The organism is Octadecabacter sp. SW4 (assembly GCF_008065155.1).
Classification (GTDB): Bacteria; Pseudomonadota; Alphaproteobacteria; order Rhodobacterales; family Rhodobacteraceae; genus SW4.
This window is the reverse complement of sequence record NZ_CP042819.1, coordinates 1417051-1472967: the sequence shown is the minus strand read 5'-3', so window position 1 is coordinate 1472967 and position 55917 is coordinate 1417051. Positions and strand designations below refer to the sequence as shown.

The 55917-nt window shown below is 61.3% G+C and carries 58 protein-coding genes, 1 tRNA gene and 1 pseudogene (2 of these 60 cut by a window edge); 24 read left to right on the top strand and 36 right to left on the bottom strand.

Annotated elements, in window-relative coordinates; genetic code table 11:
* The 3 genes in view from FTO60_RS07290 to FTO60_RS07280 are tightly spaced (at most 50 nt apart) and all read right to left on the bottom strand, a layout consistent with a single transcriptional unit that may run on beyond the window.
* A protein-coding gene (locus FTO60_RS07290; RefSeq protein WP_148055338.1) for an HAD family phosphatase crosses the window boundary here: on the bottom strand, positions 1-352 show its 5' portion. The gene continues 314 nt to the left of window position 1, outside the view; 352 of the gene's 666 nt are visible here — the first part of the coding sequence; it begins with the start codon at positions 350-352; its stop codon lies off the left edge, out of view.
* A 7-nt stretch (positions 353-359) separates the two neighbouring features.
* Positions 360-1283: a methylenetetrahydrofolate reductase gene (locus FTO60_RS07285; protein ID WP_148055337.1), complete on the bottom strand. Its 924-nt coding sequence runs from the start codon at positions 1281-1283 to the stop codon at positions 360-362.
* A 50-nt stretch (positions 1284-1333) separates the two neighbouring features.
* A complete protein-coding gene (locus tag FTO60_RS07280) occupies positions 1334-1630 on the bottom strand; it encodes a virulence factor (RefSeq protein ID WP_148055336.1) in 297 nt (98 codons plus the stop codon).
* Between the two features lie 228 nt (positions 1631-1858).
* Between FTO60_RS07280 and FTO60_RS07275 the strand changes: the two genes are divergently transcribed.
* Positions 1859-2971, top strand: coding sequence for a Ppx/GppA phosphatase family protein (locus FTO60_RS07275; RefSeq protein WP_148055335.1), 1113 nt, complete (start codon positions 1859-1861; stop codon positions 2969-2971).
* Here the strand turns inward: FTO60_RS07275 and FTO60_RS07270 are convergent.
* From FTO60_RS07270 to pyrH, 14 genes are all read right to left on the bottom strand, one after another.
* Positions 2964-3731 (bottom strand): HpcH/HpaI aldolase/citrate lyase family protein, encoded by a 768-nt coding sequence (locus tag FTO60_RS07270; protein ID WP_148055334.1) that lies wholly within the window; start codon positions 3729-3731, stop codon positions 2964-2966. The genes FTO60_RS07275 and FTO60_RS07270 overlap by 8 nt on opposite strands.
* Complete coding sequence (lpxB, locus tag FTO60_RS07265) at positions 3718-4872, bottom strand: lipid-A-disaccharide synthase (protein ID WP_148055333.1); 1155 nt, start codon at positions 4870-4872, stop codon at positions 3718-3720. Before lpxB ends, FTO60_RS07270 begins: the two co-directional genes overlap by 14 nt.
* On the bottom strand, positions 4869-5765 hold the full coding sequence (locus tag FTO60_RS07260) for an LpxI family protein (RefSeq protein ID WP_148055332.1): 897 nt from the start codon (positions 5763-5765) through the stop codon (positions 4869-4871). Before FTO60_RS07260 ends, lpxB begins: the two co-directional genes overlap by 4 nt.
* Positions 5765-6547 (bottom strand): acyl-ACP--UDP-N-acetylglucosamine O-acyltransferase, encoded by a 783-nt coding sequence (gene lpxA, locus FTO60_RS07255; RefSeq protein ID WP_148055331.1) that lies wholly within the window; start codon positions 6545-6547, stop codon positions 5765-5767. The genes FTO60_RS07260 and lpxA overlap by 1 nt, the downstream gene beginning before the upstream one ends.
* Positions 6547-7020 carry a 3-hydroxyacyl-ACP dehydratase FabZ gene (gene fabZ, locus FTO60_RS07250; protein ID WP_148055330.1) on the bottom strand — a complete coding sequence of 158 codons (474 nt, stop codon included), beginning with the start codon at positions 7018-7020 and terminating at the stop codon, positions 6547-6549. The genes lpxA and fabZ overlap by 1 nt, the downstream gene beginning before the upstream one ends.
* 60 nt (positions 7021-7080) lie before the next feature.
* Positions 7081-7728, bottom strand: a complete 648-nt coding sequence (locus tag FTO60_RS07245; protein ID WP_148055329.1) for an OmpH family outer membrane protein — start codon at positions 7726-7728, stop codon at positions 7081-7083.
* On the bottom strand, positions 7728-10043 hold the full coding sequence (gene bamA, locus FTO60_RS07240; protein ID WP_254696920.1) for an outer membrane protein assembly factor BamA: 2316 nt from the start codon (positions 10041-10043) through the stop codon (positions 7728-7730). The genes FTO60_RS07245 and bamA overlap by 1 nt, the downstream gene beginning before the upstream one ends.
* A gap of 124 nt (positions 10044-10167) precedes the next feature.
* Positions 10168-10305, bottom strand: coding sequence for a hypothetical protein (locus FTO60_RS17650; RefSeq protein ID WP_172623833.1), 138 nt, complete (start codon positions 10303-10305; stop codon positions 10168-10170).
* Positions 10306-10384: 79 nt separating this feature from the next.
* Positions 10385-11713 carry an RIP metalloprotease RseP gene (gene rseP / locus FTO60_RS07235; RefSeq protein ID WP_148055328.1) on the bottom strand — a complete coding sequence of 443 codons (1329 nt, stop codon included), beginning with the start codon at positions 11711-11713 and terminating at the stop codon, positions 10385-10387.
* A 4-nt stretch (positions 11714-11717) separates the two neighbouring features.
* Positions 11718-12890 (bottom strand): 1-deoxy-D-xylulose-5-phosphate reductoisomerase, encoded by a 1173-nt coding sequence (dxr, locus tag FTO60_RS07230; protein ID WP_148055327.1) that lies wholly within the window; start codon positions 12888-12890, stop codon positions 11718-11720.
* The gene (locus FTO60_RS07225) at positions 12890-13702 is read right to left on the bottom strand and encodes a phosphatidate cytidylyltransferase (RefSeq protein ID WP_148055326.1); all 813 of its coding nucleotides are present in this window, start codon (positions 13700-13702) and stop codon (positions 12890-12892) included. The genes dxr and FTO60_RS07225 overlap by 1 nt, the downstream gene beginning before the upstream one ends.
* A 1-nt stretch (position 13703) precedes the next feature.
* Positions 13704-14426, bottom strand: coding sequence for an isoprenyl transferase (locus FTO60_RS07220; RefSeq protein ID WP_148055325.1), 723 nt, complete (start codon positions 14424-14426; stop codon positions 13704-13706).
* Positions 14427-14615: 189 nt separating this feature from the next.
* On the bottom strand, positions 14616-15179 hold the full coding sequence (frr, locus tag FTO60_RS07215; RefSeq protein WP_148055324.1) for a ribosome recycling factor: 564 nt from the start codon (positions 15177-15179) through the stop codon (positions 14616-14618).
* A gap of 179 nt (positions 15180-15358) precedes the next feature.
* Positions 15359-16084, bottom strand: a complete 726-nt coding sequence (gene pyrH / locus FTO60_RS07210; RefSeq protein WP_148055323.1) for a UMP kinase — start codon at positions 16082-16084, stop codon at positions 15359-15361.
* 118 nt (positions 16085-16202) lie between these two features.
* Here pyrH and miaA point away from each other — a divergent pair, with 118 nt between their 5' ends.
* The 6 genes from miaA to FTO60_RS07180 all read left to right on the top strand — a co-directional run bounded on the left by miaA (position 16203) and on the right by FTO60_RS07180 (position 24618).
* Complete coding sequence (miaA, locus tag FTO60_RS07205) at positions 16203-17075, top strand: tRNA (adenosine(37)-N6)-dimethylallyltransferase MiaA (RefSeq protein ID WP_148055322.1); 873 nt, start codon at positions 16203-16205, stop codon at positions 17073-17075.
* 102 nt (positions 17076-17177) lie between these two features.
* On the top strand, positions 17178-17990 hold the full coding sequence (locus FTO60_RS07200; protein ID WP_148055321.1) for an AraC family transcriptional regulator: 813 nt from the start codon (positions 17178-17180) through the stop codon (positions 17988-17990).
* A 266-nt stretch (positions 17991-18256) separates the two neighbouring features.
* Complete coding sequence (locus FTO60_RS07195; RefSeq protein WP_148055320.1) at positions 18257-19924, top strand: ABC transporter substrate-binding protein; 1668 nt, start codon at positions 18257-18259, stop codon at positions 19922-19924.
* A gap of 95 nt (positions 19925-20019) precedes the next feature.
* On the top strand, positions 20020-21066 hold the full coding sequence (locus FTO60_RS07190) for an ABC transporter permease (RefSeq protein WP_148055319.1): 1047 nt from the start codon (positions 20020-20022) through the stop codon (positions 21064-21066).
* An 11-nt stretch (positions 21067-21077) separates the two neighbouring features.
* Positions 21078-22529, top strand: a complete 1452-nt coding sequence (locus FTO60_RS07185) for an ABC transporter permease (RefSeq protein WP_148055318.1) — start codon at positions 21078-21080, stop codon at positions 22527-22529.
* 4 nt (positions 22530-22533) lie between these two features.
* Entirely contained in the window at positions 22534-24618 is a 2085-nt protein-coding gene (locus FTO60_RS07180) for an ABC transporter ATP-binding protein (RefSeq protein ID WP_148055317.1), read from the top strand.
* An 81-nt stretch (positions 24619-24699) separates the two neighbouring features.
* On the opposite strand, the gene FTO60_RS07175 is transcribed toward FTO60_RS07180, so the two are convergent.
* Positions 24700-25101: a hypothetical protein gene (locus FTO60_RS07175; protein ID WP_148055316.1), complete on the bottom strand. Its 402-nt coding sequence runs from the start codon at positions 25099-25101 to the stop codon at positions 24700-24702.
* Entirely contained in the window at positions 25101-25700 is a 600-nt protein-coding gene (locus FTO60_RS07170) for a lytic transglycosylase domain-containing protein (RefSeq protein WP_148055315.1), read from the bottom strand. The genes FTO60_RS07175 and FTO60_RS07170 overlap by 1 nt, the downstream gene beginning before the upstream one ends.
* 184 nt (positions 25701-25884) lie before the next feature.
* On the opposite strand from FTO60_RS07170, the gene FTO60_RS07165 reads away from it, so the two are divergent.
* Genes FTO60_RS07165 through FTO60_RS07155 form a run of 3 tightly spaced genes read left to right on the top strand, consistent with a single transcriptional unit; the run spans position 25885 to position 26818 of the window.
* Complete coding sequence (locus tag FTO60_RS07165) at positions 25885-26373, top strand: single-stranded DNA-binding protein (RefSeq protein ID WP_148055314.1); 489 nt, start codon at positions 25885-25887, stop codon at positions 26371-26373.
* Positions 26357-26584: a hypothetical protein gene (locus FTO60_RS07160; RefSeq protein ID WP_148055313.1), complete on the top strand. Its 228-nt coding sequence runs from the start codon at positions 26357-26359 to the stop codon at positions 26582-26584. Before FTO60_RS07165 ends, FTO60_RS07160 begins: the two co-directional genes overlap by 17 nt.
* 18 nt (positions 26585-26602) lie before the next feature.
* Positions 26603-26818, top strand: a complete 216-nt coding sequence (locus FTO60_RS07155) for an N-acetyltransferase (RefSeq protein WP_148055312.1) — start codon at positions 26603-26605, stop codon at positions 26816-26818.
* A gap of 18 nt (positions 26819-26836) precedes the next feature.
* Here FTO60_RS07155 and aroB read toward each other — a convergent pair whose 3' ends face one another.
* Positions 26837-27961 (bottom strand): 3-dehydroquinate synthase, encoded by a 1125-nt coding sequence (gene aroB, locus FTO60_RS07150; protein WP_148055311.1) that lies wholly within the window; start codon positions 27959-27961, stop codon positions 26837-26839.
* Positions 27958-28521 carry a shikimate kinase gene (locus tag FTO60_RS07145; RefSeq protein WP_148055310.1) on the bottom strand — a complete coding sequence of 188 codons (564 nt, stop codon included), beginning with the start codon at positions 28519-28521 and terminating at the stop codon, positions 27958-27960. The genes aroB and FTO60_RS07145 overlap by 4 nt, the downstream gene beginning before the upstream one ends.
* Positions 28522-28707: 186 nt before the next feature.
* Between FTO60_RS07145 and FTO60_RS17645 the strand changes: the two genes are divergently transcribed.
* From FTO60_RS17645 to FTO60_RS07130, 4 genes and pseudogenes are all read left to right on the top strand, one after another.
* Positions 28708-28860: a hypothetical protein gene (locus FTO60_RS17645; RefSeq protein ID WP_172623831.1), complete on the top strand. Its 153-nt coding sequence runs from the start codon at positions 28708-28710 to the stop codon at positions 28858-28860.
* Between the two features lie 2 nt (positions 28861-28862).
* Complete coding sequence (locus FTO60_RS07140; protein WP_148055309.1) at positions 28863-30416, top strand: hypothetical protein; 1554 nt, start codon at positions 28863-28865, stop codon at positions 30414-30416.
* Positions 30413-31353: pseudogene (locus tag FTO60_RS07135) on the top strand (site-specific tyrosine recombinase XerD). Before FTO60_RS07140 ends, FTO60_RS07135 begins: the two are co-directional and overlap by 4 nt.
* Before the next feature lie 51 nt (positions 31354-31404).
* A complete protein-coding gene (locus tag FTO60_RS07130; protein WP_148055308.1) occupies positions 31405-32697 on the top strand; it encodes an HlyC/CorC family transporter in 1293 nt (430 codons plus the stop codon).
* A 40-nt stretch (positions 32698-32737) separates the two neighbouring features.
* Here FTO60_RS07130 and FTO60_RS07125 read toward each other — a convergent pair whose 3' ends face one another.
* On the bottom strand, positions 32738-34276 hold the full coding sequence (locus FTO60_RS07125; RefSeq protein WP_148055307.1) for a helicase HerA-like domain-containing protein: 1539 nt from the start codon (positions 34274-34276) through the stop codon (positions 32738-32740).
* A 424-nt stretch (positions 34277-34700) separates the two neighbouring features.
* On the opposite strand from FTO60_RS07125, the gene FTO60_RS07120 reads away from it, so the two are divergent.
* Positions 34701-35348, top strand: coding sequence for an invasion associated locus B family protein (locus FTO60_RS07120; protein WP_148055306.1), 648 nt, complete (start codon positions 34701-34703; stop codon positions 35346-35348).
* 48 nt (positions 35349-35396) lie between these two features.
* On the opposite strand, the gene FTO60_RS07115 is transcribed toward FTO60_RS07120, so the two are convergent.
* Genes FTO60_RS07115 through FTO60_RS07100 form a run of 4 tightly spaced genes read right to left on the bottom strand, consistent with a single transcriptional unit; the run spans position 35397 to position 39625 of the window.
* Positions 35397-36608, bottom strand: a complete 1212-nt coding sequence (locus FTO60_RS07115) for a beta-ketoacyl synthase (protein WP_148055305.1) — start codon at positions 36606-36608, stop codon at positions 35397-35399.
* A gap of 3 nt (positions 36609-36611) precedes the next feature.
* The gene (locus FTO60_RS07110) at positions 36612-36869 is read right to left on the bottom strand and encodes an acyl carrier protein (protein ID WP_148055304.1); all 258 of its coding nucleotides are present in this window, start codon (positions 36867-36869) and stop codon (positions 36612-36614) included.
* A gap of 60 nt (positions 36870-36929) precedes the next feature.
* On the bottom strand, positions 36930-37991 hold the full coding sequence (locus tag FTO60_RS07105; RefSeq protein WP_148055303.1) for a UDP-3-O-(3-hydroxymyristoyl)glucosamine N-acyltransferase: 1062 nt from the start codon (positions 37989-37991) through the stop codon (positions 36930-36932).
* 23 nt (positions 37992-38014) lie between these two features.
* Positions 38015-39625: a murein L,D-transpeptidase gene (locus FTO60_RS07100; protein ID WP_148057083.1), complete on the bottom strand. Its 1611-nt coding sequence runs from the start codon at positions 39623-39625 to the stop codon at positions 38015-38017.
* A 336-nt stretch (positions 39626-39961) separates the two neighbouring features.
* Between FTO60_RS07100 and FTO60_RS07095 the strand changes: the two genes are divergently transcribed.
* Together FTO60_RS07095 and FTO60_RS07090 are read left to right on the top strand one after the other, a co-directional pair.
* The gene (locus FTO60_RS07095) at positions 39962-40531 is read left to right on the top strand and encodes a DUF882 domain-containing protein (protein WP_148055302.1); all 570 of its coding nucleotides are present in this window, start codon (positions 39962-39964) and stop codon (positions 40529-40531) included.
* A gap of 146 nt (positions 40532-40677) precedes the next feature.
* Entirely contained in the window at positions 40678-43368 is a 2691-nt protein-coding gene (locus FTO60_RS07090; RefSeq protein ID WP_172623828.1) for a peroxidase family protein, read from the top strand.
* Between the two features lie 191 nt (positions 43369-43559).
* On the opposite strand, the gene FTO60_RS07085 is transcribed toward FTO60_RS07090, so the two are convergent.
* The 10 genes from FTO60_RS07085 to FTO60_RS07040 form a co-directional block, all read right to left on the bottom strand.
* Positions 43560-43636, bottom strand: a tRNA-Arg gene (locus FTO60_RS07085).
* A gap of 46 nt (positions 43637-43682) precedes the next feature.
* Entirely contained in the window at positions 43683-44903 is a 1221-nt protein-coding gene (locus FTO60_RS07080; protein ID WP_148055300.1) for a cysteine desulfurase, read from the bottom strand.
* Positions 44896-45516 (bottom strand): Yip1 family protein, encoded by a 621-nt coding sequence (locus FTO60_RS07075; RefSeq protein WP_148055299.1) that lies wholly within the window; start codon positions 45514-45516, stop codon positions 44896-44898. Before FTO60_RS07075 ends, FTO60_RS07080 begins: the two co-directional genes overlap by 8 nt.
* Positions 45506-45997 (bottom strand): hypothetical protein, encoded by a 492-nt coding sequence (locus FTO60_RS07070; protein WP_148055298.1) that lies wholly within the window; start codon positions 45995-45997, stop codon positions 45506-45508. Before FTO60_RS07070 ends, FTO60_RS07075 begins: the two co-directional genes overlap by 11 nt.
* Positions 45997-47289, bottom strand: a complete 1293-nt coding sequence (gene sufD, locus FTO60_RS07065; protein ID WP_148055297.1) for a Fe-S cluster assembly protein SufD — start codon at positions 47287-47289, stop codon at positions 45997-45999. Before sufD ends, FTO60_RS07070 begins: the two co-directional genes overlap by 1 nt.
* Positions 47289-48044 carry a Fe-S cluster assembly ATPase SufC gene (gene sufC, locus FTO60_RS07060; RefSeq protein ID WP_148055296.1) on the bottom strand — a complete coding sequence of 252 codons (756 nt, stop codon included), beginning with the start codon at positions 48042-48044 and terminating at the stop codon, positions 47289-47291. The genes sufD and sufC overlap by 1 nt, the downstream gene beginning before the upstream one ends.
* Before the next feature lie 30 nt (positions 48045-48074).
* Complete coding sequence (locus FTO60_RS07055; RefSeq protein ID WP_148055295.1) at positions 48075-48668, bottom strand: hypothetical protein; 594 nt, start codon at positions 48666-48668, stop codon at positions 48075-48077.
* 12 nt (positions 48669-48680) lie between these two features.
* Entirely contained in the window at positions 48681-50204 is a 1524-nt protein-coding gene (gene sufB, locus FTO60_RS07050) for a Fe-S cluster assembly protein SufB (RefSeq protein ID WP_148055294.1), read from the bottom strand.
* A gap of 13 nt (positions 50205-50217) precedes the next feature.
* Entirely contained in the window at positions 50218-51264 is a 1047-nt protein-coding gene (locus FTO60_RS07045) for a cysteine desulfurase family protein (protein WP_302849708.1), read from the bottom strand.
* Positions 51261-51719 (bottom strand): Rrf2 family transcriptional regulator, encoded by a 459-nt coding sequence (locus FTO60_RS07040; RefSeq protein ID WP_148055292.1) that lies wholly within the window; start codon positions 51717-51719, stop codon positions 51261-51263. The genes FTO60_RS07045 and FTO60_RS07040 overlap by 4 nt, the downstream gene beginning before the upstream one ends.
* Positions 51720-51909: 190 nt before the next feature.
* Here FTO60_RS07040 and FTO60_RS07035 point away from each other — a divergent pair, with 190 nt between their 5' ends.
* From FTO60_RS07035 to FTO60_RS07005, 7 genes are all read left to right on the top strand, one after another.
* Positions 51910-52563, top strand: a complete 654-nt coding sequence (locus tag FTO60_RS07035; protein ID WP_148055291.1) for an alpha/beta hydrolase — start codon at positions 51910-51912, stop codon at positions 52561-52563.
* A 4-nt stretch (positions 52564-52567) separates the two neighbouring features.
* On the top strand, positions 52568-52822 hold the full coding sequence (locus FTO60_RS07030; RefSeq protein ID WP_148055290.1) for a hypothetical protein: 255 nt from the start codon (positions 52568-52570) through the stop codon (positions 52820-52822).
* Positions 52823-52910: 88 nt separating this feature from the next.
* Positions 52911-53492, top strand: coding sequence for an HD family hydrolase (locus FTO60_RS07025; RefSeq protein ID WP_148055289.1), 582 nt, complete (start codon positions 52911-52913; stop codon positions 53490-53492).
* Positions 53493-53591: 99 nt separating this feature from the next.
* Positions 53592-54800: an NADP-dependent isocitrate dehydrogenase gene (locus tag FTO60_RS07020; RefSeq protein ID WP_148055288.1), complete on the top strand. Its 1209-nt coding sequence runs from the start codon at positions 53592-53594 to the stop codon at positions 54798-54800.
* A 129-nt stretch (positions 54801-54929) separates the two neighbouring features.
* Positions 54930-55217 (top strand): putative quinol monooxygenase, encoded by a 288-nt coding sequence (locus tag FTO60_RS07015; protein ID WP_148055287.1) that lies wholly within the window; start codon positions 54930-54932, stop codon positions 55215-55217.
* The gene (locus FTO60_RS07010; RefSeq protein ID WP_217520564.1) at positions 55218-55850 is read left to right on the top strand and encodes a YdeI family protein; all 633 of its coding nucleotides are present in this window, start codon (positions 55218-55220) and stop codon (positions 55848-55850) included.
* A gap of 38 nt (positions 55851-55888) precedes the next feature.
* On the top strand, positions 55889-55917 hold the start of the coding sequence (locus FTO60_RS07005; protein WP_148055286.1) for a YitT family protein. The gene runs 595 nt beyond the window's last position; only the first 29 of its 624 coding nucleotides appear in the window; its start codon is at positions 55889-55891; its stop codon lies off the right edge, out of view.

Genomic DNA, 55917 nt, shown 5'->3' with positions numbered 1-55917 from the left:
GCATGCATTCGGCATTGGGGCGCATGGCATTGGTCACGACGGCGCGTTTCCAGCCCTGCGCACGGGCGCGCGCCATCAGAGCGACCACACCGGCCATCGCGGGATAGGGCCTGGGCAGACGGGCGCGAAAGGCGGCCTCCTTGTCGTCAGACAGCCTCTGGGGGTTGGGATGATCGGGCAGAAATTCGGCAAAGAAATCCACGTTCAGGCGGCCATGCACATGGGTCATGTAAAAATCTTCGGACACGTCCAGACCGAGCGGCGCCATCATATCGGCAAAGACCGCCAGATGAATCGGATCGCTGTGCAGCATCGTGCCGTCCAGATCAAACAAAAGCGCGCCCTGCCCCATGCCAGCCCTAGGACGCGCTGGCCGGAACGCCGGACGCGCCGCCGTTTTCAATTGCCCAGGTCGCATTTGTCTTGATCCCGCCCAGCGGGAAGAAATGCACCCGTTCGATGTTGAAATCGGGGTTGGCGGCCTTGTGGGCAGCCAGTTGCGCGACCACGTCGGTCGGTTCATAGGGCAACAGCAGCTTGGTCACATCCATCGCCCGCTTTTGCAGCACCTTCAGCGAGGGACCGACACCGCAGGCGATAGCGAATTTGATCAGGGTTTGCAGCTTGGCGGGGCCGGCGATGCCGATGTGGATCGGCAAATCGATCCCCGCCGCTTTCAGGCTGTCGGCCCATTCAATGATCGGCTGTGCTTCAAAGGCGAACTGGGTGGCAATGGCCATCTTGGCGTCGGTGCGTTCGGAAAAGCCCTGTTTCCACTTCAGGGCGTCTGACACCCGCAGCATCGATCCGTCCACGTCGATGTCGCGGTTGCCTTCGGGGTGGCCTGCGACGTGCAGACGGGTGAACCCGGCCTTGTCAAACAGCCCCGTATCCATCAGTTGCATCGAGTCCGAGAAATCACCGTGCGGCTGCGCCACACCACCGGCCAGCAGCAGCGCCTGTTTTACATCCGCTTCGCCCTGATACATGGCGATCCAGTTTTCCAGCGTTGCCTTGTCCTTGATAATGCGAGCCGGAAAATGCGGCATGACGGGATAACCATCCGCGTTCAGGCGCTTGGCGGTGGCGACCATGTCCTCGATCGGGGTGCCTTCGATATGGGCGATATAGACGCGGGTGCCAGCGGGCAGCAGATCGCGGAAATTTTCGACCTTTTCAGCGGTGCGCGGCATCACTTCGATGGAATAATCCTGCAGGAATGCCGCGACCTGTGGGTTCACGCCACTGCTCTGCTCTTTCTTCTTGAAATTCAAAAGGGCCATTGCAGCCTCCTTAAAGCGGATCAAAGGTCCGCGGTCATCAGAATTCCCGCTCACGCGCGGCCATCGTTGTTGATCAGGGTGATCAGGCGATCCTTGTCATAGTCTGCCTCAAGGCGGGCGGCTTGGGCGGCGGCGACATCGGCGTCTTCGCCCGCGACTTCGACCGGGTCGGCCTTGCGCCAATCCGCAAGGTAGGCGTCGGTGCTGGCCGCGCCCGATTTCATCGCCGCGCGATCAATCGCCTGCTCAAAACGTTCCGAGAGCTGTATTTTCACACCACGACGACCCTTGCCCACGATCACCTGTGCGGGGATGTCGCGCCAATAAACGATAACGACCTGTGCCATGCGATTCCCTTCCCGCTTGCGTTACCCGCTTTTACGCGCGCGCTGCCCCGTCAAGGTGATCATTTTCGACATGACACGCGCGCTCAGCGACTTTCGTCTGTGTCGCAAATAAGCGGGCAAGCGGCCAGTGCCGAACCTTTCAAGATGATCATGAGGTGCGCATGGCGCTTGCGCGACGGCGCGGGCGTGACTAGGTTAAGGGTAACTCGATATAGGAAGGCGCAAAACATGGCGCCCCAGCGTCCCGATGGTGCGGGCGCACTCCCCAGCGCGGTCGAAAGCCCCGCACCCAATCCGTCCGGACCACAGCCGCTTTATGCAGCGCTTGATCTGGGCACAAACAGTTGTCGCATGCTGATTGCCCAACCGATGGGCCATCAGTTTCAGGTCGTGGACAGCTTCTCCAAATCTGTGCAGCTTGGGCAAGGGCTTGAAAGTTCAGGCAAACTCTCGCGTGCCTCGATGAACCGGACTGTGGCGGCGATGCGCATCTGTCGCCAGAAACTGCAACGCCACAAAGTGAAACACATGCGCCTTGTCGCGACCGAAGCCTGTCGGCGCGCCAGTAACGCCACGCAGTTCATCAAGCAGGTCAAGCGCGAGACCGGCCTGCGCCTTGATATCATCACGCCCGAGGAAGAAGCCCGTTTGGCGGTGATTTCCTGCGCCCCGCTTGTGAACAAGAAGACCAAGCAATTGCTGGTCGTGGATATTGGCGGGGGCTCGACCGAACTGGTCTGGATTGACCTCACAAATGTCCCCAAAAAGGAGCGCTCGGGCGCGATCATGCGCCTGCACGCGGGGTTTGACAGCGATCCGGGCGGATATGCGGGGGCCAAGGTCGTGGACTGGATTTCGGTGCCCTTGGGTGTTGCCACCCTGCGCGACCAGTTTCACGACGTGGAGGACGACGCGGCGCGCTTTGCGCTGATGAGCTGGTTTTTCGAGGAAAACCTCGAGAAATTTGCGCCAACCTCGGAAATTCAGGACCGCAAGGGGTTCCAGATCATCGGCACCAGCGGCACCGTCACGACCGTCGCTGCCAGCCATCTGGGCCTGCGCCGCTATGACCGCACCAAGGTCGACGGGCTGCGCATGACCACCGACCAGATCGATGCGGTGATCCGCGACTATCTGTCCCTGGGCGAGGTCGGGCGGCGCAATGACCCACGGATCGGGCGCGACCGTCAGGCGCTGATCATGTCGGGGTCCGCGATCCTGCAAGCGCTGATGCGGCTTTGGCCCACCGACCGCCTGTCAGTGGCTGACCGGGGCCTGCGCGAAGGGCTGCTTTACGCGCAAATGTCCGCACACGGCGTGCTGGATGATGCGCCTAGCTAGGGGTTTTGCCCGCCAGATCGTGCAGCGCCTGTTGCAACAGCAGGCTGTCGCCGCCCATCCCCAGAAACGAGACGCCCTTTTGCACCAACCCGGCGAACTGCGCAGGGTCAAACGCGACGATTCCCGCGGCCTTGCCTGCCGCGGTGATCCGCGCGATGGCGTGGTCGATGGCGGCCAGAACCTCGGGGTGGTCGGGTTCGCCCGGAAATCCCATATCAGCCGACAGGTCGTCAGGGCCGATAAACACGCAATCGACCCCCGTGGTGGTGGCAATCGCGTCGATATTTTCAATCGCGGCGCGGCTTTCCACCTGGGCAATCAGGCAAATCTGATCGTTGGCGCTGGCGACATAATCGACGATTTCACCATAGCGGCTGGCCCGGGCAAGGGCCGCGCCCATGCCGCGCACACCCGCACCGGGATAGCGCATCGCCGCAGCGGCGCGCGCGGCGTCGGCGCCCGTGTTGACCATCGGCACCATGATCGTTTGCGCGCCCAGATCCAGCACCTGTTTGAGCACCCAATCCTGCCCGATCGGCACGCGCACCACCGCCTGAGCAGGCGTGCCTGCGAGGGCCTGTAGCTGCGCGAGGATCAGCGGGATGTCGTTGGGGCCGTGTTCGGCGTCGATCAGGCACCAATCGAACCCCGCGCGCCCGGCAATTTCTGCGGCAATCGGATTGGCCAGCGTCAACCAGACTCCGGTTTGCAGCCTGCCCGCGGCAAGGCTGGTTTTGAGGGCGTTCTCAGGTGCGGGCATTGCTCTCTCCCAATCCGTCCAACACGGCGCGGGCAGCGCGCAGGCCGGGCTCTTCACCGCCCTGCCCCAGCCGCTGCATGGTCAAGGCCATCGCCGCATTCTGGGCCTCGGGCTGCGCCATGACGTCCAGCAGCGCAGCACCGATCGGGGCGGGCTGGCAGTCTCGGCCAATAAATTCCGGCACGCTGCGTGTTTCGCTGACAAGGTTCACCAGCGTCACCGTATCCACCAGCAACATCCGCGCAATCAAAATCCGGCTTAGCCAGTTCATATCATAGGCGATGACCATCGGCGTGCCGACCGCCGCCAGTTCAAGCGAGACCGTGCCCGAGGCCGCAAGCGCTACATCGGCAGCCGCAAAGGCGGCGCGTTTTCCGGCCCTGTCAGCGGCTGGGATCAGGATGGGCTGAACGGGCCAGTCAGCCGTCAGGGCGCGCACCAGCGATTCGACCGGCCCCGCACAGGGCAGGACCACGCGCGCGTCAGGATGCGCGGCCAGCACCGGCGCAAGGGCCGCGCCGAAACGGGGGGCAAGGCGGGACACCTCACCGCGCCGCGAGCCGGGCAGTGCGAGGATCAGCGGACCGTCCCCCGGCGCGTGTCTGGCGCGAAAATCGGCAATCTCGTCAGGCGTCGCAACCGGTTCGGCGACCACCGGATGCCCGACGAAATCGCAGGCCATGCCAGCAGCCTGCATCAGGGGTGGCTCGAACGGGAACAAGGCCAGCACATGGTCAATCACCCGCGCCATTTTCAGCGCCCGTTTGGGGCGCCATGCCCAGACGGTCGGGGCGACATAGTGCACCGTGCGGGTATCGCTGGCGTCTTTGACAAGGCGCGCCACGCGCAGGCAGAAATCAGGGCTGTCAATCGTGATCAGGACATCGGGCTGCGCCGCGATCACTTCATCGGCCACCTCGCGGATGCGGCGTTTCAGATGGCGGTATTTGGGCAGGACTTCGGCCAAGCCCATGACGGAAAGCTCGTCCATCGGAAACTGGCTCACCAGCCCCTGTTCCTGCATCAACGGCCCGCCGACCCCTTGGAATGTCACGCCCGCGCGCAGGCGTTTCAGGCCCGCCATCAGCGCCGCCCCCAGCTTGTCACCCGAAGGTTCACCGGCAACAAGAAACACCTTCATGCCGCCCCCCTGTCGCGCACCCAAAACGCGATACCCATCGCATCGGCGATGGCGACGCATTGCGGCTGATCCAGCACGATCACGCCGCCGGTTTCGATCACGACCGCATCAAACCCCGCCTCGGCGGCCAGCATGAATGTGCGCGCACCGATAGTGGGCAGATCAACGCGGCGGTCCTGATCGGGTTTCGGGGCCTTGAACAGGATCGCGCCGCGCGCGGGTGCGGGTGCGTCACCGCGGATCAGGTCCATCACGCCGTCAAAGACCCATGTGACCGGGTCGCCATCATAAGCGGTTTGCACCAACGGCAGGCACAGCGCAGCGATCATCGCATCAGTGCCATCAGGGCCTTCGGTTGCCAGCACCTCGCCGCCGCGCACAACGCAGGCCTGCCCGCTGTCAGCGTGGCCCATCATCGCCACCATCGCCTCGCCACGGGTGGCGTCACCGATATGCTGCGCGCCGGGCTGCACGCGGCCCTGCACCCCGGCGCGGGGCAGCAGACCGGGGGCGATGTCATGGGCGGCGCGAACCGTGAAACCTGCCTCCTCGAGGATCATGATGATCGCGCGCAGGGTGCCATCATCGCCAAGGGCCATCGCATCGGCCAGCCGCGCAATCAGCGGGGCGGTCGCGGGATCAATCGCGCGCGCGTCGATCACCGGGCGGCGCACACGGCCTGCCATGCAGATATCCGTCACACCCATATCGCGCAGATCAGCCAGCAACGTGCCAAGGGTTTCCAGCCGAAATGTCTTGCGGGGCAGATCGGCGGGCAGATCGGGGGCAAACCCCGCCATCTGGCAAATCACCGGATCAGGGGCACCGCACGCGCGCAGGGCGGCAAACAGTGCAGGTGGCAAACCGCCCTCGCCCGCGATCAGGGCCAGCATCAGCTTGGCGTCAGGAAATTGCGGTCGCTGTCACCAAGGATAAAGGCCACCATTTCCTGCACATAGGCGCTGTCGCTTTCATCGCCCAAGCGGCGGGCGCGGTCCATGAACGACCCTTCGCCGTCTTTCAAGGCCTGAAACGCGGCGCGCAGCGCGGTGATGTCAGTGCGCTCCACGCCCTTGCGTTTCAAGCCGATCAGATTAAGCCCGTCCAGCACCCCGCGCGGCCCCTGCACAAGTCCGTGCGGCACCACATCATTGGTCACCATCGTGCAGGCCCCGATGATCGCGCCCTTGCCGATACGCACATGCTGGTGCACGCCAGACAAGCCGCCGACGATCACGTCATCTTCAAGGATCACATGGCCGGCGATGGCCGAAGAATTGACGACAATCACGCGGTTGCCGACCTGCGCGTCATGGGCAATATGGCAACCCGCCATGAACAGCCCGTCATCACCCACACGGGTCACGCCGCCCCCGCCGCCGGTGCCGGTGTTCATGGTGACATGTTCGCGGATGCGGTTGCGCGCGCCGATCCGAAGCGAGGTTTTCTCGCCCGCGAACTTCAGATCCTGCGGGATTTCACCAATCACGGAAAAGGAAAACACGACAGTATCAGCCCCGATATGCGTGTCGCCCGTGACAACCACATGGCTGCGCAATTGCACCCCTTCGGACAAGACCACTTCGGGTCCGACGTGACAGAACGGGCCAATCTTGCAGCCAATGCCGATGGTTGCGCCGTCTTCGATCACGGCTGAGGGGTGAATGGACATGATCAGCCCTGCATATCCATCATCGCGGTAAATTCGGCCTCGGCGGCCATCTCACCTTCGACCGATGCGACGCCTTTGAACTTCCAGACCTTGCCACCGGCCTTGCCGCGGGTGGTTTCGATTTTCATCTCGAGCACGTCACCGGGCACAACCTTGCGGCGGAACTTGCAGCCGTCAATCGCCATGAAGTAAACCAGCAGATCACCGTTCACCAACCCCATCGTCGTGCCGACCATGACGGCGGCGGTCTGTGCCATCGCCTCGATGATGGTGACGCCGGGCATGATCGGATTGCCGGGAAAGTGACCCTGAAAATGCGGCTCGTTCATGGTGACGTTCTTGATGCCTGTGGCCGAGGAAGTCCCGTCGATATCACGCACGCGGTCCACCAGCAGAAACGGATAGCGGTGCGGCAGGATCGCCTGAATAAGCTGGATGTCAGCCTCGGTTACGGGTGCGGGAGTGTCATCGCTCATGGCTGATCCTTCGTTGTTTGGACCTGAGTAGCAACTGCGCCCGAGGGGGGCAAGCGCGGCTTAATTCGCGCCGCCATCACCTGTGCTGTCACCGTCAGGGCCGGTGCCATCGCCAACGGTCGCATCAATGACGGCAATCGCGGCATCGGTGATATCAATGCGCCCGACAGACAACACGACACTGCGCCGGTCCAAAATCGCGCCCGCGCCGTTTTCCACCATCAACTGGCCAAGGATCGGGCGGATCGCAACAAAGAAATTATCGCGCCCCGCCGCCAGCGAGTCATCAAGCGCGCGTTCCTTGGCGTCCTGGGCGGCGCGGATGCCCTGGACCTTTTCGTCAAAGGCTTCGGCCTCGGCGCGGAAGGCTGCGGGGTCCATTGCGGGGCGGCGTTCGGTAAGGTTGCTTTCCTCTTCGGTGAGGGCGGCAGCGATGGTGCGGTTTTCAGCCGCCAGAGCCTCGCTGGCGATGCGGAAATCGTCGGTGATGCGCTGGCCAAGTTCGGTTGCGGTAAACAGGCGGTCAATATCGACCGTCACAATCCCCACTGGTGTCGGGTTGTCCTGCGTTACCACGGGCGCAGTACCCTCTTGCGCCGCCACGGGCGCAGTGTCTTCTTGCGCCGCCACGGGCGCAGTATCTTCTTGCGCCGCCACGGGCGGCGACGCGGCGATCATCGCCAAGGCGAAAAGCGCCGCGCGCAGCATCAGAACTGTGTCGAGATCGTCAGATCGAACGATTTGGTTTCATCCGTTGGCTGGACGTCCAAGGGTTCGGTGAAGTTGAACCGTAGCGGGCCGATGGGCGTGTCCCAAAAGATCGACACACCAGCAATCGTGCGTGGGGTGAAATCGTTGTAATCCACCGTTGCAAGACTGGCAGAGTCACCCACGTCCCAGACCGACCCGTAGTCGATGAAGGCACCGCCACTGATCCCGTATTCTTCGGGCAGCCCCAGCGGGAAACGCGCCTCAAGGCGGGCCACGGCGTAGTATTCGCCACCCAGCGCGTCACCGGACACCTGATCGCGCGGACCAATGCCGCCCGGATCGAACCCGCGCATCACACGGCTGCCCAGAAAATAACGATCGGTGATCCGGCTTTGGCCATCCTGATAGACCAGCGCGCCGCCCTCAAGCGTGGCTGTCAGGGTCACATCGCCATTCAGGACAAGGGTCTGGCCGGTCACTTCGGCGCTGGTCTTGATGAACTGGCTGTCACCAAAGCCGAACTCCTGACCAAAGCGCAGCAGCACACCGGCGTCGGGGTTCAGACCGGTGCGGCGCGTGTCCCAGCTATAGGAATAGCCCAGTGAACTGGTGCCGATCCCGCCAAGCGCCGCATCCGCCTGAATGATCGCGCTGGAGGCCGCATCGGCATCGGTGATGTCAGTGTAGTCATAGCGGTAATAGACCGACAAACGCCCGTTTTCGCTGACCGGAAAGGCAAAGGAGGGACGGAAATCAAAGGTTTCCGTATCATAAAGTGCATTTGCGTTATCGGTGGTGCGATAATCAAGCGACAGACCAAAGCTCAGGTCACGCGCCAGAAAGTTGGGTTCGATGAAGTTGAAGCCAAGGTTCTGGTTGTCTTCGCCTGCCGACAGATCAAACGACAGCGTCTGCCCGCGCCCCAAGAAGTTGCGCTGCCTGAAACTGGCCAGCAGGGACAGCCCGTTATCTGTCGAAAAGTTGCCGCCGAACGACAGCGAGCCGGTCGGCCCTTCTTCGACGTTCACATCAATCACCACCTGATCGGGAGATGACCCTTCGCGGGCATCCACATTGGCGTTGGTGAAATATCCCAGCGCGCGGATACGTTCAGCGGATTGGCGGATTTCACGCGGGTTAAAGGGATCGCCCTCGACCACATCGAACTGGCCACGCACCACGCGATCAAGCGTGGTGTTGTTACCCTCGATGTCGATGCGTTCCACAAATATCCGCTCGCCGCGCACCAGCGCGAATTCCACGTCCAGCGTCAGGTCGCGGTCATTGCGGGTGATGCGGGGTTCGACCCGCATAAAGTTGATCCCCTGCTGGATCGCCAGACGTTCGATACGGGCGATATCGTTTTCGATCGCAACGGGTGAATAATAGGCGCCGCTGCGCAGGCGCAGGGCCGCTTCGAAATCAAGGGAATCGGCTTCCTCGATCTCGGACATGACGGACACATTGCCAAAGCGGAAGCGCTGCCCCTCCTGGATATTGTAGGTCACAAGATAGGCGTCGCGTTCGCGGGTCAGGGACACGTCGACGTTTTGCACCTGAAAATCCACATAGCCGCGCGAGCGGTAGAAATCGCTCAGCACCTGCTGGTCAAATTCCACGCGGTCGGCCACGAAGGTATCGCGCTGGATGATGGCGCGGAAAATGCCGGCTTGTTTGGTTTCCAGCACGCCGCGCAGGCGACGGTCCGAATAGGCGCGGTTGCCGACGAAACCGATGCGTTCAACTTCGGTCACGCCGCCCTCGAAGACCTCGAAGACCAGATCGACGCGGTTGTCGTTGCGGCGGATGATGCGGGGCATGACGGTCGCGTTGACGCGGCCCTGGGCGGCATAGGCCTGGGTGATGGCGGCGACGTCCTGTTCAGCCTGACTGGGGCTGTATACGCGGCGCTCACGGCTGCCGACCACAGCGGAAAGTTCCTCGTCCGACAGGCGGGCGTTGCCTTCAAAGTTGATCACGCTGATCGTCGGGTATTCGGTCACGCGAATGATCAATCTGTTGCCCGAGGGCACCAGATCGACGCTTTCGAACAATCCGGTGGCGCGAATACGCTGGGCGGCGTCATTGACGGCCCCTGCTGTGACCGCCTCGCCACGGGTGATTCCTGCGTATGTGAGGATTGTCGCGGTCTCGATCCGCTGGTTTCCTTCGACGCTGATGGTGTTGAATCGGTAGGTCTGGGCCTGCGCAATCGCGGCGAAAGCCATCCCAAGCATCAGAACTGAAAGGAAAATAATCTTTTGAATCTTGCCATGGCTTGACGCCATTCCGGCTGTAAATGCACTGCTCATTTTGTCCGCCTGTTTCGACTTGCCCGTCCCTTTGACGTAACGGGATTGACGGCACTTGTCAAAACGCAAGAACGCGCATCCCCGTGGGTGCGCGTCCGGTCGGATCAGTGATGATGATTGCGGCTTAGCCGGGGAAATACATGGAGCCGAAAAAGGCACCGGCCCAAAGCGCGCCAATGATGGTCGCAAGATACAGCAAACGGTCCCAGTTGATATCAATCAACAGCGACAATCCGCGATAACCTGATGCAATGGTCTGCATGGCAAGACCCCTTTTACGTGCTCGTTCCGTGCCACCCTGCCCATCAAATGTGGCGAATTGGTGGCACGTTCACGAAACCTTAGGGGCAAAGGAACAGATCATTGGCGACGGCAAAGACCATCAGCGCCAGGATCAGCGACAGGCCGATGGCCATCAGAACCCGCAGGGCACCGTCACTTGGCATCTTGCCGGTGACGGCCTCGTAGGCGTGAAACACAAGGTGCCCACCGTCCAGCACAGGGATCGGAAACAGGTTCAGCAGCCCCACGGCCGTCGACAGCACCGCCACGAACCAGATAAAGCTGCTGGCACCCTGACTGGCCATTGCGCCGCTGGTCTGGGCAATGCCGATCGGGCCGGACAGGTTGCACGACGAAATCGCGCCGGTGATCATGTGCCACAGGCCCGACAGGGACGATTTCATGATAAACCAGACCTGCGCGATCGCGGCCCTCGTGGCGGCCCAGGGACCGACGACCTCGGTCTGCGCTTCAAAGAACAGCCCGCCGGTAACGCCAATCAGGTAACGGGTCTCGAAACCACCCTCGGGCGATGGAAGATCAACGCTGCGCGGGGCCAGCGTAAAATCGATCAACGCGCCGTCACGCCAGACCGTGGCCATCAAGGGGCGCCCGTCTGACCCGGCAACCGCCGCCTTGAGCTGGTCAAAGGCAAAGATCGGGGTGCCATCAATCGCCGTGATCACGTCGCCGACCTTCATCTCGATGTCATAGGCGGCCGATTGCGGGTTCAGCGCCAAAATCATCGCCGGATAGGGATATGGCCCTTGCACGGTCATTTCCGTGCCGTCGCGCAACACGCGGTAATCCAAGGTGGGTTCAACCGGCAGGCTGGCGATATAGCCTTCGAAATCAGCCAGTTCCGGCGTTTCCAGCCCGGCGATCGACAAGATCGCATCGCCCGGTTCCAGATCCATCGCATAAGAGGGTGGCAGGGCGCGCGATTCGTCCAATGTCAGCGGATCGGACGCGCGCCCATCAACCATCATCACCGCGCCAAAAATCAGCACAGACAAGATGAAATTGAACACCGGACCCGCCGCAACAGTGGCCGCGCGCGCCCAGAGCGGGGCACCCAGCATGGTGTTGCGCCCCGGCTCGGCCCCTTCGGCCGCACCAACGCTGGCAGCATTGGCATCGCCCAGAAATTTCACATATCCGCCAAACGGCAGGGCCGCGATCTGCCAACGGGTGCCGTGTTTATCAACGCGGGAATAGACCACCGGACCAAATCCAAGGCTGAACACTTCGGCATGGATGCCCGACCAGCGCCCGACGATGTAGTGGCCGTATTCGTGGATCGCCACGATGATCGACAGCGCGACGATGAAGGCTACGATGGTAAAGGCCGCACTGCCAAACTGCGGGAGGATCTGGGTGATGTCCAAAGTCTTAGTGTCCTGTCATTTTTATTGCTTCACCCGCGCGGATGCGGGCCAGCCTGTCGATGTCCAATACCGTATCTAGTGTCATCGTGGCATTTTGCAGCCCGTCCCGGGCCGACATTTTGTCCAATGTCACACAAACCACGCGCGCCATGTCCATAAAGCCGATCTCGCCCGCGATAAAGGCATCAAGCGCGCGTTCCTTGGCGGCGTTGAAGGCGGCACCGGCCAGGCCGCCCTCCTCCATCACGCGCCGCGCAAGCGCCAGCGCGGGATAGCGGGCCGGATCGGGCGCGCGGAAATTCAACTGACCGATCTGCGCCAGATCAAGGCGGTCGACCGGCAACGCGCGCCGGTCTGGCCAATGTAGCGCATAGCCGATGGCGTGGCGCATGTCGGGCGGGCCGACGTGGGCCATCAGCGCACCATCGTTGAACCCGACCAGCGCGTGAATCAGGCTTTCGGGGTGAACGATGGTTTCAATCTGGTCACTGCGAACGCCGAAAAACTCCTTGGTTTCAACAAGTTCAAGCGCCTTGTTGAACATGGACGCGCTGTCGATCGTGATCCGCTGGCCCATGTCCCAATTGGGATGGCACGAGGCCTGCGCCACCGTTACATCATTAAGCCTGTCCAGCGGATGATCGCGAAAGGCACCACCGCTTGCGGTGATGATGATGCGTTCCACCGTGGCGATATCCTCGCCGATCAACGCCTGAAAGATACCCGAATGTTCGCTGTCAACCGGCAGAACGCGCGCGCCGTGATCCGCTGCGCGCTGCATCAGGATCGGGCCGGCCGTGACCAGAGATTCCTTGTTGGCCAGAGCAAGCGTCGTGCCGTGTTTCAGTGCCTCAAGTCCCGGCGGCAGGCCAGCCGCCCCGACAATCGCCGACATGATCCAGTCGGCGGGTCTGCTTGCCGCCTCTTGCAAGGCGCGCGCGCCACTGGCCGCCACAACGCCGCTACCGGCCAACGCATCGCGCAGCGCGCCGTATTGGCTTTCATCGGAAATCACTGCAACTTCGGCCTGCAAGGCTATGGCATCATTTGCTAATTGCGCCACATTGCGCCCACCCGTCAGCGCCACCACATCATAGGCGTCGCGATCGCGCTTGATCAGGTCGATGGTGCTTTGCCCGATGGATCCGGTCGCGCCCAGAATGCTGATCCGTCGCATCAAAAGGCGACCCCGGGCACATTGAACAGATCGGCCAGGGCCAGCATGAACAGCGAGGCCCCCAGCAGCGCATCAAAGCGGTCAAACAGCCCGCCATGCCCCGGAATCAGGGTTGAACTGTCCTTGACCTTCATCCGGCGTTTCAGGGCGCTTTCGCCGATATCCCCCATCTGGCCTGCGAATGACAGGACCATCGAAATCGGGATGATAAGCGAGGTGGCATTGGTGAACTGCATGAAAATCAGGCCAACGACAGCCGCCGCAAGCCAACCCGCGACGGTCCCGCTCCAGGTCTTTTTCGGGCTGACCTTGGGCCAGAACTTCGGGCCGCCCAGCATCCGCCCGGCAAAATAGCCGAAAATATCGGTGACGATCACCACAAGAACCAGCCACAGCAGCCAGGTAAAGCCAAAATCGATGCGGAAGTGCACCAGCCCCCAGCCCGCGATCTGGATCGCGAGGGCAAAGACAAAGAAGGTCAGGCGTTCATGGGGCAAGGCCAGCGCACCGATGATCGGCACGACCAGAAACAACGCCAGAAATTCGTAACTTTCGGTCGGGCCAAAGACCTGCGCGGACAGGATGCTGGCGACGGCGGCGGCCAGCAACATCCCCGAGGTCGCGGCCTCGGGGCGGATCATCTTCCACAACTCCCAGACCATGACGGCGGTGACAAACACCGCCAGCATCTGGAACCAGATGCCCCCCGCGATGATGGCGCCAACCCCGATCACGGCCATCGCCGCACCCGACGCAAGGCGCACCGTCAGATCCCCCCATTTGCCGGGATCGATTGCAGGCTTGTCTGTCATATCAGGCCTTTACCCCGCCAAACCGGCGATCTCGGGCGCTGAAACTTGCCAGCACCCTGGCAAATTCCTGCGGTGTAAAATCGGGCCACAGCGTATCGACGAATTCGTATTCGCTATAGGCGGTCTGCCAAAGCAGAAAGTTGCTGACCCGCGCCTCGCCACTGGTGCGGATGACCAGATCGGGGTCGGGCAACACGTGGGTATCAAGGTATTTTGCCAATGTTTCGGCATCAACATCCTTGTGGGTCAACCTGCCCTGCTCGATGTCATAGGCAAGGCGCTTGGCGGCGCGGGTGACTTCATCGCGCCCGCCGTAGTTGATGGCGACGGTCAGATGCACGCGATCATTGCCCGCCGTGAGCAGTTCCAGTTCGTCCATCAGCGCGACCAGTTTGTCATCCAGACGCACACGATCCCCGATGAACCGGACCCGCACACCGTTTTTCAGCAGGGCCTGCGCCTCGCGCTCGATGTAGCGGCGAAACAGCTTCATCAGACCGGCGACTTCGGTCTGGGTGCGTTTCCAGTTTTCGGTCGAGAAGGCGAAAATGGTCAGGTATTTGACGCCCAGATCAGGGCAGCTTTCGACGATATCGCGCACACGTTTTGCGCCCGCGTGGTGGCCAAACAACCGGGGCCGCCCGCGCTGGGTCGCCCAGCGGCCGTTGCCGTCCATGATAATGGCGACGTGGCGCGGGCCTGCCTGTTGTGCGTCCTTGGCCATACCCAGCCTCCTGGTTACCGTCTTGGCGCGTCCCTTTGGGCTTGCGCCTTTTGCTGCCGGACTTTCCGGGGCTCCGCCCTTTGATCCGGCGAAAAGGTCCACTGGACCTTTTCAAGATTGCCGGACTTTCCGGGGCTCCGCCCTTTGATCCGGCGAAAAGGTCCACTGGACCTTTTCAAGATTGCCGGATCAAACCTGCATGATCTCGGCTTGCTTGGTGTCGAGGTTGTCGTCGATTTGTTTGATATAGGCGTCGGTCAACTCCTGCACCTCGTCCTCCCAAAGCTTCTGGTCGTCCTCGGACAGGCCATCACCCTTGGCCTTTTTGATCTGGTCCATCCCGTCACGGCGCACGTTGCGCACCGACACGCGGGCATGTTCGGCGTATTGGCCTGCGACCTTGGTCAATTCGCGGCGGCGTTCTTCGTTGAGTTCGGGGATCGGCAGCATGATGATCGTGCCGTTCAGCTGCGGGTTGATCCCCAGCCCGCTTTCGCGGATCGCCTTTTCAACCTTGCCGACGAGGCCCTTGTCCCAGACGTTGATCGTGACCATGCGCGGCTCGGGGACGTTGACGGTGCCGACCTGATTGATCGGCGTCAGCGCGCCATAAGCATCCACCATCACCGGTTCCAGCATCGAGGACGACGCGCGCCCGGTGCGAAGCGACGCAAATTCGGTGCGCAGATTGGCGATTGCGCCATCCATGCGGCGGGTCAGATCATCGGTATCAAGGATAAAGTCGTCGGACATGAGTAGCGCTCTTTTTGCCAGTGTTGCCCTGCTATACCTGCAAGACCGGTGATTTGTATAGAACGCCCGTGCAGTTCTTGCGGAAATTTGCGCGCGTTATCGCAAAAACGGCGCGAGGCGGGGGGCACCCGCCGTTTCATCTTGCCAGCAATACCTGCCCCGCAGGGATCGTCAGACCATCAATCGCGCACGGTGGTAAAGGTGCCAGTGCCGTCCAGAATACCCTTGAATCCGCCCGGCTCATCCAAGGAAAACACCACGATCGGCAGCTTGTTTTCCCGCGCCAGCGCAATGGCGCTGGCATCCATCACGCCCAGATGCTGGGCCAGCACCTCGTCATAGGTGATCGTGTCGTAACGTTTGGCATCGGCGTGTTTGGCGGGGTCCTTGTCATAGACGCCATCCACCTTGGTGCCTTTGAAGATCGCCTCGCAGGCCATTTCGTTGGCGCGCAGGGTCGCCGCCGTGTCGGTGGTGAAATAGGGGTTGCCGGTGCCCGCGGCAAAGATGCAGACGCGCTTTTTCTCAAGGTGGCGCACCGCGCGGCGACGAATATAGGGTTCGGCGACCTCATCCATGCGGATCGCGGAAATGACGCGGGTGTGGATGCCCTGCCCCTCAAGTGCGCTTTGCATCGCCAGCGCGTTCATCACCGTGGCGAGCATGCCCATGTAATCGGCCGTGGTGCGCTCCATCCCCTGTGCCGATCCCTGCAGGCCGCGAAAGATATTGCCGCCGCCGATCACCATGCAAATCTCGACGCCCATGTCGTGAACGGTTTTCACCTCGCGGGCGATGCGTTCGACGGTGGGCGGGTGCAGGCCAAAGCCCTGATCGCCCATCAATGCCTCGCCCGAAATCTTGAGCATGACCCGTTCAAATGTGACTTTTTCGGCGTCTGACATCGCTGGGTCCTTTGGTTTGTTGCGGCAAGGGCTAAAATGTCGCAAACCGAGGGTCACTTCAATGGCTGGTTGGGCGAATTGCACGGCGGGCCGCAAGTTTCTTTGCAAGGGTGCCGCAATGATTGACCTGCGCACGATCCCGCCTGACGTTCCCGTGTTGATTTTCGGGCCAACCGCGGCTGGCAAATCGGCGCTGGCCTTGCAGATTGCGCAAACCGGCGGCGGGGTGATCGTCAATGCCGATGCCTTGCAGGTGTTTGACGGCTGGCGGGTGTTGACCGCGCGACCCGATGCGGCGGACGAAGCCCGCATCCCTCATGCCTTATACGGTCATGTGCCGTTCGATGCGCCTTATTCGGTGGGTCATTGGCTGCGTGATGTGACGCCCTTCGTGCAAGGCACCGCGCGGCCCATCATTGTGGGTGGCACGGGGCTGAACTTTGCCGCCCTCACCCAAGGGTTGGCCGATATTCCGGCGACACCGCCAGATGTCCGGGACCGCGCGAATGCGCAGGATCTGAACGATATGCTGGCCGCGCTTGATCCGGTGACATTGGGCCGGATTGACCAGAACAACCGCGCCCGCGTGCAGCGCGCATGGGAGGTGCAACAGGCCACCGGGCGCTCTATTGCCGACTGGCAGGACATGACGCCGCCACCGGTCTTGCCGCTGTCGCAGGTGACGGCGCTGGCGATGATGCCCGATCCCGACTGGCTGAACGCCCGGATCGCGCGCCGCTTTGATGTGATGATCCGCGACGGTGCCCTGGACGAGGCGGCCGCGATGGAACCGCACTGGAACCCTGATCATGCGTCCGCCAAGGCGATCGGCGCAGCGGAACTGATTGCCCATATCCGTGGCGAAATTTCGCTGGACGCGGCCCGGGAACTTGCGGTGATTGCCAGCCGTCGTTATGCCAAACGGCAACGCACATGGCTGCGCTCACGGATGCGGGACTGGCGGCAGATTGCCTTGCCAGTGCCGGACTAGCCCAGACTGGCACTCGCAATACTTGCATCTTTACAACAAATTTGGATTGATTTCATGCTAGAATAGGTTAAAAGTTTCACAAATGCAATTTGGGACCAGATCATGCCTGATACCACGCTTGCCCTCGCCCCTGTCGCCCAGAATGCCCACCACGGGCGGTGGCGCACCGAGGCCATGCGCAGTCATACCAGCCCGCGCCTGATTTTCATCAACAAGGGTCAGGGCCGCATTACCGTGGCAGGATTGACCAGCGGCTATGGCCCCAACAATCTGATCTTTATCCCCGCCCATACCATGTATGGTTTCGAGGTCGGGCCGACCGTGTTCGGGCAGATGGTCACAATTCCCCCGGCGATGGCAAGCGAATGGCCCGCCGCGCGCATGCACCTGCGCCTGCGCGATGTTGTGCAGCAAAAGGAACTGGCCATGCTTTTTGACAACCTGGAACGCGAGCTAAAAAGCAATCGTCCGGGCAATACGCGGGCCGCACATTATCATGCGGGGCTGCTGTCGGTCTTCTTTGAACGCCAGATCGCGATGCATGACTCCAGCGACAGCCGCCACACCACCGCCGCCGCGCGACTGGTCGCCGCCTATACCGATCTGATCGAGCGGGATTTTCGCCGCCACCTTGGGGTTGCCCAATACGCCGCCGCGCTGGGCGTCACGCCCACACATCTGACGCGGTGCTGCAAGGCAAGCTGCGGGAAATCAGCGCTGGCCCTGCTCAATGATCGCATCCTGTTCGAGGCACGCATGATGCTGCGCCAGACCAAGGTGCCCGTGCGCCAGATCGCGGCCGCGCTTGGCTTTGCCTCGGCGGCCTATTTCACCCGCAGCTTTCAGGCGCAGGCGGGTATGACCCCGTCAGAATTCCGACGCAAGGGGCCGATGGGGCAGCTGATTAACCTGTAAAACAAGGCCCTACTTCGCTGCATCGCGGCACGAAAAGCCGCAGCGCAGCATCAGGCCCGCTCACCGGTTGATGTCGCTTTTGTTATATGCGAACGTCGCAAACGTGACGTCAAATGCCGAATGCGTGCATTGACCGCACCCCGAAAAACGTGCGCAATGCGCATCTGATGAGGGGGATGATTTGCGGGAGCCAACACTGGCGACAGCCGGTTTCTGCAACCGCCCCGACACTCATGGATAAAATAATGTGTCACAGGGAGAAACGAATGACGCACCTAACCCTTTCCGGCAAGCCCGTGCATCCTGCCGCCGAAATCTACACGCGCGACGCCAAGGCTGGAAAACTCAGCCGCCGCGAATTTCTGGCCCGCACAACCGCGCTTGGCGTCACTACGGCAGCGGCATACGGCATGCTGGGGCTGTCCGCCCCCGTGCAGGCCGCCGCCCACGCCCAACAGGGCGGCACGATCCGCATGCAGATCGAAGTCCGCGCCCTAAAGGATCCGCGCACATTTGACTGGACCCAGATCGCTTATATCACGTCCGGCTGGATAGAATATCTGGTTGAATACAACAGCGACGGTTCGTTCGAGCCGATGTTGCTGGAAAGCTGGGACGTCAACGACGATGCCACCCAATACACGTTGAATGTCCGTCAGGGCGTCAAGTGGAACAACGGCGACGATTTCACTGCCGAAGACGTGGCCCGCGTGATCACCGACTGGTGTGACAGCGCCGCCGAAGGCAACTCGATGGCGGGCCGTTTTGCGGCGCTGATCGACGCTGACAGCGGTCAGGCGATCGAGGGCAGCATCGTGGTTACCGACAGCCACACCGTGCAGTTGAACCTGCCAAAATCCGACATCACCCTGATTGCGGGCATGTCCGATTATCCGGCTGCGATCTATCACGCCAGCCACAACGCCGATGATATGCTTGGCAACCCGATTGGCACTGGTCCCTATCTTCCTGAAAGCATGGAAGTGGGCGTCAAGGCCGTGTTGGTGCGCAACGAAGGCCATGAATGGTGGGGCTACGCCGCCGGCAAAGGCGCCTATCTGGACCGTATCGAATTCATCGATTACGGCACGGATCCTTCGGCCTGGGTCGCCGCTGCGGCCTCCGACGAGGTGGACGTATTCTATGAAACCGTCGGTGATTTCGTCGATGTTGTCGAAGGTATCGGCTGGGAAGGTTCCGAAGTCGCCTCTGGCGCGACCATCGTCATCCGTCCCAACCAGCAAGCCGAGGTTAACGGCGTCAAACCCTATGAAGATGTGCGCGTGCGCCGCGCCATCGCGATGGCCGTCAACAACGAGGTCTGCCTTGAGCTGGGCTATGCCAACCGCGGTGTGGTTGCCAAGAACCAGCACGTGGGTCCGATGCATCCCGAATACGCCGATGTGCCAGCGCTGGATTACGATCCCGCAGGCGCCCTGGCCCTGCTGCAAGAGGCCGGCATGGCCGATTTCGAGTTCGAGATTTCCTCGATTGATGATGACTGGCGCAAGAACACGACCGATGCCGTTGCAGCCCAGCTGCGCGACGCCGGGTTCAACATCAAGCGCACGATCATCCCGGGCAGCACGTTCTGGAACGACTGGACGAAGTATCCCTTCTCCTCGACCAACTGGAACCACCGCCCGCTTGGCACCCAGATCCTTGGTCTGGCCTATCGCTCGGGCGAGGCATGGAACGAAGCGGCGTTCGCCAACGCTGAATTCGATGCCCTGCTGGATCAGGCAAACGCGATTGCCGATGCCGGGGCGCGCAGTGAAGTGATGGCCCAACTGCAGACGATCATGCGCGACGAGGGTGTCACGCTCCAGCCTTACTGGCGGTCGCTTTATCGCCACGCCAAGCCGGGTTTCGTGGGCATGGAAATGCACATCGCCTATCTGCCCCAGCTTTATAAGATGGGCATCGCCGCCTAGGGCTGCACGAACCAAAGGCCGCCCCCGCAACGGGGCGGCCTTTCCTAATATGACCGGCCAGCAATGACTGACCGGCACAGCCAACAGGGGCTTTTATGGGACTGTTCATTCTCCGCCGGTTGGGGGTCATGATCCTCACGGCATTATGCCTGACTTTCATCGTCTTCTTTCTGACGAACCTTTTTCCGAACCTTGAAAAACTTGCCAAGACCCAAGGCAACTTTCGCATGTCCGAAGCGGCGGTCGAAAGCTATCTGGGCAATCGCGGGTATTTGCAGTCCACGCCGGTCAAATACGGGCAGTGGCTGGGCATTTTGCCGGGGTATGTGATCGAGGGCACGGATGGCGACACCCGCGCGCGCTGCGCAGGCGCGCAGGCCCCCACCGAAGATACCCCACGTTTTTGCGGCGTTCTACAGGGCGACTGGGGCGAAAGCACCGTGTTCAAGGATGAGGTCGGCAGCATTATCGGCACCCGCCTGTGGCTGACAGGCAAGTTGATGTTTTACGTGATGCTGCTGATGGTGCCCGGTGCGCTGATCATCGGCGTGCTGGCGGGGATGCGCGAAGGGTCGCGCCTTGACCGCTCGCTCTCGACCGTGTCCATCGTCTCCACGGCGACGCCGGAATATGTATCGGGTGTTGTGTTCATCTCGGTCTTTGCCACGGCGACTTTCGGAATGCAGTGGTTCAAGGGCACGGCGACATCGGCGATGGATGATGCAACCTTTGGCAACTTTTTCCTGCCGGTGCTGACGATCGCGCTTTATGGCATGGGCTATATCGCGCGGATGACGCGGGCGTCGATGACCGAAGTGATGAATGCGCAGTTCATCCGCACCGCGCGTCTGAAAGGGGTCAGCTTTCCCAATATCGTGATGAAGCACGCGCTGCGCAACGCGCTGATCGCACCCTTCACCGTCATCATGCTGCAATTCCCGTGGCTGCTGAACGGCGTCGTCATCGTGGAGACCCTGTTCAACTACAAGGGCTTTGGCTGGACGCTGGTGCAGGCCGCAAGCAACAATGACATTGAACTCTTGCTGGGCGTTTCTGTCGTCTCAGTGATCGTGGTTCTGGTCACGCAACTGATTTCCGACATCGGTTATGTGTTCCTCAACCCACGCATCAGAATTTCGTAAAGGGGCAGAACATGGATATGCTTAGCTGGACAGGCTCTCTTGGAACCATCCTCAACCCCGTTGCACAGGCGCTGTTTGTCGCCTTTGCACTGGCCGTGGTGGCACAGATCATCATGGGCTTTTTCGCCGCCGAGGTGAAACTGCAATCGAACGCCGATGGCACCCTGATGAAACGGGGCGGCACATTCGGCATGGTCGAAAACGCCGTCAAATGGCTGTTTCTGGCGCTGGTCGTGGTGATCGTCGTCTATGTGGTCGGCGGATTGCTGATGCCCGATGGCAAGGCCGGGATCCTGGGCGAAATGTCAAAAAGGTTCATCCCCGTCTGGATCGCACTGGTCGCAACATTCACCCTGTCGATCATGTTCAAGCGCCGCCTTGGCCTTTACGGCAAGCTGTTTGACAGCATGATCGGCATGATCGGCTTTGCGCTGGTGATGTTCTGGGTGTTCACGGCAATTTTCGTCGGTGTGTTCGACCTGATCGCCACCCACGATCCGCTGGCGCAGATTTCCGGCCTCAAGAACAAGGTGCCGGGCACGCCCCTGCCCGCTGGCAGCGAAGACCTCTATCCGCATTACCTGCTGGGTGGTGACAACCTTGCACGCGACATCTTTAGCCGCGTGGTCCAAGGCTCGGTGATCGTCATCATGATTGCGCCTCTGGCGACGATCTTTGCCTTTATGGTGGGGATCACACTGGGCCTGCCTGCGGGCTATTACGGGGGCAAGCTTGATACGACACTGTCGTTCCTTGCCAACCTGATCCTCGCCTTTCCGGTGATCTTGCTGTTTTACCTGCTGGTGACGCCCGAAATCGTCGCAACGGGCCTGCCCAACTACATGGCGGCGTTCCTGTTCCTGTTCCCGCTGATCTTTTTCGGGGTGCTGATCAATTCACGATTCCGCACGCAACCCAGCCGTAACATGATCCTGCTCGCCGTGGTGCTGATCCCGCTGGCATGGATATACCTGAGCGTGATCAGCCAGGATGGATCGCCGCTTGATATCTGGCCCGCCGCGCTTGATTGGATCAACATTCCTGGCGGCATTCTGGTGGTGTTCGTGTCGGTTGTCTTCGTCAACAGCCCCACCGTGTTCCGTATCGTGCGCGGCCTCGCGCTGGATATCAAAACGCGCGATTATGTTGCCGCGGCGCAAACCCGTGGCGAAGGCCCGTGGTATATCATGCTCTGGGAGATTTTGCCCAACGCACGTGGCCCGCTGATCGTCGATTTCTGCCTGCGCATCGGCTATACCACGATCCTGCTGGGGACGTTGGGGTTCTTTGGCCTTGGTCTGCCACCCGAAAGCCCTGACTGGGGCAGCACGATCAACGAAGGGCGCAAGCTGCTGCTGATCTACGTGCACCCCGCCATGCCACCCGCGATTGCCCTGCTGTCGATGGTGCTGGGTCTGAACCTGTTGGCCGATGGCCTCCGCGAAGAAAGCCTGAAGGATTAAGCCGATGACAACATGGGATTATGACGGACCGATCCTCGAGATCGACAAGCTCTCGATCAGCTTTTTCACGCGCCTTCGTGAAATTCCCGCCGTGATGGATTTTTCCGCGACCATTCAACCGGGCGAGGCCTTGGGCCTTGTAGGTGAATCCGGTTGCGGTAAATCCACCGTGGCGCTGGGGGTGATGCAGGATTTGGGTGTGAACGGGCGCATCGTTGGCGGCTCGATCAAGTTCAAGGGCCGCAACCTGAACGAAATGACAAGCGAGGAACTGCGCGACATTCGCGGCAGCCAGATCGCGATGATCTATCAGGAACCGATGGCATCGCTGAACCCGGCCATGCGGATCGGAAAACAGTTGATGGAAGTGCCGATGATCCACGAAGGGGTCGGCGAAAAAGAAGCCTACAAACGCGCGCTCGAGGTGGTCACCGATGTGAAGCTGCCCGACCCTGCGCGCATCCTCAATTCGTTCCCGCACCAGTTATCGGGCGGACAACAGCAGCGCATCGTCATCGCGATGGCATTGATGTCGAAACCCTCGCTGCTGATCCTGGATGAACCTACCACCGCGCTTGACGTCACGGTCGAAGCGGCTGTCGTGGAACTGGTCAAGGATCTGGGCAAGAAATACGGCACCTCGATGCTGTTTATCAGCCACAACCTGGGGCTGGTCCTGGAAACCTGCGACCGCATCTGCGTGATGTATTCCGGCGAAGCGGTCGAGCGCGGCTCGATCGAAGACGTGTTTGATGAAATGCAGCACCCCTACACGCAGGCGCTGTTCCGCTCGATTCCGCTGCCCGGTGCAGACAAGAACGCGCGCCCGCTTGTGGCGATCCCCGGCAACTTTCCCCTGCCCCATGAACGCCCTCAGGGCTGCAATTTCGGGCCGCGCTGCGACTATTTTGAAGAAGGGCGCTGTGATGCGGGCTTTATCCCGATGTCGCTGGTTGAAGGCAATGACCGCCACCAGACCCGGTGTTTGAAGTTCGAGGAGATCGACTGGAACGCGCCCATCACCGTGGCGCAGGCCAAGGAAAAAGGCGCGATCGGCAAGGTCGTCCTGTCGATGGACAACCTCAAGAAATACTACGAGGTCTCGGCCAGCGCGCTGTTTGGCGGGGCCAACAAGAAGGTGGTCAAGGCCAACGAAACCCTGTCGTTCGAGGCCCACGAAAGCGAAACCTTGGCCATTGTCGGCGAATCCGGCTGCGGTAAATCTACCTTTGCCAAGGTGCTGATGGGCCTTGAAACCGCGACCGAGGGGCGAATCCTGCTGGATAATCGCGAAATTCAGGACACCCCGATCGAGAAGCGCGACACCCGCACGGTGGCCGATGTGCAGATGGTGTTCCAGAACCCGTTTGACACGCTGAACCCGTCGATGACCGTTGGGCGCCAGATCATGCGGGCGCTGGAAATCTTTGGAATCGGCGCGAATGATCGCGAAAGACGCGACCGGATGCTGACCCTGCTGGACCTTGTGAAACTGCCCCGCGCTTTTGCCGACCGGATGCCGCGGCAACTGTCGGGCGGGCAAAAGCAGCGTGTCGGGATCGCCCGCGCCTTTGCGGGCGGTGCGCGGATCGTGGTGGCGGATGAACCTGTCAGCGCGTTGGATGTGTCCGTGCAGGCCGCCGTGACCGACCTGCTGATGGAAATCCAGCGCGAGGAGAAAACCACGCTGCTGTTCATCAGCCACGATCTGTCGATTGTGCGCTATCTGTCGGATCGCGTGATGGTGATGTATCTGGGCCATGTGGTCGAACTGGGCACCACCGATCAGGTGTTCAGCCCACCCTATCACCCCTATACCGAGGCCCTGCTATCTGCCGTGCCCATCGCCGATACAAAGGTCCAGAAAAAGCACATCGTGCTTGAGGGCGATATCCCGTCAGCCATGAACCCGCCCAGCGGTTGCCCGTTTCAGACCCGCTGCGGCTGGAAAGGCAAGGTGCCCGGCAATCGCTGCGAGATCGACGTGCCAGAGGTGCGCACGCTGGCCGAAGGTCACCAGATCAAATGCCACCTCAGCGACGAGGAACTGGCCAATATGGAACCGGTGATCAAGATCGCAGCGGAATGACAGGCGGCGGGGCGGATACCGCCCTGCACTTCATGTGATACATGAGGGTCACCTTGCAAAATATTGGTTTAATGCGAAAATCTACGCCCCGAACTGGAATGAAATGATCCGCATTTCATCCTGTTCCTGCACGATCACAAAGGTCACGGGAATCACGGCACCATCCGCGCGGGTATAGGTGCCGCTTAATCGCGCCACGCCATTCTCAACATTGCGCGCATTGAAATAGTATTCCCCGCTGTCTTCCCAGAGGCCCAGATCCTGCATCATGATCACGAATTCGGCTTCGCTGATCTGATCGCGGGTGGTCAGGGCCAATGCATCATAGGCCGCCGCCCCGTCGCCCTGGGACAGTGCCGCGCCCTGTTGCTTGACCACATCGACGTAAGGCTGGGTCAGGCGGATTGCCAGATAGACGATCCCGCCAATCAGCGCGACAAACAGCGCGATGCCCAGAAAAACATAGCGCCAGACGCCCTTCATCAGCTGCCCCAGACGACACGCACATAGTTGCGGGTCTCGCGGTAGGGTGGCACGCCGCCATAGCGCTGCACCGCCCCCGGCCCCGCGTTATAGGCTGCAAGGGCCAGCCGCCATGTCCCGAATTCCTCGTATTGCTGGCGCAGGTAGCGCGCGCCGCCGTCAAGGTTTTGATAAGGATCAAAGGGATCAACCCCCAACCGCCGCGCTGTGGCGGGCATCAATTGCGCAAGACCCAAGGCCCCCGCACGGCTGCGCGCCCGCGGATTCCAGCGGCTTTCCTGATGCACAAGACGCAGGAACAGGTCTTCGGGCACGCGATTGCGCCGCGCGGCACTGCGCGCCATATCAAGATAGGGACCGGCATAGCGCCCGTTATATTGCGGGCCGCTTCCGGCGGCTGACGGGATCTCCACGCGCGGCGGCTGCAAACGCACGGACCCGGAATATTGCGCCGCCGCGCGCCCGTCCAACACCTCGATCTGAGAGGAAAAAAGCGTTGTGCGCGACCGCGTCGACAGCGTCTCAGCCGCGAGCCCGGTGGTGAACACCGCCGTGAGCGCAAGGGCAGCCCCCGGCGCGGCAGCAACAAACTTGAACATCTCTGTCCCCCAACATCTTGCACGAAAGTTAACCCAGCGTGCGCACAATTTCCAGACTTAGATGCTTTTGCGCCGCTTTGGCATTGCGAATCTGGCCTTACGGGGGGTGATTATCCTTTCATTCACCATTCTGGGGTGATGTAAGATGCACCAGAATTATCGGATTCGTGAGGGAGACACGCACATGGCCGGATCAGTCAACAAAGTCATTCTTATCGGCAATCTGGGGCGCGACCCCGAAGTGCGGACATTCCAGAACGGTGGCAAGGTATGCAATCTGCGCATCGCCACCTCCGAGACATGGAAAGACAAGAACACCGGCGAGCGGCGCGAGAAGACTGAATGGCATTCCGTCGCTATTTTTCAGGAAGGGCTGGTGCGCATCGCCGAGCAATACCTGAAGAAAGGCTCCAAGGTTTACATCGAAGGCAAGCTGCAAACCCGCAAGTATCAGGACCAGTCCGGTGCTGATCGCTACAGCACCGAGGTGGTCTTGCAGGGCTTTGACGGCACGTTGACGATGCTGGATGGGCGCAGCGAGGGCGGCGGCGGTGGCGGCTATATGGCCGATCAATCGGGCGGCGGCTCTGGCGGCGGCGGATCGTCCTCGGGCGGCGGCTATGACAGTGGCCCATCCGGTGGCGGCGACATGGACGATGAAATCCCGTTCTAGGGCTTTGGCTTGGGTGACGCGCCCGTTGACACTGGCGGATACACAGGGCGCGCTTGCGCTTTTTGATGTGCTCACCACCGGCCCCAAGGGCGGGGATGCGCAGATGTTCGCGCGGGTCGTGTCGCATGACGGAACGACCGTGTTCGGCGTTTTGGTCGATGACACCCTACGCGCCATGTGCACGCTGCACCTTTTGCCGAGTGTGACATGAGGCGGGCGCCCATACGGTCTGATTGAAAATGTCGTGACGGCCCCGACCCACCGTTTGCGCGGGTTGGGGCGCCGCGCCATGCAGGCGGCGCTTGATCACGCTTGGGCGCAGAGGGCCTATAAGGTCATGCTGCTGACCGGCCAGAAACGCGGCGCGCGCGGGTTCTACGAGTCTGTCGGGTTTTCCTGCGACGACAAATTCGGCATGGCAATCCGGCGCGCGACCGCCCGGTAACCTGGGTCTTGACCCACCTTACCCGCGCAACACCAGCGCATCGCGCAGCACGCCCAGCACCTTGTCCTGCGGCACGTCGCTGGTCACAAAGGCCTCACCGATCCCGCGCGCAAGGATAAATCGCAGCTTGCCGTCCACGACCTTTTTGTCTTGTCCCATCAGGTCAAGAAGCCCCTGCGCATCGGGCAAATCACCTTCGATATCGGCCAGATCGACCTTCATCCCCATCGCCCGCAGATGGGCGCGCACGCGGCTTGGGTCTTCCTGACTGCAAAGCCCCATACGCGCCGAGAGTTCAAACGCCAGGGCGCAGCCAATCGCCACGCCTTCGCCGTGCAGCAAGCGGTCGCCATAGCCCGTTGCCGCCTCGAGCGCGTGGCAAAACGTATGCCCAAGGTTCAGCAATGCGCGCTCTCCCTGTTCGGTCTCGTCGCGCTGCACGATCGCGGCCTTCATTTCGCAGGACCGCTTGACCGCCTGCACCCGCGCGGCGATGTCGCCTGCCGCCAATGCCGGCCCCAGCGCCTCTAACCAGTCGAAAAAATCCGCATCCCCCAGAAGCCCGTATTTCACGACCTCGCCGTAGCCCGACAGGAAATCGCGCGGGGCCAGCGTGCCAAGGGTTTCGGTATCGGCCAGCACCAGACTGGGCTGGTGAAAGGCACCGATCAGGTTTTTGCCAAGGGGCGAATTGATGCCGGTCTTGCCGCCGACCGAACTGTCGACCTGCGCCAGCAACGACGTGGGGATTTGCACGAACCGCACGCCGCGGCGCACAACGGCGGCGGCAAAGCCCGCCAGATCGCCAATCACGCCACCGCCAAAGGCGATCACGACATCGCCGCGCTCGACCTTTTGCGCGATCAGCCATTCCACGGTGCGGCTGAACTGCTCCCAGCCTTTCGTCGCCTCGCCCGGCGGCAGGATCAGCGCCTCGGACGTGATACCCGCGGCCTGCAAACCATCCTGTAAGCTGCGCATCTGCGCGGCCGCGACGTTTTCATCTGTGACAATCACGACCCGTTTGCGGCGCAGCAGCGGCGCGATCAGATCGCCCGCTTGGGCCAGCACCCCCGGTCCGATCACGATGTCATATGCGCGGCCCGGCAGGTCCACACGGACAGTTTCACGCAATTGTGTCATGGGGCCACCTCTAAGATATCGGGCCGCGTGGCGAGCGCGTCAATCACGCGGTCGGTCATCTCGGCGATGGAATAGCTGCGCAGCGAGCGCACATGCAGGTCCGCCAGTTCGTAGACCGGTTTGCGCGCCTCATAAAGGTCCGCAAGCGTGGCGCGCGGATCGCTGGTGCGCAGCAGCGGGCGCGTGGTCTTGTGACGCACCCGGTCCCAAAGCACATCAAGATCGGCATTCAGCCAGACCGACACGCCCCGCTGTGAAATCGCCTCGCGGTTGCGCGCGGCCAGAAATGCCCCGCCCCCCGTTGACAGAACGCAAGGCGCACCACGCAGCAGGCGCGCAATCACTTCCGCTTCACGGTCACGAAAGAAGGCTTCGCCGTCACGGGCAAAAATCTCGGCGATACTGGCATTGGCCGCCGCTTCGATTTCCTGGTCGGAATCAAGAAAGGGGGCGTCAAGGCGGGCCGCCAGGGCGCGCCCGATGGCCGATTTGCCACAGCCCATCAGCCCCACCAGCACAACCGTGCGGCGCAGGTCATATCGCGGTATCCCTGTGGTCATGGCCAACCTGCCATTTCGTCCCCTGATTTTCGGCGCCATCTGTCGGCGGAGTTGTCGGCGCACTGCCGCCGAATGAAAAAATTTCCAACTGAATGGCGTGATCTTGCTCAAAAGGCCATATATAAACCCGACCAAGGTGGCAAATCAGGCCGCCATTCGGGGCAAAGGCAAAAGGATGGACCAAAGATGTGGCGTTTGATCAAGTTTTTGCTGTTTCTTGTGGTTCTGGCGGCACTGGCGCTGATCGCCTATGCTTATGTCGGCCCGATATTTTTTCCGGCCGATTTTGCAGCCCCGGTGGAAGAGGTGACAAAACCCGTCACCCTGGATGTGGATTAGGTATGCGGATTTGTGCGGCATGTGTTTTGGTTTTGGCAACCGGTTTGCCCGCAGTCGCACAAGACGATGCCCCGCTTTCGGCGATTGACTGGCTGTCGGACAGTGTGACCACCCCGGTGGTGACCGCATCGCCAGGCACGCGCCCGACCGTTACCCCCAATGAACCACCAGTGGCCGAGTCCGCGCTGACGCCCGAAGTGTCCGTATCCCGTCTCGATAGCCCGTCGCCCGACCGTGTGGGGTTGCTGTCTTCGGATGTGACAGGATTTCCCGCCGATCTGTGGCGTGGCAGCGCCGAGGATACGCTGGTGACGCTGGTGCAGGCACAGCGCGTTGACGGTCTGCCCGCGATGCAGGCGCTGTTGCGCAACCTGCTTTTGGCCGAGGGCGATGCCCCCTTGGGCGCAAGCCCCGAGGGCCGCTTGTTCATCGCCCGCGTTGACAAATTGCTTGATATGGGTGCGCTTGACCCCGCACAGGCCCTTCTTGAGGTAGCCAATCCCGACAGTCCCGCCCTGTTTCGCCGCTGGTTTGATGTCTCGCTTTTGACCGGGACCGAAGATGCGGCCTGTGCCATGATGCGCACCCGCCCCGATGTGGCCCCCACCGCGGCGGCGCGCATCTTTTGCCTTGCCCGCAACGGTGATTGGTCGGCGGCAGCCCTGACCCTGAACACCGGTCGCGCCCTTGGTGACATCGCCGAGGAGGAAGACGCGCTTTTGTCGCGATTCCTTGACCCCGATCTTTTCGAAGGCGAACCGGCCCTGCCCGCGCCCACACGCACGACCCCGCTGGTGTTTCGGATGCGCGAAGCCATCGGCGAGCCGATGACCGTGGACGGATTGCCCCGCGCCTTTGCCCATGCCGACCTGCGCTCGACCACCGGTTGGAAGGCCCAGCTTGAGGCCGCTGAACGTCTTGCCCGCACCGGTGCCATTGATCCCAACCAGGTGTTTGGCACCTATCTGGCGCGCCGCCCTGCTGCGTCGGGCGGGGTGTGGGAACGGGTCGCGGCCGTGCAACGCCTTGATCGCGCGCTGGAAAGCGGTGACGCAGAGGCCGCCGCTGCCGCCCTGCCCGCGGCCTGGGATGCCATGCTTGAGGCGCAGATCGAAACCGCCTTTGCCACGCAGTATCAGCCGCAGCTCTCGGCGATGGATTTTGACGGCGATGCCGCCCAACTGGCCACGGAGATCGGCCTGTTGTCACCAGCGTATGAATCCGTGGCCCTGGCCGCCACTCTGGCCAGCCAACGCGACATTTTCCTGCATGGTGTCGCGCGCGGCGATCTGTCTGATGTGCGCGCAGCCGGGCCGCAGCAGGCGGCCGTTTTCGCCGCCTTTAACGGCGCCCCCCCCGACCCCGATCTGATGCAGATGGCCAGCAGCGGCAAGCTGGGCGAGGCCGTGTTGCGCGCGATGGGGGCCTTTAACGAAGGGGTTGTGTCTTCGCACGCGGATGTGCGGGATGCGTTGGCGTTTCTGCGTGCGGTCGGGCTCGAGGATTTTGCCCGCCGCCTGTCGCTGGAATATCTGATCCTGACGCGCCAGTCATGACGGCCCCCGCCGATATGGCCCGCTGGGTGCAGACCTTTCTCGAGGCGCAGGCGGCCGAACTGGACGCGGCCAGCAACACCCAACTGGCCTATGCCCGCGACTTGCAGGATTTCGCGGGCTGGCTGGCGCACCGCCGGTTGGATTTCGACAAAGCCACCCAAGACCACATCGAGGGCTATCTGATTGCATGCGAGGGTCAGGGGCTGGCCAAATCGACCCGCGCGCGCCGCCTGTCGGCGATCAAGCAATTGTTCCGCTTTGCTTTTGAAGAAGGCTGGCGCAGCGACAATCCGGCGATCCAGATCAAGGGGCCGGGCCGTGACAAACGCCTGCCCAAGACCCTTGATATCGCCGAGGTGGACAGGTTGATCGCCGCCGCGCGCGACAGTGGTCGTGACACGGCCCGCAATACCTGCCTGATGGAACTGCTTTATGCCACGGGGATGCGCGTGACAGAGTTGGTGTCCCTGCCCGTCAGTGCGGCGCGCGGCAATCCGGCGATGCTGCTGGTGCGCGGCAAGGGCGACAAGGAGCGCATGGTGCCGCTGTCCCCCCCGCGCGCGCGGCGATGGCGGGTTGGTTGCGCGACTGGGACGCCGCCGCGGAAGCCGCCAAAGCCAAGGGCACGCCGCCGTCGCGGTTCCTGTTCCCGTCGCGCGGCAAGGCGGGCCATTTGACGCGCCACAGATTCTATACGCTGATCAAGGAATTGGCGGTGCGCGGCGGTGTATCTGCGGCCAAGGTCACCCCGCACACCCTACGCCATGCCTTTGCCACGCATCTGTTGGCGGGCGGCGCGGACCTGCGCGCAATCCAGACCATGCTGGGCCACGCCGATGTGGCGACCACGGAAATCTACACCCATGTGCTGGATGAACGGCTGCGCGATCTGGTCTTGACGCATCACCCGCTCGCAAAGGATGACGACGCATCTTGAAGCGCCGCCCTTGCGGCCCCATAACGTGACACATCATGTTTAGGACCTCCCATGTTAACTGACGCTGCTTTCTGGATCACCGCCGGTGCGATCCTTGTTCTTTTGGTGATGTCGGGGTTCTTTTCCGGCTCGGAAACGGCGCTGACGGCGGCATCGCGCGGCAAGCTGCGCTCGGCTGCGGGGCGTGGTGACAAGGGGGCCGAACGCGCGCTGCATATCACCGACGACAGCGAACGGCTGATCGGGTCGGTCCTGCTGGGCAACAACCTTGTGAATATTCTGGCCACATCGTTGGCCACGGCCCTGTTCACGCGGCTGTTTGGCGAAAGCGGCGTGGCGCTGGCCACACTGGTCATGACCTTGCTGGTGCTGGTCTTTGCCGAAGTTCTGCCCAAGACCTATGCGATCACCAACCCCGAACTTGCCGCCTCGCGCGTGGCCCGTCCGATCAGCGTGATCGTGATGCTGTTCGCGCCTGTGGTGGCGGCGGTGCGGGTATTGGTGCGCGGTGTCTTGCGCGTGTTTGGCGTGCAAACCGACCCCGACAGCAACATTCTGGCCGTGCGCGAGGAAATCGCAGGCGCGCTGCATCTTGGCCATTCCGAAGGGGTTGTCGAAAAAGAGGACCGCGACCGGATCTTGGGCGCGCTTGATCTGTCGGCCCGCACGGTCGAGGAAATCATGCTGCACAGGTCCGGCATCGCGATGATTGATGCAAACCTGCCCGTGATGGACATCCTGCGCCTGTCGCTGGACAGCCCGCACACCCGCCTGCCGCTCTACCGTGACGAGCCTGAAAATATCCTTGGTGTTTTGCACGCCAAAGACCTGCTGCGCGCGCTGCACAAGATGCTGGGTGACGGGCGGATCGAACCCACCGAGCTGGCCGCGTTCGACATCCTCAGCGTGGCGATGCCCGCCTATTTCGTGCCCGAAACCACCACGCTGGACGACCAGATGCGCCAGTTTCTGCGCCGCTCCACGCATTTTGCGCTGGTGGTCGATGAATATGGCACCCTGCAGGGGCTGATCACGCTCGAGGACATTCTGGAAGAAATCGTCGGCGAGATCACGGATGAATTCGACACCGACGAGGAACAGACGATCACCCGCGCTGAAGACGGCAGCTATGTTGTCGATGGCGCCATGACGATCCGCGATCTGAACCGCGCCACCGACTGGACCCTGCCCGACGACGAGGCCAACACCATCGCCGGTCTGGTGATCCACGAGGCTCAGATGATCCCGACCACGGGGCAGGTCTTCAGCTTTCACGGCTTCCGGTTCGAAGTCGTCGAAAAAGAGGAGAACCGGCTGGTAGCCCTGCGGATTCGCCCGCTTTAGGCGCCAGGCGATCCGATTGCGTTGCCCGCCAGCGCGATCATCAGCGCCCCTTGAACAGGGTGCCAAAGATCCCGCGCACGATGCGTCGCCCGGTGGTGCCTTTCAGCTCCTTGACGACAACATTTGCGATCGCTTCGCCAAAGCCTTCGGATTTGCGGCGGCCGCGCGAGGTGGAGCGTTCGACCTTTTCACCACTGTAGCGGCGCGCGGCCTTGAATTCGCGCTCCTTTTCTTCCAGCGCGGCCTCCTCGGCTTCGGCCTTTTCGGCGGCGGCGGCGGCGGTTTCGGCCCGTTTGGCCAGCATTTCGGCGGCTGAATCACGGTCCAGCCGTTCATCGTATTTACCGGCCATCGGCGAGGCGGCCATGATCGCGGCGCGTTCGGCCACGGTGATCGGCCCTAGTTGCGACGACGGCGGGCGGATCAGCGTGCGCTGCACGATCCCCGGCACGCCCTTGTTTTCCAGCATCGATGTGATCGCTTCGCCGGTGCCCACATCGCGGATCGTGTCGGCGGTATCAAAGGCGGGATTGGGGCGGTATGTGTCGGCCGCCTGACGCAGGGCTTTTTGATCGTTGGCGGTAAAGGCGCGCAGGGCGTGCTGCACCCGGTTGCCAAGCTGGCCCAGCACATCCTCGGGCACATCGGCAGGGTTCTGGGTGATGAAAAACACACCCACCCCCTTGGATCGGATCAGCCGCGCGACCTGTTCCACCTTGTCCACCAGCGCCTTGGGCGCATCGTCAAACAGCAAGTGGGCTTCATCGAAAAAGAACACCAGCTTGGGTTTGTCGGGGTTGCCGACCTCGGGCAGTTCCTCGAACAGTTCGCTCAGCAACCACAGCAGGAAGGTCGCATAAAGGCGCGGGCTCCCCATCAGCCGATCGGCGGCCAAAATGTTGATATCGCCCCGCCCGTCCGCGCCCACGCGCATCATATCGGCAAGGTCCAGCGCCGGTTCGCCGAACAATTGCGCGCCGTTCTGGTTTTCCAACACCAAAAGCGCGCGCTGGATCGCGCCCACGGATGACGCGGCCACATTGCCATAGCGCAGGGACAAGTCCCGGGCGTTTTGCCCGACCCAGACCAGCAGCGCCTGTAGATCCTCAAGATCAAGCAGCGGCAGCCCTTCTTCATCGGCCACGCGGAACGCAACGTTCAGCACGCCCTCCTGCGCCTCGGTCAGTTCCAGCAGGCGCGACAGCAACAGCGGCCCCATTTCCGCAACCGTGGCGCGGATCGGGTGGCCCTGTTCGCCCAGCAAGTCCCAGAACGTGACCGGAAACCGGTCATATTGCAGATCAAGGCCGATGGTCGCTGCGCGCTTCATGAAAGGGTCGTGCAGCTTGAAATCGACGCTGCCGGACTTGGCAAGACCCGACAGATCGCCTTTGACGTCCGACAGGAACACCGGAACCCCGGCGGCCGAAAACCCTTCGGCGAGAATTTGCAGCGTGACGGTCTTGCCGGTGCCCGTGGCCCCAGCGATCAACCCGTGGCGATTGGCATAGCCCAGCAAAAGGTTCTGCGCCTGCGCATACTCGGCCCCACCGCCGCCAATGAAAATTCCGTCACTCATCCCTGATCCTGCCCTTTGTTGCCTGTGCCCGCGAGAAAACTCTCGCGGCAAAATACATTCTTAACCATTCCATGCCAGTCTAAACATGCCCGCGTCCCAATGTCCTCCGGGAAACGGGCTGGCAACCTCCCTGTCAGACTTGCCGCGCCTTCGGGCGCGGTTTTTTTAATGAACTGACCGGTTTAGCAAGCGATTGACACATAAATTTTACAGTTGACGGCAGATTTCGCTTTGCGTAGCGTTCGCGCAGCAAGTCGGCCAAGTCCGATAGGGAGAATGGAAAAAGGGTGCGCGTCTGCGGCCCTTTTTCTCGTTTTGGGGCAAGGATTTGTGATCGGCAATCCCTTGCCAGCCCCGGATTTCCCGCTGACATACCGCCGGACCCATGTTAACTGGACCCAACAACAACCGAGTGGACCAAATTATGCGTAATTCATTGATGCCCCTGACCCTGGCCCTGCTGATGGCGCTGGCCGCCCCCCTTGCGGCGCAGGAAACGACCGAGGACGCCCCCGCCGATCCATCCGCGTTCGATATGGGCACACCCGTGCCCGCCGACCAACTGCAGCCCGGTCAGCCGTTTGTCGCGGCTGTGTTCGACGACTGGTCGCTGCGCTGCGTGAATAACCCGGACGGGGCCGATCTTTGCACGCTTTACCAACTGCTGAAAGATCAGGATGACAATTCGGTTGCTGAAATCGGTCTGATCCCCCTGCCCGAGGGCGGGGAAGCGGCCGCTGGTGCCACGATCGTCGCACCGATGGAAACGCTGCTGACGGCCAATCTGCGCATGTCGATCGACGGTGGTGAGGCGCGCATGTATCCCTTTACCTACTGTTCGGAACGTCCCGCGTCGCCGATGCTGTCCTCGGGCTGCATTTCGCGGATCGGCTTTACGGCCGCCGATATCGCCCAGTTCAAGGCGGGTGGTGCGGCAAAGCTGGTGATCGTCCCCGCAGTCGCCCCCGATCAACGGGTCGAGCTGACAATTTCACTGATCGGCTTTACGGCTGCGATGGATGCGGCCATTTCCGGTGCAACGGACGGCGCGACAGCAGCGCCAGCCGAGTAGCCAGATAAAGTTACACACAATCAGGCGCCGCCCCGCCCCGGGGCGGCGTTACGCCTTGCGCAGGGCAATCACCGCATTCAGCCCGCCAAAGGCAAAGGCGTTGGACAGCACCACATCAACCGATGCGTCCCGCGCAACATTGGGCACAACGTCAAGCGCGCATTCGGGATCCGGCTCTTCATAGCCGATGGTGGGCGCAATTACCCCGTCCCGCAGCGCCATGATACAGGCCAGCAATTCCACCGCCCCCGTGCCGCCAATCAGGTGGCCGTGCATGGATTTCGTGCTTGATATCATCAGCTTGTCGGCATGTGGGCCGAACACATCAGCCACCGCAGCGCTTTCGGTCTTGTCGTTGGCGGCCGTGCCGGTGCCGTGGGCGTTGATATAGCCGACCGCGTCGCGGTTCACGCCAGCGTCGCGCAAAGCGCCCGCGATTGCGCGCGCCGCCCCCTGTTTCGAGGGCATCACAATATCAGCCGCGTCCGAGGTCATGGCAAAACCGACGACTTCGGCCAGAATATCCGCGCCGCGCGCCATTGCGTGATCGCGCTCCTCGAAGACGAACACGCCCGCGCCCTCGCCCTGCACCATGCCGTTGCGGGTGGCCGAAAACGGACGGCAGGCATCCTTGGACATCACCCGCAGACCTTCCCAGGCCTTGACCCCGCCAAAGCACAGCATCGCTTCGGAGCCGCCGGTGATCATGGCCGTGGCAAGCCCCGTGCGGATCATTTGAAACGCCTGTCCCATCGCGTGATTTGACGATGCACAGGCCGTGGACACCGTAAAAGACGGGCCGCGCAGGTTGTATTGCATCGCCACATGGCTGACGGCGGCGTTGTTCATCAGCTTTGGCACGATGAACGGGTGCACGCGGTTTTTGCCTTCTTCATAGACCGCGCGATAGTTATCGTCCTGCGTATTGAGCCCGCCGCCCGAATTGCCAAGGATCACACCCGAACGATCCGCCAACTGTCCCGTAAATGTCAGCCCCGCCTGCTCCAACGCCTGCGCGGCGGCCAGCAGGGTAAACTGGGTAAAGCGGTCATACAGGGCGATTTGCTGGCGGTTGAAATGCGCGTCCTCGACATAGTCGCGCACCTGTCCGCCAATTTTCACCGCCAGCCGATCGACATCGCGAATATCAAGCGGGCCAATGCCACAGCGCCCTTCGGCCATTGCCGCGAGTGTGCTGGCCACATCATGCCCCAGCGCGTTGATCGTGCCAGCCCCGGTGATGACAACCCGCTGCGCCATCGCCTAGGACTGGTCCTTCACAAGGGTTTCGACCGCGGCGATGATCGCCGCCACCGACGAGATGTCGAAATCGCTTTCGCTGGGATCGTTGGCGTTGAACGGCACGTTGATATCAAAGGCTTCTTCGATCGCGAAAATGCTTTCGACCAGCCCAAGACTGTCGATCCCGAGATCGGCCAGCGTGTGTTCCGGCTTGACGTCGCCTGGTTCGATCAAGGCCTGTTCGGCCAGAATACGTGTCACATTCTGTGCGATGGTCATCCGCGACCCCCCAAAACAAGTTGCAGGTGATGTAGTCACTCTGCCGATCTATTGAAACAGCTATTTGCCACTGTCGGGTTTGCGCGTCAGGCGGCGCAGCGCCTTGTAGCTGGCAATGCTTTGATCCATGCGTTGCGCAGGATAGCCCAGCAAGACCTTGCCTGCAGGCACATTGGACAGGATCATCGTGCCCGCCCCCGTCACCACATCATCGCCGATGGTGTGGTGATCACCGACACCGGTTTGCCCTGCCAGCACCACGCGATTGCCGATCACCACCGATCCGGCGATGCCCGTCTGACCGCAAAGCAGGCAATCCTCGCCCACCGTGACGTTGTGACCGATATGCACAAGGTTGTCGATCTTGGTGCCGCGGCCGATGCGGGTGGCGCGGATGGTGCCCGCGTCAATCGTGCTGTTGGCGCCGATTTCGACATCATCGCCAATCTCGACCCCGCCCAGGGAATGGATCTTGTGCCATGCGGCGTGTTCGGACGGGGTCAGCCTTGCGCTGCCGCCCGTGGCCTTGGCCTGTTCCGGCCCAGACAGGCCTTCGGTCACAAAGGAAAACCCGTCAGCGCCGATCACGGCACCCGACTGGATCGTGACGCCTGTGCCAATGGTCACGCCCGCGCCGATCCGCACACCGGCATGGATCGTCGCGTTTTCACCGATCACGGTGCCGACGCCGATGCTGACATGGCTGGCGATCCGCGCACCTGCATCAATGCGCGCGCCTGCGGCGATATGGGTAAAGGGGCCGATACTGCAATGCGCCCCGATCCAGGCACCATCGGTGACGGAACTGGGGTGAATATCACCAAGGGCGGGAAATGCGGGCTGCGCATCAAGCATCCGGGTCAGCCCGGCCATCGCCAGACGCCCACGCGGGGCGATGATCGCCGCCTGTAGCCCCGCCGCCTGCCAATCCGTATCGGCAGTGATCACCGCCGCGCGGGCGTCCCCCGATGCCAGATCGCCGACAAAGGCAGGGGATAACGCAAGCGCCAGATCGTCAGGCCCGGCAGTGGCGGGTTCCGCAGCGCCGGTGATGGAAATGGACAGATCGCCATAGGCTTGCGCCCCCAACGCCGCCGCAATCTGTTCAACTGTGTAGCTCATGGATGGCCCTCCGCGGTGGAGGCTTAGCCGCCAATTGCGCGAACAGCAACGCCTTGTGCCGCCAGCGCATCCCAGATCCGCGCATCACGATCATAGATATCGGGGCGAAAGTTCAATTCTCCGGTGACGGTGGTAAAGGCCGTGCGGTAAACAATATGCACCGGCACCGGATCGTCCAGATCAACGCGGGTTTCCACACCGGTGCGCAGACGTGCCTGAAAGAACGCCTCGGGGTCGGCCGTCTGGCGGGCCAGCAGCGTGTAGGCAAAATCAAAAGGGTCATTCAGGCGCACACAGCCGTGGCTGAAGGCGCGCACCTGCCGCGCAAACAGGCTTTGTGCCGGGGTGTCGTGCAGGTAGATGTTATAGGGGTTCGGGAACATGAACTTGACCTGGCCCAGAGCATTACCGGCGCTGGGGGGTTCGCGCATGGAAAACGGAAAGGTGCTTGCGGTATACTGCGCGAAATTCGCGGCACTCCGGTTCACAACCCGACCATTGCTGTCGGTGATTTCGATATGGCTGACGGCACCGGGGTTGCGTTGCAGCATCGGCAGGTATTCGTTCACCGCGATGGACCGGGGCACATACCAGCTTGGGTTGATCACCATGAATTCCATCAGATCGGAAAATTCTGGGGTTTGACGGTCACGTGGGGTGGCACCGACCACGGAACGGGTTTCAAAAGTCACCCGGTCATTATCGACGATCCGCGCCGTGAAATCGGTCAGATTGACCCAGATGTGGCGGCTTCCGCGCGGGCGGTTCAGCCAGCGTTCACGCTCCATCGCGACGATCACCTGTTCCAGGCGGTTCGCCAGCGGCACATTCAACGCGCGCAGCGTGGCCGCGCCCGCCACGCCATCGGCCTCGAGGCCATGCGCCTGCTGGAACCGCTGCACGGCAAGCTGGATGCTGGCGTCATAGGACTGGGTCGCGCTGCGTTCCATGAACCCCATCAAAATCAGCCGATTACGCAGGTTCACGACCGGTTGGCCCGTTGCACCGGGCGCCAGCGAGTCAGCCGATATGGTCGGCCCATAACCGCCCTGCGCCAGCAGCCGTTCTAGGCGCAGTTTTTCGCGCATCAGGCGCGTGTATTCAGGCGCGGACGGGGCCAGCGCGCGCAGGAAGGCAGCGGGCGAGGACTGTTCAAACGCCGTCAATGTCTCAAGGCGCGACCGATACGGCACCTCGCGTTTGATCTGCGCGATGACCTGCCCCGGCACCAGCACACCGGTCTCGATGTCGCGGGCATATTGCAGGAACAGGCGGCTCAGTTCGACTTCGATGCGGCCCTGCGCGGCGGGGGTGGTGGCGCCGCGCAGTTGCACCATGACAGCCTCGGGGTCATAGCGCCCAGCAGGAAGCCCGTGACTGCCCGCCTCGCTGAACGCAGCCAGCAGCGCGGTGCGCCGCGCCAGGTCGCGCCCCGAGGAGCCCGTCCAGATACCTTCAAAGGCGCGTGCACGGTAAAATTCGGCCAGCGCCTCGTCGCGGGCGGCGGATTCTGCAACGGCCTGACGGAAGGCCGTCACCTGAGCGGTGACCTGCCTGGCGGGAAGGAGCAGCGCAAAAGCCAATGCCACCACGGTCAAGCTGCGAAATATCGGTATGCGGACAGCGGGCATCATCATGGTGCAAGTTCCTTGTTTTTTTGGGCCCGATACGAACCACCGTGCCGGACCACCGGGTTGGGCGGCACCGGTCCCGATTGTAGCCGCAATCGCGGCTGACCGCCAATGGCCGCCGTTGCGCCACGGTCACGCTTGCGCATTTTCGTGACAAATCGGCAAATCTGCACATTTTGCGCAAAATTTCGCCGATTTCCCCTTCCTTAATGCGCAAACCCTAAAACTGGCTTGGTCTGCGATTCGACTTGTGGCATAGAAGCGGGGCATCTGGGGATGAGATGACAATCGGTTCGTAACAAAACGAACCACGAGGTAAGCGACGGGACAGGCGCAATTATGATGAATGAACGCTCTTCGGGCATGACCCGGCGCGCCCTACTGGGTGCATTCGCGGCAACCACCCTTGTAGCCGCACCGACTTATTCAAGCGCAGCAGGATTTTTACGCGGTGCGGGCGATGTGCGCCGCATGCGCATGTATTCCGGTCGCACCGGCGAACGCATTGACACGATCTACTGGATCGAAGGGCAATACATTCGCGAAGCTGTCGAAGAGATTAACATTTTCATGCGCGACTGGCGCAACGGTCAGCGCCGCGATATCGACACCCGCACGCTTGATATCATGGCCGCGACCCACAACCTACTGGACGTAAACGAGCCTTATATGCTGATTTCCGGTTATCGGTCGCCGCAAACCAACGCGATGCTGCGCGCGCAGTCCTCGGGCGTTGCCCGCAATTCACTGCACCTGCGTGGTCAGGCCGCTGACCTGCGTCTCTCAAGTCGCTCTGTCGGGCAAATCGCCCGCGCTGCCGCCTCGACGCGCGCAGGCGGCGTGGGCCGCTATTCCGGCTCTAATTTCGTGCACATGGACTGTGGTCAGGTGCGCAGCTGGGGTAGCTGACTTTCCCTACATCGGCAACAATATGAACCCGCGCAGCCAACTGTGCGGGTTACGTGCTTATTAACCCTGTCTTTATGAAAAGAATTTGACCTATGGCGGGTCCAGACGCGATCCTCGTGCGGGGGGAATATCTGTGGGCTGTGGGTATGCCAATTCTAACTGACGCCGAATCGCAAATTCGCCTTACAGAGGCGAATTACGGGGACGGACTCGGCACGCTTGCGGGCGATCTGGACCCGGTGGCGATTTCGCAGCTTCTGTTCGATCAGGACGGCGATATGGCCAATGGCGCTGGTCTGTCGAATATGTTTACGATCTGGGGTCAGTTTATTGACCACGATCTGGCGCTGACCCCCGAAGGCAATGGCGAAATGATGACGGCCGAGGGTCTGGTCGCGCCGGTGCCACGTTCTGCCTTTGCCGGGGGCACGGACGATCCGCGCGTGCCGCTCAACACGATCACATGGCAGCTTGATGGTAGCCAGATCTACGGCTCATCGGCCGCGCGAAACGAGGATGTGCGCAGCTTCGAGGGGGGCAAGCTCAAGCTGTCGTTCGATAATTCCTCTGACAACGGTCTGCTGCCCAAGGCCACGCCACAGACGGAGATGGCGGGCGATATCACGTCAGATGATCCGGTCTATCTGGCGGGCGATGTGCGCGCGAATGAAAACCCCAACCTGCTGTCGCTACAAACGATGATGGCGCGCGAACACAATTACTGGGCCGAGCAATTGGCACAGGCCCATCCCGACTGGGATGACCAACAATTGTTCAAAGGCGCACGCAGCATCGTCGAATTTGAAATCCAGAAGGTGACCTATGATCAATGGTTGCCACATCTGGTGGGCGACGCGGTTCCCGAAGATTATGACTACGACCCCGAGGCAGATGGCCAGATCAGCGTCGAATTTTCCACCGCCGCCTTTCGCTTTGGCCACACCATGATTTCATCGGTGCTGGACCGTCTGGACGATGATGGCACGCAGGCGACAGGTGGATCGCCGGGCCTGATGGAGGCGTTTTTTGATCACGGAATCGTCGAGGATGGCGGCATTGATCCGCTGATCCGTGGAATGCTGGGCAACACGACCCAGGAACTTGATACGCAAGTCGTTGATGATCTGAATTTTTTTCTTGAAACACCGACCGGAGTCAGCGGCTTTTCCCTTGTGGCGCTGAACCTGCTGCGCGGTCAGGACCACGGCCTGCAAAACTATGTAGATACGCGCGCGGCCCTGTTGGGGGATATCGCCCCCGATACGTTGGACCCGGATGATTTCAGCATCATCACCGCCGATCCTGCCCTTCAGGCGCAATTTGCCAGTGTGTTCGACAGCGTTCAGGATGTTCCCCTTTGGGTTGGGGGCTTGGCCGAAGACGCGGTTGAGGGTGCGCAGCTTGGCCCGCTTTTCACCTATATCGTCGCCGAGCAGTTCATTCGCACCCGCGCAGCCGATGAAACCTTTGGTCAGCTTGATCCCGCCTTAGGCCCCGAGATCATCGCCCAGGTCATAGCCGGTGGGCTGGCTGATATCATCGAACGCACGACCGATGTGGACATGGTGCAGGACGACCCCTTTGTCGCCGCCGCCCGCGATCTGGATGTGGCCAAGGCCCCCGCAGGCACATGGGGGGCCGATCAGATGGATCTGGTTGCGCAAGACATCAACGACAGCGTCCGTAGCCACAAGGGCGACGACAGCGTCGATCTGTCCGGCGGCACGCAGCTGCGCGGCGATCTGATTACCGGCCGGGGCGGCGATACCGTGACGGCCAGCAGCGGCGATATCCACGGTGACATTCGCACAGGCGACGGCGACGACAGGGTCACGCTGACCGGCACGGCCCGCGTGGGAGGTAATATCCGCACAGGCGCGGGCAATGACGTCGTGACCCTGTCCGATATGGCCGGCGTCGCCCGGGATATCATCACCGGTGCCGGGGCCGATACGGTCACGCTTACGGGGCGCGCAACCGTGGGCGATGATATCCGCACGGGCGGTGGCGACGACACCGTCAAGATCGCGGTCGGGGCCAGCGTGGATGGTGCGGTGCGTCTGGGCGGCGGTGACGATACGCTTACCCTCGCGGCCGGGGCGCAGGTTGGCAAAATCAGCGGCGGCGCGGGTCAGGATACCCTTGGCATGACAGGCGGGCGATTCCGCGTTGACTGGGGCAATGGCGGCCCCGAGGGCGGCAATGGCACGATCGTCTACCTGAACGCGGACGGCACGGAAACCGGCGAAACCACGGCGTTTCGCAGCATCGAGATGGTCACCTGTTTCACGCCGACGACGCGGATCATCGCCGCTGGTGGCATCCGCCAGATCGAAGGGTTGCAGATCGGTGATCAGGTCTGGACGCTGGACGCGGGCCTGCAACCGATCCGCTGGATCGGCCAGGTTACAGTGCCCGCAAACGGCCCGTTCACGCCGATCCGTATCGCCGCCGGGGCGCTGGGCAATAGCCGCGATCTGACTGTCTCACCGCAGCACCGGATGATGCTGGAGGGCTGGCAGGTGGAACTGCACTGCGGCGCAGGCGAGGTTCTGGCCCCCGCCAAGGGGTTGGTCAATGATACCACGATCCGCCCGGCCCCTGCCGATATGGTGACCTATATTCACCTGATGTTTGACAGCCACCAGATTGTCATGGCCGAAGGCATCCCATCGGAAAGCTTCCACCCCGGCCAACAGGCCTTGTCGGCGATGGATCACACGACCCGCGCCGAAGTTCTGGCGCTGTTCCCCGAACTGGCCGACAACCCCGCCGGTTACGGCCCGAGCGCGCGCATGGGGGTCACGGTGCGCGAGGCGCAGGTGTTGCGGGAGTGATTACGCCCGGAATCAAGCCGCAGGCGCCGGGCGAGCGATGGCCCGTCCCGACGGGCTGGCGCTTTGGCCAGTCGCGCACCAGCCCGACATGACCAACGCAATTGGCTGCCATAAAGTGCCAAATATGAATGATAGTACGCCACCCCACGGGCCATCGCTCGCCCTTGGATATCCAAATTCGACGGGAAATATGGCGCACCCAAGAGGATTCGAACCTCTGGCCTCTGCCTTCGGAGGGCAGCGCTCTATCCAGCTGAGCTATGGGTGCCTAGGGCTTTCGGATAATCCATAGGCGGCCCCCTCGCAAGGGCAAGTTATGCAAAGAGATCGTGGCAAAGTTCCAGCGCGTCGATCAGCACATCAACCTCGTCGGTGGTGTTATACATGCCAAATGACGCGCGGCAGGTCGCGCCCAGTCCCATGTGTTCCATCAGGGGCATGGCACAATGGGTTCCGGCCCGCACCGCCACGCCCCGTTTATCAAGGACGGTGGAAATGTCATGGGCATGGGCCGCACCGTCCAGGGTAAAGCTGAAAATCGCCGCCTTTTGCGCTGGATTTCCCTGCAGGTTCAGCCAGTTAAGGCCCGTCAATCGATCGCGCGCATAGTCACAGATGGCGGCTTCATGGGCGGCGATATTCGCCATCCCCAGCCCCATCATATACTCTAGCGCCACACCAAATCCGATGGTCTGCACGATGCCCGGCGTGCCCGCCTCGAACCGCATGGGCGGATCGTTATAGGTGACGCTGTCCTTGGACACCTCGCGGATCATATCGCCACCACCCATGAATGGCTGCATTTCAGCCATCCGCTCGGGGTGGACATAGATCGCGCCGGACCCGGATGGCCCATAAAGCTTGTGCCCCGTGATCGCGTAGAAATCGCAGCCGATATCGGCCAGATCGACGGGCATATGTACCGCCGCCTGCGACCCATCCACCAAGACAGGAACCCCCTGCGCATGCGCGCCCGTGGTGATCGCCTTGACGTCGACAATCGTGCCCAAAACGTTGGACACCTGCGTCACCGCGACCAGTTTCGTGCGCGAGGTGATCGCGTCGATCACAGCGGCTGGATCAAGGTTGCCATCGGCGTCCACATCGACCCATTTGATCACGACCCCCTGACGTTCGCGCAGAAAATGCCAGGGCACGATATTGGCGTGGTGTTCCATCACCGACAGCACGATTTCATCACCCGCCTGCATGCGCGGCATGGCCCAGCCGTAGGCGACCATGTTGATACCCTCGGTCGTGCCGGAGTTTAGGATGATATCATCCTCGCGCGGAGCGTTCAGAAAGCGGGCGATGATGGCGCGGGTGCCTTCGTATTTTTCGGTCGCAAGATTGGACAGAAAATGCAGCCCGCGATGCACATTGGCGTATTCTTCGGCGTAGCCGCGCGTTACCGCATCAATCACCACTTGCGGTTTTTGCGCAGAGGCACCGTTGTCCAGATAGACCAGCGGCTTGCCGTTCACCTGTCGTGACAGGATCGGAAAATCAGCCCGCACCTTTTTGATGTCAAACATTTATGTCTGCTCCGCCTGCGCCGACGCCGATGAAAAGAAGGATGATGGCCAACCCGACGGCGACCCCGAGAAAGGCCAGAATCATTGTCGCAATCGCGCGGCCCAAGCTATCGAACCCGTGCAGTTCCTTGACGAAAATCGCCATGCCGCGCAGGAACACCACAAACGACACAAACACAAGAATAGCGCCAAACAAGGGCACCGCCAGCATCAGCACAAGCGTGGCGACTTGCAGGACGACCATCACAATTTGCAGCCAGGCCATCAGCGCCAGCGTGCCCGGAAATGTGCCACGTCCGCCCAGGGCCTGCCCCGTAAAATATAGCGCAAAGATCATCAGGACGAGGGACGCGCCGACAAAAACCCCCTGCATCATCGGCGACGCGGGCGACATGTTCATACTGACCGGCCCGTTGACGGTTTCAACGACCATCGGTTCGACCGGAACGATCGCCTGCGAGATACCGCCCGCGATGGCCGACAAGACTGTGGCCAACAGCACCGCCAGCCAAAGATTCTCGCGCGATATATTCAAGGCCAGAACCCTGTGCGCGGCGGCGGCAGGATCAAGGATCGTCTCCCAGACCAGTTGGAAAAATCCGCTAAGCGTCATGAGATCTGCCCGCTTCGCGCAGACCCTGCACCCAGAACACGATGAACACGACGACCCAAAGCAGACCGACCGCTTGCGTCCCCGTTTCGGCGGCCCCGTTCAGGCCGACCAACAGACCGTAAAGCAAGATCACCGGCGTTGCCGCAAGCCAGGCCCAGAACAGCGCCAGCCGCGCGCCGTAACCCGTGGGACGCCCGCCAAAAAGGCGCGCGATGCCCTGCCCGAGGGCCGCAAGCCCGTAAAACATCAGCGGCGCGATCATCATCAGCCCCAAAAAGGCATAGGCCGCATCCTGCGTGAAATCGCCCTGCCCCAGGACGGCCGCCCGTTGCAGCGCTGGCAAGCGCGACAGGAACACGATCAGGCAACCGGCCATCAGCCACATGATCGCGCGGTCCTCGCGCTGGCCCCGCGCCAGCAGGTCGCGCACCACGCGGCGCGGGCCGCGATAGGTGCGCAGGATATCGCTCGTAATGGGCATCAGTGGTTCCTGCGCGCCAACCAGCCTGTCAGGCGGGTCAGGATTTCGTCAGCCAGTGCTTCATCCTCGATTTCCTCCAGCGCTTCGGCCAGAAACGACAGCACCAGCATATCGGTGGCCTTGCCGTGTGGCACCCCACGCGAGCGCAGGTAAAACAGCGCGTCCTCGTCAATTGCACCCGTGGTAGAGCCATGCGAACAGGCCACATCATCGGCATAGATTTCCAGTTCCGGCTTGGCCAGAAACTCGCTGTCATCATCGAGCAACAGCGCCTGGCTCAGCTGGTAGCCATCGGTCTTTTGCGCGCCTTCCCTGACCAGAATCTTGCCCTGAAACACGCCTGTTGCGCCGTTGCGCAGCACCTTTTTGAACACCTGTCGACTTTCGCCGTTCAGCGCATCGTGGGTGATGAAAACCGTGTCGTCATGGTGAAAATCCGCGCCGTCCCCAAGGGCGGCTCCGGCCACATGGGCCACGGCATCGTCACCGGTGATTTCAATGACGAACTCGTTGCGGGTCAACGCCCCATTCGCCGTAAGTGTAAACGATTTCAACACGCTCTCCTGCCCGAGACGGGCAAAGGAATGGGTCACGGCGCGGCGTTCGTGCACGCGGCCCTGACTGCGTATGTGGTGAAACGCCGCGCCATCGGCGACATCAACTTCCATCGCCTTGTTGAACCGCGCAGCGGCGGGGCCAACCTCGAGCAGGGTCAGCGAGGCGCCTTTTTCAACTTTGATCACGTGGTGCAGGATCGCATCGGATGCATCTTTGCTGTGGATATATGTCAGGCAGACGGGTTTGGCAGCGCGGGCGGTTGCGCGGATCACCACGCCGTCCGTCGCAAAGGCCGTATTCAGCGCGGCAAGCGGGCGTTGCACCGGTGTCTGACCGGCGGTTTCCAGCGTGCCATAGAGGTCTTTGACCCAGTGGATATCGCGGGACATCGCATCGGCAAGCCGGTCAATTTCGACCCCGGCAAGGGTCAGATCGCCAGACAGGTCAGCATCAAATACGCCATCCACAAAAACGATTTCTACCCGGTCTATATCCCCGAAAAGCGGGGCTTCATCGACCACATGAAAGGTTTTCGCAGGAGCAGCATCAACCGCGTTCAGGCTGGTTGGATCGGTGTATTTCCAGTATTCGTCGCGCCCGTGCGGCAGGCCCATCGTGGTCACGCGCGCAATCGCGGCGCGGCGCAAATCCGTGGCCCAACCGGCCCCGTCTGGCAGGTCAAGCGCAGCAAGGCGCGCGTGCGTTGTATCGGCTTTCATCTGCGGCAGTGCCATCAGGCCACCTCCGCCAGAATGTCGCCGTAGCCATTGGTTTCTACTTCAAGTGCCAGTTCCGGCCCACCGGTCTTGACGATCCGGCCATCGGCCATGATATGCACGACATCAGGTTTGATGTGATCCAGAAGTCGTTGATAATGCGTGATAACAAGAAACGAGCGACCGGCATCGCGCAGGGCGTTCACCCCTTCGGAGACCAGTTTCATCGCGTCCACGTCCAAGCCGGAGTCCGTTTCATCCAGCACGCACATCTTGGGTTCCAGCATCGCCATTTGCAGAATCTCGTTACGTTTCTTTTCGCCACCCGAAAAGCCGACATTGACCGGACGTTTCAGCATATCGGCGTCGATTTTCAGGGTCTTCGCCTTTTCGCGCACAACTTTCAGGAACTCACCGGCTGACATTTCGTCCTGCCCGCGGGCCTTGCGCTGCGCATTCACGGCGGTGCGCAAAAAGGTCATGTTGCCCACGCCGGGAATTTCGACGGGGTATTGGAACGCCAGAAACAAGCCGGCAGCGGCGCGTTCTTCGGGCTCCATGTCCAGCAGGTCAACACCGTCAAGCGTGGCGCTGCCGCCGGTGACCTCGTAGCCGTCCTTGCCCGAAAGCACATAAGACAGCGTCGATTTGCCGGATCCGTTCGGCCCCATGATCGCATGCACCTTGCCCGCCTCAAGCGTCAGGTCCACCCCCTTGAGGATCTGCTTGTCCTCTTCTTCAAGTTTGACCTTCAAGCCTTTGATCTCAAGCATAATACTCTCCTAGTCGCGCGCGTTGCGCCGTCATTGTTTCTTGGTCATCGTGGCCATCACCCAGCCCAGATCGGCAGGCGGAATGGTCATAGGTTCTATATCGAAACGGGCCATGCGCCCGCGTATTTCGGTCGGTTTTCCATAGCGTTCGATCGCGTGATAGGGTGCGCGTTCAAGGTAGTCGTCAAAATAGACCGTCACGGGCTTGGCGGTGCTGAACAGCGTCGCCAGATAACAGCCCGCGCGAAACCGCCCATCTACCAGCACCAGATCGGGGGCGATAAAATCCTCGCGCTCCCAAATCCCCAGCGGATAGCGGTGCCATTTGCGCCAGCGTTTTTCGTGGGTCGGCATGCCCCATTTACCCGTCGGCCCCACATCGGCGTGATGCAGATGCACGGTGCTTTTGGGCGGATTTGCATCAAACCAGGCCTGCATCCCGTCCAGCCAACCCTTGTCGCTTTCGACGGAAAAAATGGTTTTGCCGTCCATTTCCGCGCCCATGACGGTGGACCCGCCCGACCCGTATTCAAGGATCACCGAGGCATCGCCGTAAGCCGCGCGCAGCCAGTCGGCCTCGGCCTCGGGCAGGGTCAGATGAGGGCGCGTGATCACGTCAGACATTAACTGCGGCCTTTAACCCACTGATCCTTCGAGAGAAATCGCAACCAGCGCCTGCGCTTCCATGGCAAATTCCATCGGCAGGGCCTGCAACACCTCCTTGGCGAAACCGTTGACGATCAGCGCGACGGCTTCTTCCTCGTCCATCCCGCGCGAGCGGCAGTAGAACATCTGATCGTCGTCGATCTTGCTGGTCGTGGCCTCGTGTTCGACCCGTGACGAATTATTCTTGACCTCGATATAGGGCACCGTGTGCGCGCCGCATTTATCGCCGATCAGCAGGCTGTCGCACTGGGTATAATTGCGCGAATCCTTGGCGCGCGGGTGCATCGACACCAGCCCGCGATAGGTGTTCTGCGCATGGCCCGCTGAAATCCCCTTGGACACAATCCGCGATTTTGTGCGCTTGCCAAGATGGACCATTTTCGTGCCCGTGTCGGCCTGCTGGTAGTTGTTGGCGATGGCGATGGAGTAAAATTCGCCTTGTGAATCGTCACCACGCAGGATGCACGAAGGGTATTTCCACGTCACGGCAGAGCCGGTTTCAACTTGGGTCCACATCACCTTGGCGCGGTCGCCGCGGCAATCGGCGCGTTTGGTGACAAAGTTATAGATGCCACCCTTGCCGTTTTCATCGCCGGGATACCAGTTTTGCACGGTGGAATATTTCACCTCGGCGTCTTCCATGATCACGATCTCGACCACGGCGGCGTGCAATTGGGCGATGTCACGTTTGGGGGCAGTGCAGCCCTCAAGGTAGGACACATAGGCGCCCTTGTCGCAGATGATCAGGGTGCGTTCGAACTGGCCGGTATTTTCGGCGTTGATGCGGAAATAGGTGGACAGCTCCATCGGGCATTTTGTGCCGGGTGGAATGTAGACGAACGACCCGTCGGAAAACACCGCGCTGTTCAGCGTAGCATAGAAATTATCCGAGACCGGCACAACCGAGCCGAGGTATTTGCGCACCAGCTCGGGGTGTTCGCGGATCGCCTCGCTGATCGAACAAAAGATCACACCAGCCTTTTTCAACTCGGCCTGGAATGTGGTGCCGACAGACACGGAATCAAACACCGCATCCACGGCCACCTTGCGCCCGTCCGCAGGCACATCCTCGGCCCCTTCGACGCCGGCAAGGATCATCTGTTCCTTCAGCGGAATACCAAGTTTTTCGTATGTTGCCAGTAGCTTGGGGTCTACGTCGTCCAGGCTTTTGGGCTTTTCCATCATCGATTTCGGGCGGGCATAGTAATACTGGTCCTGAAAGTCGATCTCGGGATAATCGACCATCGCCCAGTCCGGTTCCTTCATCTGCAACCAGCGTTCATAGGCCGCCAGTCGCCACTCCAGCATCCATTCGGGTTCGTCGTTGTTCTTCGAAATCAGGCGCACGATATCATGGGTCAGCCCCTTGGGGGCATAATCCATTTCAATATCCGTGTCCCAACCGTGCTTGTAGGTGCCCGAAAGTGCCTGCACGGCTTCGACTGTGTCCTGATCAACGCCGTCTTTGACGTCTACTTTATCCAGTGCGGTCATGTTTTAACCCCTTTCAGGCAGCGCGTGCGCGGTGCCGTTTCAACGTATCGTTCCAGTCCTGCGCGAACCGCAGCACCTCGTCTTCGGTCGTGTCCGGCCCCAGCGAGACGCGCACAGCGCTCGCGGCCAGATCATCACCGTATCCCATCGCGCGCAGCACACGGCTGGCACGCACCTTGCCGCTGGAACAGGCCGAGCCTGCGCTGATCGCGTATCCGGCAAGGTCCATCGCCATGACCTGCGTTTCGCCCTTCCAGCCCGGCGTGATGAAACACGAGGTATTGGGCAGGCGTTGCGCGCCATTCCCGACAAAAATAGTTTCCTTTGCGTCGGCAGCAAGAGCCTCTTCTAGAATATTCCGCAGAATGGCAACCCGATCCCAGGTGCCATCCGCCAATTCTTGCGCGGCCATTTCGGCGGCTGCCCCGAATCCGGCGATTCCTGCGACGTTTTCGGTGCCTGACCGGCGGCCCATTTCCTGCCCGCCACCCCTGATTTGCGCTGCGATATCCGTGCCTTGGGCAAAGATCAGCGCGCCGACACCCTTTGGCCCGCCCAGCTTGTGGGCCGACAGGAAAATCATCCCCGCGCCTGACCAGCTATAGGCAAAGGGGATGCGGCCAATCGCCTGCGTCACATCGCTGACGGCGATCCCCTGGGGCAAGTCCTGGATGATGCCGGTTTCCGAGTTGGCCAGTTGCAATGTTGTCGTGGCGGGGTCCGTCACGGTCACCTGCCCCTGCGCGTCCACCGGCAGGTCCGGGTCAATCCAGCCCAGCACCGCGTCATGTTCAATCTCGGCGCCGCGCAGCCCGCGCCCGGCCAGCGCAAGCGCCGCAGCCTCGGTCGCGCCCGAGGTAAACACCACATCCGCGCCGCTGGCCCCCACGGCCGCTGCAACCTGCGCGCGGGCGCGTTCAACAATCGCCTTGGCGGCGCGCCCCTCGGCGTGAACCGAGGACGGGTTGCCGACACAGTCCATCGCCGCGATCATGGCCGCGCGCGCGCAGGGCCGCAGCGGTGATGTGGCGTTGTGGTCAAGATAGATGCGCGGTTTCACTCGTCCACGACCTCGAACAGGTTGGGCACTGCGGGACATGGGACCAGATCGTTTTTCACCACATCCGACAGGCGGGTCTGGTGCAAAAACACGTAAACATGCGCGCTCAGCCCTTCCCACAGGCGGTTGGTCAGGGATTGCGCGCGACTGCCCGAGGCGCCACCCGATGCGCCCGCCCCTTTGTGCATCGCGCTGACGGTTTCATCCACGGCGGCCAGAATATCGACCACGCGGATGTCGGCGGGCGGCAGGGCAAGACGGTATCCGCCCCCTGGGCCGCGCACGCTTTCGACCAGCCCGGCGCGGCGCAGTTTCACAAACAGTTGCTCAAGATAGGGCAGCGAAATATCCTGCCGCCCCGAAATCTCGCCCAAGGATACCAGCGCGCCCGCAGGCTGCAACGCCAGATCGGCCAGCGCGACCATCGCATAGCGTCCCTTGGTGCTCAGTTTCATGGCGATTTACCCCTGATCACGCCCGCATCGGGGCGCTATTGCATTGACGCGCGACAACCGCGCCATTAACTCGGTCAGGCCGGAGTGCACCCCAAAAGGCGCGGCTACGGCATTTAGAACCTTTCTAAGGTGCCTGATTGTTTTCGTCAAGAATGCGTCGCGCGCCTGCAACACCAAAGCAGGGATGCCTATGCCCGAAGTGATTTTCCCCGGCCCCGAAGGCCGGCTTGAAGGCCGTTACCACCCCCAGAAAGAACGTGACGCACCGATTGCCATCGTGTTGCACCCGCATCCGCAATTTGGCGGGACGATGAATAACCGCGTGGTCTATAATTTGCATTACGCGTTTTACAATATGGGGTTCACGGTGCTGCGCTTCAACTTTCGCGGTGTGGGCAGATCGCAGGGCGAATACGATCAGGGGATCGGCGAATTGTCTGATGCCGCGTCAGCGCTTGATTACCTGCAATCCATGAACAACAACGCGAAACACTGCTGGGTCGCGGGCTTCAGCTTTGGTGCCTGGATCGGGATGCAGCTGCTGATGCGCCGCCCCGAAATCACCGGTTTCATCAGCGTCAGCCCGCCTGCCAACATGTATGACTTCAGTTTCCTTGCGCCCTGCCCGTCCTCGGGTTTGGTAATCAACGGCACGGCCGACCGCGTGGCGCCGCCGCAGGATACCGTGAACCTTGTGAACAAATTGCACGAACAAAAAGGTATCACCGTCACCCATGATGAAATCGAAGGCGCGGGGCATTTCTTTGAGGATCCGCATATGGACACGATGATCGACACCGTGTCGGGCTATGTGAAACGCCGCCTGACCGAGAACACGCGCTGACGACATGGGACAGTTGGAAGATACCGCAGACGAACTGGCCCAGCTGGCGCTGGCTGATCAGGAACGCTCGGGCGATGAAAAGGTGGTGGACGAGGTCGGCGAGATCCTCGGCGCCTCCTCGCAGACCCTGCAAGAGGCCTATTTGACGGCCGTGCGCGTGCGACGCGCCGAAACCCGCGCGCGCGCATTGCTGAACCGGCGCGCAATCGCGGCCAAAAATGCGACGCCGGGCAAGATCACCCCGCGCGAGCCCGAGTGACCGCCTGCCACGGCTTTCCTGATCCGGCGTTTATTGACGCGATGCTGGCGGCGGGTGTTCGCCGCCCTGCCCGCGCGACGGTTACCACATGAGCAAGCGGATCACGCAACAACTGGCGTTTCTGACCGAAGCGGACAAACTGAAATCGGTGCTGCGTGCAACAACACTGTGTCACGACACACGGCGTGAAAATTCCGGCGAACATAGTTGGCATATCGCACTTTATGCACTGGTGATGGCCGAACATGCGGTGACCGCCGTGAACATCGACCGGGTGATCAGGATGCTGCTGATCCACGACCTTGTGGAAATTGATGCCGGTGACAATCCGATCCACGGCGATCACGACCCGGCCGAAATGGCGGCAGTGGAACAGGCGGCGGCGGATCGGCTGTTCGGGATGTTGCCGGACGATCAGGGCCGCGATCTGCGCGACCTGTGGGAAGAATTTGAAGCGGCTGAAACTGACGATGCGGTTTTTGCCAAGTCGCTGGATCGGGTGCAGCCGCTGATGTCCAATCTGGAAAGCGGCGGGCGCAGCTGGATCGACTATGACGTGACCCGTGATCAACTGCAAACCCGTGTCGGTGCCAAGGTGGAACGCGGCGCCCCCGCGATCTGGGAGGCGATCAAGACCCGCATTGATGCGTGGTTCGCGGAAAACCGCTAGCCTGCGACAAAACCGTATACCATTGCATACAGCCCTTTCCCCCAGCGCCGGAATGCGCTATGCCGCCTTCAAACACAATCCAGCCAAAGGGACACCCCCATGACCAAGATCAAGGTAGACAACCCTGTCGTCGAGCTCGACGGCGACGAGATGACCCGCATCATCTGGGACTTTATCAAGAAAAAGCTGATCCTGCCCTATCTCGACATTGACCTGAAATACTATGACCTTGGCATTCAGGCCCGTGACGACACCAATGACCAGATCACCGTGGACGCGGCCCATGCGATCCAGAAATACGGTGTTGGCGTCAAATGTGCGACCATCACGCCTGACGAGGCCCGTGTCGAAGAGTTTGGCCTGAAGGAAATGTGGCGCAGCCCCAACGGCACGATCCGCAACATTCTGGGTGGCGTGATTTTCCGCCAGCCGATCATTTGCTCGAATGTGCCGCGCCTTGTGCCCGGCTGGACCAAACCCATCGTCGTGGGCCGTCACGCCTTTGGCGACCAATACCGCGCCACCGATTTCAAATTCCCCGGCAAGGGCAAGCTGACCATCAAGTTCGTTGGTGAAGACGGCACCGAGATCGAGCGCGAAGTGTTTGATGCACCGGATTCAGGTGTCGTCATGGCGATGTATAATCTGGACAAATCGATCATCGACTTTGCCCGCGCCTCCATGAACTATGGTCTGGACAAGGGCTGGCCGGTCTATCTGTCCACCAAGAACACGATCCTGAAACAGTATGACGGGCGCTTTCTGGAACTGTTCCAGCACATCTATGACACTGAATTTAAAGACAAGTTCGAAGCGGCGGGCATCACCTACGAACACCGCCTGATCGACGATATGGTCGCCTGCGCGATGAAGTGGAATGGCGGCTATGTCTGGGCCTGCAAGAACTACGATGGCGATGTGCAATCCGATACCGTGGCACAGGGCTTTGGCTCCTTGGGGCTGATGACATCCGTGCTGATGACCCCCGATGGCCAGACCGTCGAGGCCGAAGCGGCCCACGGCACCGTCACTCGCCACTACCGCCAGCATCAGAAGGGCGAGGCGACCAGCACCAACTCCATCGCGTCGATCTATGCCTGGACGGGCGGACTGAAGCACCGCGCGAAACTGGACGACAACGCGCAACTGCTCAAGTTCGCGGAAACGCTGGAAAAGGTTGTCGTGGATACCGTGGAAAGCGGCGACATGACCAAGGATCTGGCCCTGCTGGTTGGTCCAAACCAGAAATGGCTGACCACCGAAGGATTCCTTGAAAAGGTCGATGAGAACATGAACAAGGCAATGTAAGCCACTGTTTTTATGCCGAAAGCTGGGTATCGATCCAGCTTTCCTGCAGGGGCCGTCCGGATAGGCGGCCCTTTTGCATTTGCCTGCCGACTCGCGTGGCGCAATACTTGCCGCAAAAGGAGCGCCCCAATGACCTTGACCATTCTTGCCCAGATCACGGCCATCCCCGGCAAAGAGGACGTCCTGCGCGAAGCGCTGCACAATCTGATCGCCCCGACTTTGGCCGAAGACGGCTGCATTCAATATGACCTGCACAGCGACAACGACACGCCCGGTTTCTTTGTCTTTTACGAGATCTGGGAGACCCGCGAGCTGTGGCAGGCGCATATGAAATCGCCACATATCATCGCCAATGGCCCCGCCACCGAAGGGGCCGTGGCCCATGTCCAGATCAATGAAATGACAAGAGTCCCCTAGATGGCCCGCGCGATGATCACCGACCCTGACGATTATTTCACCAAGGGGTGCGGGCGCTGCGACAAGTTCGAAACGCCCGATTGCGTCACCCGGCGCTGGCTGGGCGGGCTGACCCACCTGCGCGCGATCTGCGCCGATCTGGGGCTGACCGAAACCGCAAAATGGGGCCATCCGGTCTATATGCATAACGGACGAAATCTGGTGATCCTTGGCGCCTTTCGCGATGATTTTCGCCTGTCCTTCTTTAATGCAGGCCTGATGACAGACCCCGAAGGCATCTTGCGAAAGAAGGGCCCCAACACCCAGACGGCCGACATGATCAGCTTTAATAACAACACGCAACCTGCTGATATGAAACATATTATCCGCGCATACATCACCGAAGCGATGGGTTATGCCCAAGCCGGGATCAAAGCGGAAAAAAAGCAGGTGGAGATCGTGCTGCCCGATGAGCTGACAGCCGCGCTCGACGCTGATCCCGAATTGGCCGAGGCTTTCTTTGACCTCACGCCGGGGCGGCAGCGCAGCTATGTGATCAACCTTAATGGTGCGAAACAATCACCCACACGCGTGGCCCGCATCGCCAGGTTCCGCGACAAGATCATTGCGGGCAAAGGGGCGCTTGAGCGCTAGGGATGGACAGTGGCGCGGTGGCATTCTACCCCTGCCCCATGACCGACCAGATCCCCCCAAAAGATCG

Bases quoted from the DNA above. Each gene is read 5' to 3' on its own strand.
- sufC (WP_148055296.1), bottom strand. From the start codon at position 48,044: ATGCTTGAGATCAAAGGCTTGAAGGTCAAACTTGAAGAAGAGGACAAG.
- FTO60_RS07245 (WP_148055329.1), bottom strand. From the start codon at position 7,728: ATGCTGCGCGCGGCGCTTTTCGCCTTGGCGATGATCGCCGCGTCGCCG.
- FTO60_RS07070 (WP_148055298.1), bottom strand. From the start codon at position 45,997: ATGCCCATTACGAGCGATATCCTGCGCACCTATCGCGGCCCGCGCCGC.
- FTO60_RS07010 (WP_217520564.1), top strand. From the start codon at position 55,218: ATGGCCCGCGCGATGATCACCGACCCTGACGATTATTTCACCAAGGGG.
- FTO60_RS07260 (WP_148055332.1), bottom strand. From the start codon at position 5,765: ATGCTGGCCCTGATCGCGGGCGAGGGCGGTTTGCCACCTGCACTGTTT.
- FTO60_RS07200 (WP_148055321.1), top strand. From the start codon at position 17,178: ATGCCTGATACCACGCTTGCCCTCGCCCCTGTCGCCCAGAATGCCCAC.
- FTO60_RS07030 (WP_148055290.1), top strand. From the start codon at position 52,568: ATGGGACAGTTGGAAGATACCGCAGACGAACTGGCCCAGCTGGCGCTG.
- FTO60_RS07055 (WP_148055295.1), bottom strand. From the start codon at position 48,668: ATGTCTGACGTGATCACGCGCCCTCATCTGACCCTGCCCGAGGCCGAG.
- FTO60_RS07180 (WP_148055317.1), top strand. From the start codon at position 22,534: ATGACAACATGGGATTATGACGGACCGATCCTCGAGATCGACAAGCTC.
- FTO60_RS07075 (WP_148055299.1), bottom strand. From the start codon at position 45,516: ATGACGCTTAGCGGATTTTTCCAACTGGTCTGGGAGACGATCCTTGAT.
- FTO60_RS07115 (WP_148055305.1), bottom strand. From the start codon at position 36,608: ATGGCGCAGCGGGTTGTCATCACCGGGGCTGGCACGATCAACGCGCTG.
- FTO60_RS07105 (WP_148055303.1), bottom strand. From the start codon at position 37,991: ATGAGCTACACAGTTGAACAGATTGCGGCGGCGTTGGGGGCGCAAGCC.
- FTO60_RS07110 (WP_148055304.1), bottom strand. From the start codon at position 36,869: ATGACCATCGCACAGAATGTGACACGTATTCTGGCCGAACAGGCCTTG.
- FTO60_RS07185 (WP_148055318.1), top strand. From the start codon at position 21,078: ATGGATATGCTTAGCTGGACAGGCTCTCTTGGAACCATCCTCAACCCC.
- FTO60_RS07015 (WP_148055287.1), top strand. From the start codon at position 54,930: ATGACCTTGACCATTCTTGCCCAGATCACGGCCATCCCCGGCAAAGAG.
- FTO60_RS07120 (WP_148055306.1), top strand. From the start codon at position 34,701: ATGCGTAATTCATTGATGCCCCTGACCCTGGCCCTGCTGATGGCGCTG.
- dxr (WP_148055327.1), bottom strand. From the start codon at position 12,890: ATGCGACGGATCAGCATTCTGGGCGCGACCGGATCCATCGGGCAAAGC.
- FTO60_RS07140 (WP_148055309.1), top strand. From the start codon at position 28,863: ATGCGGATTTGTGCGGCATGTGTTTTGGTTTTGGCAACCGGTTTGCCC.
- FTO60_RS17645 (WP_172623831.1), top strand. From the start codon at position 28,708: ATGTGGCGTTTGATCAAGTTTTTGCTGTTTCTTGTGGTTCTGGCGGCA.
- FTO60_RS07080 (WP_148055300.1), bottom strand. From the start codon at position 44,903: ATGTTTGACATCAAAAAGGTGCGGGCTGATTTTCCGATCCTGTCACGA.
- FTO60_RS07170 (WP_148055315.1), bottom strand. From the start codon at position 25,700: ATGTTCAAGTTTGTTGCTGCCGCGCCGGGGGCTGCCCTTGCGCTCACG.
- FTO60_RS07270 (WP_148055334.1), bottom strand. From the start codon at position 3,731: ATGCCCGCACCTGAGAACGCCCTCAAAACCAGCCTTGCCGCGGGCAGG.
- FTO60_RS07195 (WP_148055320.1), top strand. From the start codon at position 18,257: ATGACGCACCTAACCCTTTCCGGCAAGCCCGTGCATCCTGCCGCCGAA.
- frr (WP_148055324.1), bottom strand. From the start codon at position 15,179: ATGTCCGACGACTTTATCCTTGATACCGATGATCTGACCCGCCGCATG.
- FTO60_RS17650 (WP_172623833.1), bottom strand. From the start codon at position 10,305: ATGCAGACCATTGCATCAGGTTATCGCGGATTGTCGCTGTTGATTGAT.
- lpxB (WP_148055333.1), bottom strand. From the start codon at position 4,872: ATGAAGGTGTTTCTTGTTGCCGGTGAACCTTCGGGTGACAAGCTGGGG.
- FTO60_RS07020 (WP_148055288.1), top strand. From the start codon at position 53,592: ATGACCAAGATCAAGGTAGACAACCCTGTCGTCGAGCTCGACGGCGAC.
- pyrH (WP_148055323.1), bottom strand. From the start codon at position 16,084: ATGTCAGACGCCGAAAAAGTCACATTTGAACGGGTCATGCTCAAGATT.
- FTO60_RS07225 (WP_148055326.1), bottom strand. From the start codon at position 13,702: ATGACAGACAAGCCTGCAATCGATCCCGGCAAATGGGGGGATCTGACG.
- FTO60_RS07190 (WP_148055319.1), top strand. From the start codon at position 20,020: ATGGGACTGTTCATTCTCCGCCGGTTGGGGGTCATGATCCTCACGGCA.
- FTO60_RS07175 (WP_148055316.1), bottom strand. From the start codon at position 25,101: ATGAAGGGCGTCTGGCGCTATGTTTTTCTGGGCATCGCGCTGTTTGTC.
- miaA (WP_148055322.1), top strand. From the start codon at position 16,203: ATGATTGACCTGCGCACGATCCCGCCTGACGTTCCCGTGTTGATTTTC.
- FTO60_RS07025 (WP_148055289.1), top strand. From the start codon at position 52,911: ATGAGCAAGCGGATCACGCAACAACTGGCGTTTCTGACCGAAGCGGAC.
- FTO60_RS07285 (WP_148055337.1), bottom strand. From the start codon at position 1,283: ATGGCCCTTTTGAATTTCAAGAAGAAAGAGCAGAGCAGTGGCGTGAAC.
- FTO60_RS07125 (WP_148055307.1), bottom strand. From the start codon at position 34,276: ATGAGTGACGGAATTTTCATTGGCGGCGGTGGGGCCGAGTATGCGCAG.
- FTO60_RS07090 (WP_172623828.1), top strand. From the start codon at position 40,678: ATGCCAATTCTAACTGACGCCGAATCGCAAATTCGCCTTACAGAGGCG.
- sufB (WP_148055294.1), bottom strand. From the start codon at position 50,204: ATGACCGCACTGGATAAAGTAGACGTCAAAGACGGCGTTGATCAGGAC.
- FTO60_RS07275 (WP_148055335.1), top strand. From the start codon at position 1,859: ATGGCGCCCCAGCGTCCCGATGGTGCGGGCGCACTCCCCAGCGCGGTC.
- FTO60_RS07220 (WP_148055325.1), bottom strand. From the start codon at position 14,426: ATGGCCAAGGACGCACAACAGGCAGGCCCGCGCCACGTCGCCATTATC.
- FTO60_RS07100 (WP_148057083.1), bottom strand. From the start codon at position 39,625: ATGATGCCCGCTGTCCGCATACCGATATTTCGCAGCTTGACCGTGGTG.
- aroB (WP_148055311.1), bottom strand. From the start codon at position 27,961: ATGACACAATTGCGTGAAACTGTCCGTGTGGACCTGCCGGGCCGCGCA.
- FTO60_RS07280 (WP_148055336.1), bottom strand. From the start codon at position 1,630: ATGGCACAGGTCGTTATCGTTTATTGGCGCGACATCCCCGCACAGGTG.
- FTO60_RS07095 (WP_148055302.1), top strand. From the start codon at position 39,962: ATGATGAATGAACGCTCTTCGGGCATGACCCGGCGCGCCCTACTGGGT.
- bamA (WP_254696920.1), bottom strand. From the start codon at position 10,043: ATGAGCAGTGCATTTACAGCCGGAATGGCGTCAAGCCATGGCAAGATT.
- FTO60_RS07145 (WP_148055310.1), bottom strand. From the start codon at position 28,521: ATGACCACAGGGATACCGCGATATGACCTGCGCCGCACGGTTGTGCTG.
- FTO60_RS07165 (WP_148055314.1), top strand. From the start codon at position 25,885: ATGGCCGGATCAGTCAACAAAGTCATTCTTATCGGCAATCTGGGGCGC.
- fabZ (WP_148055330.1), bottom strand. From the start codon at position 7,020: ATGAGCGATGACACTCCCGCACCCGTAACCGAGGCTGACATCCAGCTT.
- FTO60_RS07160 (WP_148055313.1), top strand. From the start codon at position 26,357: ATGAAATCCCGTTCTAGGGCTTTGGCTTGGGTGACGCGCCCGTTGACA.
- FTO60_RS07130 (WP_148055308.1), top strand. From the start codon at position 31,405: ATGTTAACTGACGCTGCTTTCTGGATCACCGCCGGTGCGATCCTTGTT.
- FTO60_RS07040 (WP_148055292.1), bottom strand. From the start codon at position 51,719: ATGAAACTGAGCACCAAGGGACGCTATGCGATGGTCGCGCTGGCCGAT.
- sufD (WP_148055297.1), bottom strand. From the start codon at position 47,289: ATGGCACTGCCGCAGATGAAAGCCGATACAACGCACGCGCGCCTTGCT.
- FTO60_RS07035 (WP_148055291.1), top strand. From the start codon at position 51,910: ATGCCCGAAGTGATTTTCCCCGGCCCCGAAGGCCGGCTTGAAGGCCGT.